The sequence below is a fragment of the Gammaproteobacteria bacterium genome (assembly GCA_041395445.1).
GTDB lineage: Bacteria > Pseudomonadota > Gammaproteobacteria > Xanthomonadales > Marinicellaceae > NORP309.
In genome coordinates, this window is sequence record JAWLAO010000001.1 from 288,357 (window position 1) to 346,027 (window position 57,671).

A 57,671-nucleotide genomic window follows, 5' to 3' on the forward strand; every position below is an offset into this window, starting at 1 on the left:
TGTAATACCTTAACTGATCAATCCCTGTTAATCTTTGCTCAATGACCTGAGTCACAGCATTCTCGACTGTTTCCGCCGAAGCTCCGGGATAGAAGGCACTGATTGCAACTGTCGGAGGTGCAATTTTAGGATATTGCTCTACCGGCAGTGTTCTAATCGCAAGCACACCTGCAAGCATAATGATAATTGCAATCACCCATGCAAAGACCGGGCGCTCAATAAAAAATCTAGCCATGATTTATCCTCCGGTATGAGACGATGACGACTGATTTTGCCAGGGAGATGTTTCAACCGTCGCACCCGGAGCGAGACGTTGGTATCCTTCAATCACAATTTCTTCTCCATCCTGCAGTCCATCAATAACCACCCATTGGTTACCTTCTGCCCGGTTAACAGTCAAAACACGCGGATTGACCTGTTTGTTTTGGTCCACGACCCAAACACTCAAATTGCCGTCAGCGGTTCTAGTTGTTGCCCGTTGCGGCACTAACAGTCCGGATCTTTCACCGAGTAAAATCTCCGCATTGACAAATAAGCCAGGTAAAAGTGTACTGTCATCATTATTCATCAATGCTCTTAAACCGACCGAGCCTGTGCTTTCATTGACATTCACATCTGAAAATTCAAGAACTCCTGATGGTGGCTGATTCCTGTTTAATCCGGTCAGCTCCACTTTTATCTCTGCTCCCGTATTGATTTGTTGCTGAACCCATAATGCCTGTTGACCAGAAACCTGCATATCCACATATATGGGATTCAACTGAGTGATGACAGCCAGAGCTTGTGACTGACTGGCCGTTACCAATGCACCGACAGTCAGATTGGATTTGCCAATTCGACCTGATATTGGTGCATAGACATGGGTATAATCGACATTAATTTGCTCTAAATCAACTGCTGCCTCTGCTACTGAAATAGCCGCTTTTGCCTGATCCAGTTCAGCAATAACATCATCCAGATCCTGTTGACTGACTGCATTTTTGGCAACCAAAGATTTAATTCTGTTGTATCTTGATTTTGTTGCTTTGAAATTTGCTTCCGCGCTCAACAAGTTCGCTTCCGCACTTTTCAGATTGGCAGTATACTGAGCATCATCCAGCTGATACAACTGCTGGCCTTTTTCGACATAGGCACCTTCTTTAAACAAACGCTCCTTAATAATGCCTGTCACCTGAGGCCTGACCTGTGATTGCTTAAAAGCTGAGGTTCTTCCCGGTAAAGTCATGGTAAGCATAATCGGTTCTGTCCTCATGACTGCTGTAGAGACTTTGAGTACCGGTTTCCCGCCTGCATAAGCTTGTTGAGAACCTGCGTCCTGACTGTTGTTTTTATAATAAAAGAAACCAGCAACAGCTATAACCGCAACAACGATGGCAGAAATTGTTTTTTTATTCATAATATTATTTATTTTTGAAAATTGAGTTACTAAATGAAACAAAACTCAATACAGAAGACGGAGTAAATCCCCGCCCGTAAAGTTTTAAGCTTTGCATCGTTATTTTATAAAAACAGATTATACATACACGGATGTATGTTGTCAAGCAAAGATTCATTTGATACAATGCCCGGTATGCGTAAAACCAAAGAACAAGCTCAAAAGACAAAAGAAACCATTCTCATGGCGGCACTGGACTGTTTTTCAAAGAAAGGGTATTTCAATACTTCACTTGATGACATTGCCAGATCAGCGTCAGTCACCCGGGGAGCCGTTTACTGGCATTTTAAAAATAAACCGGAAATATTCGACGCTTTGCATGATTCATTGCATCAGCCTTTTATCCAGATGATTACACAGGATTTGGAAAAATCAGATGACCACCCGCTCAAACAACTGGAGCATCTGGTGATTTTTATGCTGAAAAATTTAGAGTCTAACAAGACCACAAAAAGAACTTTGAGACTATTTTACCAATGTGATTATTCCGGTGATTTATTGCAGTTTAAACAAAAACATCAGGACAAAAAAATAAAAAGCCTAGAGTTGCTATCTTCCTATTTTGAAAGGGCACAAAAAAAAGGGCAACTTACCAAAGAAGCCAACCCTGAAATCCTGACACTCACCTTACATTGCTTTTTACGGGGAATCCTGTATGAATACCTGATAGGTTCTGATTTAATCAGCATGGAAAACCATGCTCACTTGCTGGTCACCCAATTATTTAAAGGCCTTAACACCAGTCAATCCCTGACTAACAAAAAATAAACTGCTTTGTGTTTTGACGGTCAAACCTGATGCATATGTATGTCTCTCTGCGGAAAAGGAATTTTAATTCCTTGCTCTTCAAATATTTGCCATATAGAAAGCAACAATTCACTCCTTACTCTGAAAATTCCTTCGTTGATATCCTTAACCCAAAAAAATAGGATAAAATTTATTGAACTGTCTGCAAATTCAGATACATAACAAACCGGTGGTTTATCCTTGGAGCTGTCTTTATGATTTATCGCCATATCAGTAACCAACTGCAATACTAATTTTAAATCACTTCCATAAGCAACTCCGAACGGAATATCAACTCTTGCAGTATTATTTGACATCGTCCAGTTTGTTACTCTGTTGTTGATAAACTCTTCATTTGGCACAATCATTTCTTTCTGATCCAAGCCCTCAAGGAGAATATGGCGGGGTTTGATTTTTTTAACATAGCCACGAGTTCCGTCATTCAACTCCAGTAAATCTCCTTCTTTGATAGCATCTTCTGAACTTAAAATAATTCCACTAATAAAGTTGGAAGCAATTTTTTGCAAACCAAAACCTAATCCAATACCGATAGTTCCACTAAAAATAGCCAATGCAGTTAAATCAATTCCCAGATTGGAAAGGATAATCAGAAAGGAAACAAAATATAGAGTGATTTGCAGAAACCGGATGATCAATAACCGTGTGGAAGCCCTGAAAGACGATTTCGTATTTAAGTACCTTTCAACAATACCTATAAAAAGACCTACCGCCCAAAAAAGCAAGACTATCATCAATATCGTTTGAACAATTTGTAATAGTGTGAGTTGATAACTACCTATTGTAAAACTTGAATATCCAAGCTCTAATACTTTTTTGACCGAATCCGGTAAAAGATAGCTGGCTATTGTTAAGGCCAGTAATATAGCGAAGCTAAAAATTTGTAGAACGGGCTTTTTTGATTTTTTCATAATATCCAAACCTGATATCTAAACCTAAGAATAATCCACTAATACCATTTTTTGTGCTTGAGCCACATGATAATTGAAACGATGATTGTTATCATCGCTCCTAACAGCACAAAATATCCGTATTTAAACTTTAATTCCGGAATATTTTCAAAGTTCATTCCGTAAATACCAGCAAGAAAACTAAGTGGCACAAAAAGTACCGAAACAATTGTCAGTACCTTCATAATATTGTTCAAACGATGTGACGCGAGTGAAAGATAACCATCAATCAAATCCTTACAATCCTCGTAAAACAACTGACTGAATGATTTGAGCCTTTCCAGAATTTCAATGATGTAGGAAATTTTGTTATGCCAGTGTGAAGTGCTTTCTGCATCATAATATTCCAGCATTTCAGCAAAGGACTCTCGATGATAAGCTGAGTATCTTCTCAACCTTTTTAGGCGCAAACGATATAATGTCAAATCATTTAAAACACTATCATTAGTGTTTTCAGACAAATTATCAGCGACATCGTCCAAATCCGATTCCAGATTGGAAATAATTGGCAAATAACGTTCGAATATTTTTTTATTGACCGACAAAACAATATCAAGTGGCGACTCTGGTGTCTCAGTTCCTTTGTCAATATGCTTGTGAAATCCCTCAATACTCATGGATTGATTGTCATGAGTTGTGATAAGAACCTTGTCATTAAAAAGAAAACGGATACGAATGGTATCAAAATCAATGTCATTACTTTTTGAATCCAACCCCTTCACCTGAAGCAGTGTTTGCCCTTTTTTATGTACATATCTGGATGGAACTCTCTCAGAGGATCTGACCCAGCCAAAAGCGATATCCAGCTTAAGTTTTCTACAAACTTTTACAAAGTCAGAAAGTTCCTCTTCAAAGAAATCAAGCCACAGCCAACTCCCTTCAGGAATGTCCTCATAATGTTTGGGAACATTATTGATTGATAAATAGGCACTCCCGTCAAAATAATACGCTTTCATTGTTTTCCAAAACTCACAATAAATATTGTTGCCCAGTATTGCACATGCTGATTTTAAAAACAAATTTAATATAAGAAACTGTCACCGGATATCCGCCTCAATCACTTCGCCAAAAATTTAATCCCTTCGGTGATTCCTGAAATTGTCAGAGGAAACATTTTGTCATCAAAAATTTGCTTTATCATCTGTGTACTTTGGGTGAATTGCCAGTAGTTTTCCGACACCGGATTGAGCCAGATGGCTTTGTCCCACTTTTCCTTAATTCGTTGCAACCACAATTGACCGGGCTCCTCGTTATTGTGTTCCACACTGCCATTTTCATATATCAGTTCCCACGGTGACATGGCCGCATCACCAACAAAAATTACATGATAATCACTGCCGAAAGTGTGCAGAACGTCTTTGGTATCCACACCCTCATCATAACGACGAGCATTGTCGCGCCACAGAGATTCATATACGCAGTTGTGAAAATAGAAATATTCCAGATGTTTAAACTCGGTTCGAATCGCTGAAAATAATTGCTCACACATTTGCACATAACGATCCATCGAACCGCCGATATCGAAAAATACTAACAATTTCACCGCATTGTGACGCTCTGGAACCATTTTGATATTCAACAATCCGGCATCTCTGGCTGTGCTTTTGATGGTATCATCCAAATCCAGTTCATCCGCCGAACCGGTGCGAGCAAATTTCCGCAGTTTTTTCAAAGCGACTTTGATATTGCGCGTTCCCAACTCACAATTATCATCCAGGTTGCGATATTGCCTTTTCTCCCAGACTTTCACCGCACGATTGTGCTGGCTTTCACCACCAATACGCACGCCTGCCGGGTTATAACCACCATGTCCAAAAGGTGAAGTTCCGCCGGTGCCAATCCATTTATTACCACCGGCATGTTTCTTTTTTTGCTCTTCCAAACGCTTTTTCAGTGTCTCCATGATTTTATCCAAACCACCCAAAGCCTCGATTTTGGCTTTCTCCTCATCACTCAGATGTTTCATAAACTCCTGCTTGAGCCAGTCCTCAGGAATCTTCGAAATATCCAAATCATCCCGGCTTTCCAAGCCCTGATAATACTTCCCAAACGCCCGGTCAAAGCGATCAAAATATTTCTCATCCTTGACCAGACACATCTTCGACAACTGATAAAACTCATCCATACTGCCAAACGCCAGATTGTTCTGCAACGCCTCAATCAACGTCAATAACTCCTGAATACTAACAGGAACTCTGGCTTGTTTGATTTGGTAGAAGAAGTTTATGAGCATTTTTTACAATTAATAATGTGTAATTAGTAATTTGTAATTATATGAACTTAATTTGATTTGCAAAAGGGGCATATAGGTTTTTAGAAATGTTTGGATATATCTATGCTATTGTGTAAGACTCTTACAATCAAAACTAGCTCATTCTCATCTTGATAGAACACTATATGAGAACCAACTTCAACCCTTCTTAAGCCTTTTTTAATGATATCAACTTTACGACCCTGTATATTCTCGTTCACAATCATTGAAATTTTAGAGTAAAGGTCTTTTATATTTTTTTTAGCCTGATTAAGACCTAAATTTAAAATCGTATATTCATAAATTTCACTAATGTCTTTATCCGCTTCTTCCGTGAATTTACAGTTTTCCATCATTCCTTAATTTATCTTCAACAGATTGAATAATTTCATCAAATGATCTCTCACTAACACCACTATCAATTCCTTTCTGAATCGCTTGTTGCAATGCTATCAACTTTTGGTTCTCTGCTTTATCCCTTCGGATTAAATCACGTAAATATTCACTGTCATTACCATAATCACCAAATGATATCCTGGATTTTATCCACTCATTTTGCTTTTCTGTTATAGTTATGCTTTTTTTTATTAAGCTCATTATATGCACCTATGGTAGTATATATTAGTATATATAACCCGTGGTGCATTTAGGCAATTTTAATTTTTAAATTGTTAATATTACGATTTTCGGAGTGGTTGATAAATTGAATTACAGTTAAAGCCGTTAACTTTGAAAGTATTCTGGATTTGAACCCATCAAATGTTTTTGCATAATTTCTGCGAATCATAAATTGGTCGCAAAGCTGAGAAAACAAAGTCTCAATTCGTTTCCTGGTTCTTGAAAGTATCCAATGCATCTTTCTGAAGTTAAACTGATTTTTACGCATAGGAACCTCCAGCCTAATTTCCCTCGTTTCAAATAAATCAAGTTGAATGCTATGACTCAGGTAACCTTTATCACCAATTAAATAACAACTTTTAAGCTGTTCTTTAACATCATTCAGATAATGGATGTCGTGGACATTAGCCGGTGTCAAATCAAAACTTTTGAAAACACCGGCAGAAGAGCATACTGAATGAAGTTTGTATCCATAGAAGCTCATTTTTTGAGATGCACAATACCCATGATTGGGTGATGAGTTCATATCCTCTTTGCAGATTGTTGACCTAGCGGCACGGCTCATTTTGCAGACCTCCAAGGGCATACTGTCGATGACAAAGTGCTTGTCATCGCCAATCATTGCCTCTGCCATTTTCTTCCTAACTTGTTCAATATAAAGGAATAATCCACGCTTTCTTCTGTTATATACGGTTCTTTCAATTTTATCCAGAAGGTACTGAGGCAGTTTGTTAAACAAGTCTCTTTCGGAGTCAATTCCCAGGTATTCTGATGTAATATTGATTGCAATTAACTCAATATCGCTTAGTTTTGGAGTTCTAATTTGATTTAAAAAGTTCTTTTGGGGTTCTACTTGGTGCAATGTATTTAATATTTTGGTATAACTAGATTCTAAGTTACTCATTTTGTAGTGTATTTTGGATGTTGAGAATCCTAAATATACACGGCTTTTGCTAATGAGTAACTTACTTTTTTAGCTTTTTGCTAAATGCACTACGGGTATTTTAAACTCTGAGTACAACTTTCACGTAGACATTGAGAGCGAGCCAAAATAAAAAGAGAGTATCAAAAACACCCTCCTCGTATCTTAACTAAAATAATTATCAAAACATTGCTTCAAAGCCATTTGCAAAAATCACATCATTCACTAAAGGATCAGTCGTGCGATCAAGTTCAACAGATCCAACATCACACAATAATAACCCTCCATTACTACCATCGAGAGGTCTTACGCCTCCTCTTTGATCTTCGCTTCCGCAATTGGCATTAACAAAGTCAACAATCGGACTATCAGGAAGAATCATTAAAGTTGGAGTAAATCCTCCCCAATCAGCCAACGAGCCATTGAGTGGATTATCAATATTTTCCAGATTATCCATTCCAGAAAAACCACAATTTCCATCGGTACTGGCGTTAAAATTACCAATAATATCCACTTCATTGGCAGGTAAAAACTGTAAGTCATTACAATTGCTTGCAATGTTGTTTGCAAACAAACTGTATTTAATTTGCAATTGAACCTCACCAGCATGATCAGGGTCTCTGAAAAAACGCAATCCGCGACCGGGATGATTGGCAATTGTTGATTTATCAATAACTGTTATACCTTGATCCGAATAAATTCCCGAGTATTTGTTTTGAGCAACTGTTGAATTATAGATTAAAGTGGTTGGTTGCGGAGCTGCATTTCCGTTTGGGTTTGCATGAATGGCATACGTTCCGTTTAGCAATGGAGCATTCCCTGAATTTGTAAAAAGCGTTCCATTATGAGCAACGGTTGTGCTTAATAACCACATCACATGGCGATTTAATATGGCATCGCCTCTGGCTGTGAGATTGATTGGAGTATTTTCATCGGTGATTGCGTTATGATGCAAATAGCTGTTTTCTAGCAAAACATCTCCATCATTAAAAACCGCTCCGCCACGATTGGCGAGATTATCAACAAATTTCACATCGTCTGTGATAAAGATTCCATTATCTTCTACTTTAACGGCACCACCTTCAAAAGTGAGTGCGGTGTTGGCAGCACCATTTTTCAATGTTCCATTCTCCAATGTCAGTTTTCCACCATCATGAACATGAAAAATACGGTCTGTACCATTGCCGTTGATTACGAAGCCATCAATTCCATTGATAATGGTAATTTCACCATAAATATCCAAGTCACCACTTGCTGCATTGTCTTCATTCTCACCAAGAACATTGAGAACAAACTCACTTCCTTGAGGAACTAAAATAGTATCAGCTCCCACAGAAGCATTCGCTTCCATGATGGCTGCTCTTAGTGAACAAACATCGCCAACCATGTTGACTCCTGCACAAGTTCCGTTAATTCCTGAATCTGGTGCATCTTCAAATCGGTCAACAACAAAGAAAGCTGAGTGGGATTGTTGGGAAATTAGTAATATAAAGAACCCTAGAATGAGTGTTGTATTAATTTTAATAATCGGCATTTTTTTATCTCCAGTTAGTATTACCTGCAACATTCGATAAAAAATTAGATTTGTTTAAACTTTTTTAAAAATATTAGGAGAAAAGACAAAATGACTCTAATTCTGCAAACCAAGTCACAGAATTTAGAGCCATGCAAATTTAAAAAATAGTGATCAAAAAGGATTTCGAGTTAAACTCTATGTTTTAAGCGGTCATGTAAAACCACTATGGTGTGTCCCCGCACCTCAAGATCACCTTGATCTTCCAGGTCCTTCAAAACACGACCTGCCATTTCACGCGAACATCCGACGATTTTAGCAATCTCCTGACGTGAAATTTTAATTTGGATTCCATCGGGATGAGTCATAGCAGCCGGCTCACCACATAAATCTAATAAAGTTCTGGAAACGCGATTTGTGACATCAAGAAAAGCCAAACGATGTACTTTACGGCTGGTTTGTAATAAACGATGTGTCAATTGAGTGCCGATAAAATAGAGAATTTGAGCAGCATCTCCTTTGAGCTCATTCAGCATTAAATGTCCAAGCCTTTGATAACCGATTTCCGCAAGTTCTGATTTTTCACGGGTTTTAACCATCACTTCACGTTTTTCAGTGCTCATAAACAGGCCCATTTCACCGATAAAATCTCCGGCATTCAAGTAGGCAAGAATTAATTCCTTACCTTCCTCATTTTCATAAGAAATAGTAACTGAACCTGAAACAATGTAATAGAGAGTGTTTGCTAAATCTCCGGGGCGAATAATGGTTGATTTTTTGGGAAATTTTCGACGATGACAATAGTCTAAAAAACGAGTCAATGCTTCCACATCGAGTTTAAAGAAATTGGTGTTATGCACCCTTTCACCGAAATAAAGCTCATCCGAGCCATGACCTTGCTTAAATATGTCTTTTTCCATTCCCATAACAAATCTTGATTACTCGATTAGTAATGATAACTCCTAAATTGAGTAATATCTATAAAATTTGGTTTTCTTTTTTGATTTTAATTTTTACCTTACACTGAGAATGTATATGAATTAAAATACGCTTTTGAGACAATTTTGCTAGTAAAACACGATGTCAATCAACTTATATAATACGAAAACAGGTCAAAAAGAGACATTCACACCTATCAATCCGAACTCTGTCACTATGTATCTTTGTGGCCCGACAGTTTATAATTATGCACATATCGGTAATGCCAGACCGGCTGTTGTTTTTGATGTTTTATACCGGTTGTTGAAATATCATTATCCCAAAGTAACTTACGCCAGAAACATCACTGACATTGATGACAAAATAAACAACTCAGCAAAAGAACTTGGTGTAAATATCAAAAAATACGCTGAGAAGTACGCAAAAATTTATAATGACGACATTTCCAAACTGGGTGTTTTACCTCCGGATATTGAACCTTATGCAACCCAACATATTCCGCAAATCATTGCTATGATTCAGGCCTTGATTGAGAAAGGTCATGCTTATGCCGCTGAAGGACATGTCCTTTTTGCTGTTGAAACCTATGATAAGTACGGTTCTCTATCAAACCGAAATATTGAGGATATGATTGCCGGAGCCAGAGTTGAAGTTGCTCCTTATAAAAAACATCCTGCCGATTTTGTCTTATGGAAACCATCAGATGATGATTTGCCGGGTTGGAACAGTCCTTGGGGAAGAGGTCGTCCGGGTTGGCATATTGAATGTTCAGCCATGTGTAAATCTCATCTTGGTGACGTGATTGATATCCATTGCGGAGGCAGAGATTTGATTTTTCCACACCATGAGAATGAAGTGGCTCAAAGTTGTTGTGCTAATGGCACTGATTCTTTTGCAAATTATTGGCTCCACAACGGCATGATAAACATGGGACAGCAGAAAATGTCCAAGTCTCTTGGAAACATTCTTCTGATTAAAGACGTTGCTGAACAATACAAAGGCGAAGTCATTCGCTGGCTGTTGCTGAGTGCACAATATCGCCAAACCGTTACATGGTCTGAGGAGTCAATTCATAAGTCACAGAAAACCTTAGACCGTATTTATGCCACGTTGCGTGATAATCAATCAGTTTCAGCAAATATTGGTAATGAAAATATTCCTGAGGAAGTTGTAAGTGCTTTGGATGATGATTTAAACACGCCAATGGCATTTGCTGAAATCAATAAAATTGCCAAGTCTTTAGCAAAAGCTGACACTGATTCAGACAAACAAAAATACAAATCACAATTGCTCAGTACCGGCAATCTGCTTGGACTTTTTCAACAAGACCCGGAAGATTGGTTCAAGTCCGAGGATATTGATAGAGATAAAATTGAACAACTCATCAAGGAAAGAGATTTGGCAAGAGCTAATAAGGATTGGTCCAAATCGGATGAAATTCGTGAACAATTAAACGATATGAATATTATTTTGGAAGATTCACCCGAAGGAACACGCTGGAGCGTCAAAAAATGAAGACTCAACAGGAAATAATTGACGATTTTTCAATCTTTGATGATTGGATGGAAAAATATCAGTATATCATCGACTTGGGAAAAGAACTTCCTCCACTTGCAGAAGAAGAAAAGATAGAAACCAATAAATTACAAGGCTGCCAATCACAAGTTTGGGTGGTTTCTGATATCAATGATGGAAAGATTCAGTTCAGAGCCGAAAGTGATGCTGCTATCGTTTCCGGTTTAGTGGCTTTGGTTTTGAGTGTCTATTCCAATCACACACCTGATGAAATTTTAAACCTTAAGCCGGATTTTATTTCTGAGATTGGTTTGGATAAACATTTATCACCAACCCGAAGCAATGGCTTGTCTTCACTATTGAATAGAATTAGAGAAATTGCAGTTTCTCATCAATGAAAGATAAGAGTTACTGAATAGAAATTCTTTTAGAGACCTTTGCTCGATTCTACGGCTTTGTTAAAACTGACTATAAAATAGCAGATTAAGACTTGAATTGCAGTCAATAACTCGTTATTGGCAAAATTTATAACGCAAAGATGCTGTTTTAGAGTCATGTTTTTAATGTCGTACGAATCGAGCTAAGGTCTCTTTTAATCAACTCTGCATAAACTTTGTCGATAATCGGCTGAGTTTTCAACTCAATACAGGTGTTATTTTTAAACCCTTGCGCAACTTCGTCGATTGATTTGTCTGCAACTCGAATTCCGTTCTCATTGACGAATAAAATATTTCCTGAAATTGGGCTAATCCATGAAATTTTGACACGATTTTTATTATTTTTCTCAATGAATTCCAACCAATCGCCTGTTTTTAAAGATTTGGCTTTTAAATAATATGAGTCTGCTGTTGCCTCTTTATTATTTTGAAAATCTTCAACCAAAGCACTATTTTGAATTTGTTGAACGTGTCTGACAATATTAAATGGAACACCTACTTTCTTTTTCTTTGTCAATCCATGAAACGATACAAGTGTATCAAAAAGCTCCTGACCTTTGGACTTCACTTCATTGGGATTGAAAGCAACCAGCATTAAACCCTCACTATATATTTCCACAATTTTTGAGATTTCTTCGGCTGTTCCTGGTTTTTGTGGATTTGATAGATTGAGCAGAAAATCAACAAATTGAACTTTAGACTGAAGCGAATTGCTATCTTCTGAATTGCGCAGCATGTCCAAAGTCAAAACATTATGCCATTGCTCAATGAGCAGATTACGGATGAATTCCGGCATATATCTTCCAATCATTTTTTTATCCAAAATGACAGCTGCTTTTTTCTTAATTCTAAGTATATGTTCTCGACCTTGCTCCTTTTCCTTAACTCGTTTCTGAATGAGTCGATTTTTTTTCATCTGCCTCGTTAGAAAATCCTGATATTCTTCAAATAAGTCGTTGTAAAATTGATCTGAAAATTCATATTGCTGATTGATCTTTTCTTCAAGTTCTTCAAGTTTCTTCACATACTTGAGGATATATTTATCTGTACTACTAAACTCATCAGGAATTCGTGAAAAAGAGTTTAATATTTTCCTGAGTGAGTTGTCAGTGTCTGAGAATACTTGCGAACCGCTACCAACAGCCAGATACACTGATTTCTCTATTGAGCTAAGAATCGGTTTGAGAGATTGAGGTAGTCCTGAGCCTTTTACAATAGACTGAAACAAAAATTCAGTGATTTTTAATCCAGTAAAAACTTTTGGGTGTAATTTCTTATTAATGGTTTCAGAATTTAATTTTTGAGAAATTTTTACAACTGCATTAATAATTTCATTGCTGCTGTAATAGCCTTGCTTCTTCTCATCCGGCAGTTTTGTAAACAAGAGCTCAAAAGATTTCGTGATGATTTCTTGAGTCAAATAATCATTTTCAGACTCTGAGTAATTTTTTAACTTATAAAAGTCCAGTAATCTTTTAAATTTCAAATCATTGATTTCAATTTTTGATGGTGGTTTACTATTTCGGACAATTGATATTTTTGAATTCTGATTGGAATGATCTACCTCAAACTTTCCAACTTTTTCATATAAAGAACCCATTTGTTGCAAAATATTGAGATTAAAAGAATTGTAAATTATTTTTTTCACATTCAGACTGATATCCCAGTCGCTTAGAACTGTAAATAATATACGACTAATAACCAATGGTGACAGTGGCATTTGTTTTAATGTCAGTTTTTCACCATTTGTAAACTGTTCAAACTTATGCAATACCTCATTGATTTCTTTGCGAAAGTTGACTTGACACTTCTCCACCAAATTATCAAGTAAATCTAAACCGTGTTTCTCAGTTTCCTGTTCGGATAAATTTAGTCTTAAAAATTTTATGACTTCGTCGTTCCAACCACTTTCTGTGAAGTTATTAAAAATATGATTTAATTGACTGACGTATCGCTCTTTAAGAAGCAAACTATCTTGAATAAGAATTTTTATCGAGTTGGAATCAATGGAGTGATGATAATCTGAGGAGGCATTTTGCTCGATAACCAACAATGCTCCTTGAAGAGAATTCAATAAACTTTCCAAACCTTTATTAATAAATTCAACTGACACGGCAAACAACTCAGACAACTGTTGCTGACTGATTGCAGAAAGGCTTTTATTGTTAATATTGAACTGCATAGTTTGCGGTTAATGGGTTTGTATTTGTTATTGTTGAACATGATTATAACAAACTGATAATAAATTCATACAATATTTTCAATTTTGATTAACACATCTCCAATACGTTACCAATAGCATATTCTTTTGCAATAAAACTGAAACTATAATTCCTCAAACTTCATAATTTGAGTGAAAACATGAAAACAAAAATACAAAATCTATTTATTGCAATACTACTTTTAATTACAACAACTCTTAGTATTGCGGGAAATAAAGACTGGATTGAAAGATCTAACGAAATAGCCTACAAAATTCTTGAATCCAATGCTCAATTCGCTCCTGAGTTCTCAGGTCAACAAGGTGTGAACGGATATGACGAGGAAATTTTCGATTTAGAGCCAAATTTATATGAAAGGCAGATTAAAAACTCTGAAAAAAATCTGGCTATGATTGAAAAATTGCTTAAAAAAGAAACCGATCCTTTTTTGTTAAGTGATTTAAAAATCATGCAGAAAAATATCCTGGACGAAATTGAATCCAACAAAGTGAACTATGAAAAAGTGATGCCTTATGGAAACATTCCCGGGCTGATTTTTGCCGGCTTCAATGGCTTATTGGATAAACAAGTTCCTTTGGAAAGACAAAAGGCCGCTCTGATTCGGTTAAAAAAATATACCGGTGAAGCCAAAGGATATGTTCCATTTGTTGAAAAAGCAAAAGCTCGTTTGCAAGATAGAATGAACATTAAAGGTTTGATACTTCCTTATAAAGGCGAAGTTCAGCAGGATATCGAAAGAGCACCGGTGATGATTAGCGGTTTAACTGAGTTATTTAAAGGTACTGACTTAAGTGGCTGGGAAAAATCATTAGAACTTCTTCAATCCCAACTAACTGATTACACCAAATGGGTCGAAGAAACCATTCTTCCTAACACCCGTCCCGATGCCAAACTACCCAGAGAACTGTATGAGCTCGGATTAAAAAACTGGGGAGTTGATGATTCACCGGAAGAGCTCATGGTTACCGGTCAAGTTGCATTCATGAATATCCGTAACGAAATGATGGCATTAGCTCCTCTGGTGGCAAAACAAAAAGGTTATGACACAACAGACTATCGTGAAGTGATTAAACTTCTGAAAAAAGAGCAGCTTAACGGCGATGTTCTCATGTTTGAATATCAGGCTGTTATTGCTGAGATAGACGAAATTCTTAAGAAAAACAATCTGATTAGCGTTCCTAATGAACCCGCTCGAGTGAGAATGGCAACTGCTGCTGAAACCGCTCAACAACCGGCTGCTCATCTGGATGTTCCCCGATTGATTGGAAATACCGGAGAATATCCCGAATTTATCGTTCCCATGATTCAACAAAACGAAGATGGAAGCTGGCCACACAGCGATTATGCTTTTTCAGCGATGATGTGGACATTGTCAGCCCACGAAGCACGTCCGGGTCACGAGATGCAATTCACAACGATGCTTCGTGGTGGTGTCTCGACTGCCAGAGCCATGTTTGCGTTTAATTCAGCCAATGTCGAAGGTTGGGCACTATACGCTGAGTCCATCACCAAACCATATATGCCTTTGGATGGACAGTTAATTTCTTTGCAAGCAAGACTATTAAGAGCCGCCAGAATCTGGCTTGATCCAATGCTCAACTTGGGATTAATCACTCCGGATGAAGCAAAAAGAATACTTATGGAAGATGTTGTCGAAGGTGAGTCCAACGCTCAGAACGAAATCGAAAGATACACCTATCGAATCCCCGGTCAAGCAACGGCTTATTATTACGGCTATGAGAAACTGCAAGCATTAAGAGCTAAAACTGAACTAAAACTCAAAGAGAAATTCAAAGACCAAGAATTCCATGACTTCTTATTAGCACAAGGATTATTACCACCGGAAATTCTTGCTCAATCGGTTGAAAAGTATTTTATTGAACCTCAATTGAAGTAAAACCTGTATCGTAGGGTGGGTAAAACTCACCCTACAAATTTTCTACCATGAAGAACATAAAGTTCATGAAGGGAATTTTACTATCTCTAACAAACGTCATGTCATTCAATCACTTCATGGTTATTTTCTTTTTTCTCAATGAAGTTATCGCCTATGTGTATTGACGAGTTTTTCAATAATTTATGAGTTTCTCAAACTTCGACTTCACATATTGATAAAGCTGAATATCTACTTTATTGTTTTCCTCTAAGATTTTCCTGTGTTCCGCTCTCAAATCAGTCAATTGGATTTTTCTTTGCGAACGATTGACAGGTGGTAATTTGTTAAAAATAATTCCACATTGTTTTTCCAAAACATGACAGAACTCTTTGAAATATTCGGTCACTCCGACAAGGGTAAAACAATTATCAACGACTTCTTTTGCCTTAAAATACAAATCGTTGTCGCTGATATTGACTTCTGAATGCAAATATCCGGTAAGGCGTTTAGACTGACCATTATGGATTTCAACGAGGTTGTCTTGTTTTAAAAAACTATCAAAGCTCAAATCTTTAATCTGACCATGCAAAGCATGATAATCACGGGTTGCCAAATAGTTGTAATAGGAAACAATTCGGGAAACCGGTTCACGCAACATGGTTAAATGTACAAATCGAGTTTCGGGAAGTAACTGATAAAGCAAACCGTGAATAGGATGATGACCCATAATCAAGTTTGGATATTTGTTTTTTAAATGTATGACTTGAGGCAAGCGATTTAAGTCAGGAGCATTTACATGCAAAACATCTTTAAGTTCAAAGGGTTGGATGAGATAGTTTTCCAAAGAAGTGCCTGCTGTTTTAGGAACATGCGAAAACACCCAAGGAGTGGTATGAACTGTAATTTGGCTCAGTTCAGCAACATTTTCTTTTAAATATTTCAGATTGATAGCAGTATTTTCGGCATCAGTATTATTTTTCCAATTCTGTGCTTTTCCCAGAATTTGGTTAAATATTTGACTTTGTATCTGCATCAATTCACTCCAACTTTTCTGAACTTAATTAAACAATGGATTCATTTGCATTATAATGCCTTGCCTGAATTATTATAAAGCTGTAATTTTTAATGTCGATATATAATCACAAAACAAATTATCCTCAAGGAACATTGGTGCAATTTCGGATAAGCTCTGAAATCTTAAAAGATAATCCGCTTAAAGATCCTTTTGAAAGAGATGTTTTTGTTTATTTACCAATCGGTTATGACGAAAACAATCTGGAATATCCGGTCATGTATTATCTCGCTGCTTATACCAATAGCGGAAGCGGAGTGATAGGCTGGAAAGCCTTTGGCGAAAATATTACCGAACGATTGGATAGATTAATAGCTGAACAAAAAATAGGGCCGACAATCGTAGTTATTCCAGACTGTTTTACTTGTTTAGGAGGAAATCAGTATATTGATTCGCCGGCTATTGGAAATTACGCATCCTTTATTCATAAAGAGCTCATCCCAGAGATTGAAGGCAAGTTTCGCATTAAAAAAGGTTCTCAACACCGAGCCGTTTTAGGAAAATCGTCTGGTGGATTTGCCGCGATTCGTTTTGCAATGGATTTTCCGGGTTATTGGGGAGCAATTGCTAATCAGTCCGGTGATGCTGGATTTGATTTGCTTTATCAACGAGATTTCCCGACAGTTGCTGATGTATTGAGTAATTATAACTATGATGTGAATCATTTTCTTAAACGATTCTGGAAAGCCAAAAAAATTCATGGCTCAGAGATTTTAACACTCATGATGATTTGTATGGCGGCGACTTATGATTCTCAGGATGGTGATATCGTCATGCCTTTTGAATTTGAAACTTGCGAAACCAAACAAGAAAATTGGCAAAACTGGCTGAGTCATGATCCGGTCAATATGGTTGCAAAAAAAATTGATGCTTTGAAACAACTCAACGGCTTGTTTATGGATTGCGGATTTCGCGACCAGTATATGATTCACTACGGAATGCGAAGATTAAGCCGTGAACTTGAAAAGCATCAAATCGAACATACTTATGAAGAATTCAATGGGACACATTCGAACATAGATTATCGATTGGATGTTTCCCTACCCTATTTGTACGAGAAAATTAAATGAACATTACCGTTAGTCCTGAAGCCCAAAACTTTCTGTCTGATGTGGTCAAAAAACACAATATTGATGATTTGCATTTACAAATCATGGTGAAAAACGCAGGAACTCCAATTGCAGATTGCTTCCTGAATTTTTGCGAGCGTCATGAAGCTCCCAAAGATGCTTATGAGTTCAAACAAACAGATTTTAGCTTGTTTGTCGCCAAACAGGATGAGAAGTTCCTTGCTGACGCCAGTATTGACTATGACCTTACAGACACCGGTGGACAACTCAACATCAAAGCTCCAAAACTGAAAGGCGAAAAACCAAATGATGATTCTCCTCTATTTGAACGCGTGGAATATTTCATCAATGTGGAATTAAATCCGTCTCTGGCAATGCACGGTGGTCATGCCAAACTGAAAGCGATTGAGGATGGTTATGCTTTTATCGAATTTGGCGGTGGCTGCCACGGCTGTGGTATGGCACAACAAACACTTTCGATGGGAATGGAAACCAAATTGCTTAAAGCATTTCCAGAACTAAAAGGTTTAATGGACGGGACGGATCACTCTAATGCGGAGAACCCGTATTATGAGTGAATTCATTAAAGCCCTAACCCTACAGGATTTTGAATCTGAAATTGTTGAGAAGTCAAACTCAGTTCCGGTTTTGGTTGATTTTTGGGCAGACTGGTGCGCTCCTTGCAAACAACTCATGCCTGTATTGCATGGAATCGTGGAATCGCTTAATGGTGCGGTTCATCTGGCAACCGTTGATACCGATAAGGAACAAGAGCTTGCGATCCAATTTGGAATTCGTTCACTTCCAACAGTTATGCTGGTCAAAAACGGTGAGGTTGTTGAGCAGTTTATGGGGGCACAACCCGAATCCGAAATCAGAAAATTGATAGAACCTCATCTTGATTTGAATCAAGTTGCAGATAGTGAGCCTGAGTCAGAAAATCTGCAACAAGCCATGCAATTAGTTGCAATGGGAAACTATGATCAAGCTGTGGAACTATTGCATTTGGATGACTCACTCGATGCCAAGTTATTATTGATTCAAATTTATATGCAACAAAGCAATCTCGAAAAAGCCAAAGCGACTTTTGATAATTTGGATTCCGAGCAAAAAAATGATGAGAAATGCAAAAATATCAAATCGTCTTTCGAATTGCTGGAAATCAGCCAAAAACACCCACAAGAAAATTTACAATCCGCCATTCACAAAACAATTTACCAAGACCCAGAAGATGGCATTCAAGCATTACTCGATTTACTTGCTAATGTCAAAGGCAATGACCAAAATCCAATTAAACAAAGTTTAATTATCGCTTTTAATTTAATTGATGATGCTAAGATTGTCTCCCAATTTAGAAGAAAAATGGCATCCTTGATATTTTAATATTTAGAGTATTTGTATTTAAGCATTATTAATTCATTACTTTTTCAAAATATTAGTGCTTAACCATTCTTCAATTTATTGACTTCTGCCCAAAAGACAATAGAATATCAGGCGTTTTGACACAAAAATGATATAGGAATAAATAATGAAATTAACAAAAGCAATAATATTTTCTTTGGTGTTATTTGTAACAGCTTCATTTGCAAATAGGAGTGAGGAAAATAATTCAGCCGAACCGGTTGCAAATCCAACTGTAAATCCAAGTAGCTACCAATTTCCAACTGGTGGTGGCGTTGGTGTACTTTACAGTAATGGAGAATTAGTGAATAGTTCAGGTACAGGCGTTGGTGGACTTGATGAAAGTGTGTTGCAAAGCGTAACTTTAGGGATGGGTACACTAGGTTTTGGTCATCAAGTATTGAACGGAAACAGAATTGCAGATGACTTTACTGTTCCAGCTGGAGGATGGGATATAACAACAATTACCTTTTATGCATACCAAACAAACGAAACCGCATCGACTATAACTGCAGTTAATCTGCAAATTTGGGATGGTGATCCAAGTAATCCCGGAAGTACTGTCGTATTTGGAGATGATACAACAAACCGGATGATTTCAACTGTTAACTCAAATATTTTGAGGGTTACAGAAACTTCAACTGGAACCACAACAAATAGACAAATTGCAGCTAGCACAGTTGATGTAAATATCTCTTTACCTGCAGGAACCTATTGGTTGGATTGGCAAAGCGATGGTTCCGGAGCGTCAGGACCTTGGGCTCCACCAATTACAATCAATGGTCAATCAACAACTGGGAATGCACTACAGTTTACAGGTTCTTGGACTTCGGTCACTGATCTCTCAACTGGAACTCAGCAAGGTTTTCCTTTTGTGATTAATGGAATTTTACCTCCTCCTCCGGTTATCCCAACAACTAACTGGTTAGGGTTAACTTTGTTACTTATGCTACTGAGCTTTATTTCATACAGAAAATTAGCTAAATAAGTAAACAACTAATTATGATAAAAAATGCCTGAAATTTCAGGCATTTTTTTTTAATAAACTTTGTAAATAAGGTTTATAATTAACCAAATCAGAAATTATTGAAAATCTATGAAAAACTCAATACTATTATTGGCTTTACTTTTTATATCCAGTATTCAAGCACAACAAATAGCAACAAAAAAATTACCGCCTAAGTACACTCAGACGTTATTTCAACATGAAAATATTTTTATCGGTGCACAGCCGGATTATATTGATTTTGCTGACATTAAGGAATTTGGTATCACCAAAGTTATCAATAACAGAACTCTGGGTGAAATGAAAGAATTGAATTTTTACGAAGATTACCTTTTGAAAAAAGCCGGAATTGAATACGTTTTTATTCCAATTGGTGATGAAGGAAATGAATATTCACCTGAAAAACTCAAGGAATTTGCTCAAGCGATTGACTCAGCAGATGGTAAAGTACTGCTGCATTGCCGTTCCGGCCACAGAGCTTCGCAAATGTGGGCAGCGTATTTGGTTCAATACCAAGGAAAAACACCTGATGAAGCACTGGAAATGGTTTCAGATATGGGTTGGTGGCCAATGCCGATGGAAGCTCTGCTAAATAAGAAACTTTCAGTTCAATTTGCTGAGGAAAAATAATAATTCAGGGCTGTCTTGAAAAAGTACAAAGTTTATCCCACATTTTTTGTGGGAGATTTGTATCCAATTGATGCCCCCCATTAAATACATCCAGCCAGTAGGTTTCACCCTCAATCCAACCAGCATTTAAAAATTTTATTCGTTCCTGTTCAATCGTTGGCTTCAGCGGGTCTGATTGTCCTACTGAAACAAATACAGGCAAAACATCACTATTTGCCGGAACATTTGGATCTTCAAAAACAGCATCAGCAAAGGTCCCCGCACTCACGGAATAAGCAGGATATCCTTGGTTGTAGAACAGCATTAAAGTATGCATTAAATGTCCTCCAGATGAAAAACCATGTCCGTAAACTCTTTTTAGTTCAATATTATAATGTGCGAACATATCATCAAGAATATCATATAATAATGCAATATCATTTGGGAAGGTAAAGCCTCCACCAGTCGAACCGGTTCCTGCTTGAGCAACAATTATAAGATGATTTTGATCAGCAAAAGGTTTCCAGAAATCTCTGGTTGCCTGTGCGTTGGTTTGAGCCGTCCCGGCTCCTGCAGCTCCATGCCAGGAGAATAATAAAGGATAGGCTTTATTTGGATTGTAGTCTGGTGGAATGGAAACATAATAGGTTCTGTTCGCACCATGAGAAAAAACGACTCGGGTGAATGCTCCCGGATAACTTCCACCTGAGCCATTACTTGGTTCAGAATCATTCTGAAATCCAGATAAGAAAATAATATCTTCACAATCCATTAGACTAGGAATATCGGGTAAAGCATTACATTGGAAGCAACAGCCTAAAACAATCAAACTTAGTAGTTTTCTTTTATAAAATCTCATAATATCAACAGATATTTGCCACGAGAAAATACAGTTTCTGCCTATTAATCGCTTTTTTCAAGCATACCTGCGGAATTGTTACAATATTTTATTTTTTGACAGTTCTTCATAATACGGCATGCATTCATCGGCAATTTTTTGTTCATCCTGAGTGAGTTTAATTTCTTTTGGTTTGTATTTTGAAAAGCCGGTTGATTGAATGACGCTGTTATACCAATGTTTTGCCCAGACTCCGTCACTGTCGCGATAACCTTTATTCCAACTTAACATTTCACTATTAAAAGGAACGTCCAGTGTTTCACACATAATATTTAACATGTTTTCAGGATTCATCAAAATATCTTTGGAATCAAACACCGGTGGAGTTTCTCCATTTTCTGATTGAATCAGTTTGAATAGTTTTAACAATTGAGGATAACCCAAATCTTCAGGAGTCGCTTTGGGATATTTTTCCAAATAGGAGGATAAAACCTCATCAGGATGTCTCAGCAAGATGGCATTTTTCAGGTGCACAATCCATGACAAATCGGTATCTGTAAGAATATGATGTGCCATGTGTTTTTGGTAAAAAATGCTAATGTCATGCGGAAATTCACAAGTAGTGAGTCTTTTTGTGATTGATTGGTAATCTTTCCCCTGCTCTTCAATAATTTCTTCATACATCGGGTGTTTTTTCCCAGTTTGAAAAAGATAAGGTCCATATAAAGGTTCATCAACAACCACAGTATCAGATCGGTTTTCCCAACTACGCATCATCGCCGTAGAGATATTTCGTGGTCCTGACCACATTGCAATTCGAGTGATTGTCATACCAATCCTCTGTTAATCAATTGCAAATACAATTTCTGTAACCTGGGTATCATCTTTCTTTCAGATGGGTTTCCTATCACTCTGCCATCCACTTCATTCACAGGTGTGAGTCCAGCGAAAGTTCCCGTGACAAAGCATTCATCAGCTCCGTAAACATCAAACAATGAAAAATTCTTTTGGAAAACCGGAATGTCATTTTCCTCACAAAGTTGAATGATTTTAGAGCGTGTGATTCCACCTAAACAATAATCTCCTGTCGAAGTCCAGACTTCACCTTTTGTCACAATAAAAAAATGAGTCGAGTTACAGGTCGAAACAAATCCATGCGGATCGAGCATCAATGCTTCATCATAACCGGCTTTGGTTGCCTGAATACAACCCAAAATGCAGTTGATTTTGCTATGTGAGTTCATCTTCTGATCCTGAACATCCGGATATCCCCGACGTACATGAGTGGTGAATAATCGAATTCCCTTAGCAACTTTCTCCGGATTAGGGATTTTGTATTCGGGAATAATAACAATTGTTGCACCCGGAAAAGTGGCTCTGGGATCTTGATAAGGAGTGGTTTTCACGCCTCTTGTAACCATCAAGCGAATATGAACATGATCATGCATATCATTGGCTTGAATGGTTTGATATACTCTTTCAGACAATTCTTCTTTGCTCAAACCAATATCCATATCCAATGCTTTAGCTCCCTGATACAATCTTTGCAAATGATCATCCAAAAATGCAATAACTCCATTGTGCAATCGCAAACCTTCCCAGACTCCATCTCCCAGAATAAAGCCACTGTCAAAAACTGAAATTTTTGCTTCATTCCGATGAAACAATTCGCCGTTGATATTGATTAAAATATCGAGGTTTCGATCATCTTTAATAAATTCATGTGACCCCATTGAGCTTTCTCGTTGATTTTTAAAATCAACATAATACCATCAATTTAATCTCAAGTTGCAACAATCTTTATCATGCAATTCAATTGGTTCTGAGTTACTTTTCCCGATTGTTTTGACAAACGATTTTTCAGCAAATTGAATCCCCGAAAATTTTTTGATAAATCTTCCGGCTTGAATTTCTCCCTGGGCTTCCAGTCGGGTCAATTCCAATACTGCTTCATACCAGTTGAGTGGCAATTGCTCTTTTTCAAAAACGGCTTTGCATAAAATTCCATAGCGTTTTAATGACATTTTGATTAAAGATTGTTTGTCGGCTGAATCATTATTTTTACAAACAGACCAGCGACCCATCATGTCCAGATAATTGGTGTTTGACTTGTTTTTCTTAATGTATCTGGCGCGTTGTGCCGGCGATAAACTGAATATTCGCAAAGCAGACGCTCCATCACAATAAATTACTCCTAATTTAAGCAAGTGAATCAGCTCTTCTTCCAGTTCCAACAGCATACAAGATAAATTGGATTGAATATCACTCGCATACATGGCTCCTTTTTCTTTAAGAATACTCAGAATTTGAGCTGCCCTGTCAGATATTTGTTCAGGTAAAAGTTCAACAATAGGAAAACATTGTAAATTTTCCCTTTTCAAGAATGTTATTGGTGTGTTTTTCAAACAAGCAACTCCCAAATTGGTTAAGCTGTGATTCGGAACCACTCTTTTCCAGATAAATTGTCCGCTATAACACAAAGAATCCAGCATGTAACACTGATAATCTTTCATACGGGGCTTGATGAGAAACTCTTCCCAAATTCCGGCGGGTGCAGAATAACCCTGCAACAATGTTAAAACATGAATCAAACCGTCCATTCCTGAAAATTGCTTTTCAGCTTTTAAACCATGTTTGATAAAAAGCTGATTTTGATATTGTGCCGGAGAAACCAACTCATGAGAATTGCGTTTTTGATAATGAGTTTGCTTACGAATTTTTGCCAGAATATGGCGTTCGCACCAATGATTTTCGCCAACTTTAAACACTCTGCCATCAATTTCCAACTGGGTTAATGCTTGTTGCAAACTACTGGCAGAAACTTGCAGCAATTGTCTGAGTTTTTCAAAATCAACATACCCAATTGACTCCATTTTCATAAACAACAATTTTGCCAGCTTGGTAATATAATCATCGGAGGGGTTTTTATAAACAGATTCTACAAGTTCCCGGTTTTCTGCACTAAACCAAATTTGAGAATCTTCATGCCTGACAATTTTTCCCTGTTTTTGCAATTCTGGTAAATATTCCACCGCTTCTGCCATTTCATGCTCGTACATGATACCTGAAAAATGAATGGCCTCATGAAGTTCATCCGCATTTCGCATAAAAGGGATGACGGTGCTGTTTACAGACTCAATAATTTTTGGATTGAGTTCCTGACTTGGGAATGATTCGAGAACATCCGATAACTCTTTGGTTTTAATCGCATTGGTGCGTCGTTCTTCTGCCGGAGCATCATCCAGAAACATATAATTCCGAGCATTGATGATTGCCAGAGATGTCGGCGATGGAGTGTTGCTGTCAACAAACGAAACCTCAATTTCTTTATTGCGAATTTTGTTGAGTATTTCAGCTAAACCATCAATATCCATTAAAACACGAATACAATCATGAATGGTTTGTTGCACTAAAGGATGTTGAGGAATTTCACGATCTCCCTGAATATTTTCCAGACAAGCAATTTGATCCGGAAAAAGTTGGGCAATCAAATCCTCAGCCCGGTTTCTTTGTAATTGTGCCGGAACTTTCTTACCGCCATTTCGACGCCGAATTGCCAAAGCTATGGTCGCATTCCAACGCCATAGCGTTTCAAACATCGGTCGATCCAGCAATGCTTGAATCAAAATATTTTCTACTGTTTCCGGATTCAGATAATTGATGATGGTATTCAATTCAAAACTATGACTTTCGCTGAGTGACAAAATCAAAGTGTTTTCATCGGCAGCGGCTTGTAGTTCAAAATTAAACTGACGACAAAACCTCTTGCGTAAAGCCAAACCCCAGGCGCGGTTAATTCTTGAACCAAAAATCGAATGAATCACCAGATGCATGTCATTATTTTCATCAAAAAATCTTTCAACAACAATGTGTTGCTGAGTTGGAACGACGCTCAGGACTTTTTGAGTTTTGGCAAAATAATCTTTTAATTGCGAAGCAGCTAATAATGGAATTTGATACTTTTCAGCAACCTCTTCAGCATTTAGTGAGCTCGCAGAAATTGTTTGTATCACTTCAGAAACGGATTGGCTCAATTCATCGGAACGCCACATTTGCACACCAAACCAAAAAGGAATATTCGGTGGCAGCCCGTGAGCATCTTCGACAAAAACTCTGCCGTTTTCAATTTTAAGAATTCGATAGGAATGATTTCCCAGAATAAAAATATCGCCGGGTAAACTTTCAAATGAAAAATCCTCATTCAAACTGCCAATTTGAATATCTTCCGGTAATAAAATCACATCATAATCAAATTGGTCGGGAATTGTTCCTCCATTCGTGACAGCGGTCAAACGAGCCGATTTCCGAGGTCTTAATTCATCGTTGGTTTTATCGTGAAACAACATTGCCGAATGACGCAGGCGATTGCCTCCATAGCCTTCGGCAAGCATTTGAATCACTTGATTGAAAGTTTCCTCAGATAAATTTTTATAGGTCAGATTATCTGTTAATAAGAAAAATAACTGTTTGCGATTCCATTCTTTCAGCGAAACTTCCGCAACAATCTGCTGAGCTAAAACATCCAATGGTTGTTGCGGAAATAATGTTGTATCGAGAATACTTTTTTGAATGGCGTGTTTGAGTGCAGTTAATTCCACCAAATCATCAATTGTATTGGCAAACAAAAAGCCTTTTGGTGTTTTATCCAAGCTGTGACCGGAACGCCCTACTCTTTGTAAAAACGCCTGAATATTTCCCGGCGAACCAATTTGACAAACACAATCAATATCACCGATATCGATTCCCAACTCCAAAGAAGCGGTCGCAACCAATGCTTTTAGCTGACCTGATTTCAGCATTTGTTCGGCATTTAAGCGATGTTCCTTTGCCAAAGAACCATGATGGGAGGTAATAAATTCTTCACCAATTTTTTCAGCCAGATTTTTAGTCAACCTCTCGCACAAACGTCGGTTATTGACAAAAATCAGAGTGGTTTTATGCTCAGCAATCACCTCACAAAGTCTTTGATAAACCTCTGCCCATTGCTCGTTGGACATAATCGCTGTCAGAGGAGATTGCGGAATTTCTATGGTGATTTCGAGTTGCCGTTTATGCCCCAGATTAACAATTTCAGAGTTTTCACCATGCAAAATAAAGTCTCGCATGGTTTCGATCGGTTTTTGAGTGGCCGAAATAGCAATTCTTTGAGGGCGTTGATAACAAAGAGCTTCCAGCCTTTGCAAAGACAGCACAAGATGAGCCCCACGTTTGGAATTAGCTACCGCGTGAATTTCATCAATAATCACCGTTTTCAGATTTTTCAAAATCTCACGACCACTCTGAGAAGTGAGCAAAACATACAAAGATTCCGGAGTAGTTACCAATATATTCGGCGGTTTTTTACGAATTTTATTTCGTTCTGCCGGAGTTGTATCTCCGGTCCAACTGGCTGCCCTTACATTTTTATCAGGAAATAATTGATTCAAATCAACCAGCGGTTGTTCCAGATTGATTTTGACATCATTGGACAAGGCTTTGAGTGGTGAAACATATAAAATCGTCAATCCATTATCACCTTTGACGAACAATTGATTCAAACCATACAGAAAAGCCGCTAATGTTTTACCGGAACCGGTTGGCGAAGAAATCAGAACATCACGTTGCTTTTCAATTGCCTGCCATGCCTGAATTTGTACATCAGAGGGATGCTTAAACCGACTTTCAAACCAAGATATTAACTGCGGGTGGAATATTTTATTCATCGTAAGTTTTATTGTTAATATTTGCTTTGTAAGTTGTGCTACCTTGAGAATTGACCTTATAATACACGACTTAATTTATAAAACATATATACGAGGGGTATATGAAAGATCAAGATTCAATATTTTTCAAAAACTTTTCCATTTTATTGGGCGCATTAGTTGGTCTCACAATCATTTTGATTGTTGTTGGTTATTTGGTTCATAATAGTTTGTTTGCAGGGAAAGAAACTGTTACTGACCGCAATGCTATCGAACAGGCTTTAGAACCTGTTGCTAAAGTCAATACAGGTGAAGTTGTTGAGGAATTTTCAAATACTGGCGATAACACTGCTGATACACAGACAAATAACAACCAAGCAGAAGCTCAGGTTGCCGGAGCCTTTGATGGTTCATTGGATGGGGCTATGATTTATCAGAATGTTTGTTTTGCATGTCATGCAACCGGTGCTGCAAATGCACCTAAATTGGAAGCTACCGCTTGGACAGACAGAATGGAAAAAGGAGTTGATGGTCTTGTGACAAGTGCAATCAATGGTTTAGGAGCCATGCCACCTAAAGGCGGTCGCCCTGACTTGACTGATGAGCAAATGAAAGCTGTTGTTGAATTTATGGTTAAAGACTTCCAATAACACTTTTAAACTCTAAGTATTAATCAAAAAAGCACATCGTTTGGTGTGCTTTTTTTTATATCTGTTCTTTTCTAAAATCCCTTAAATAAACCTTCATATCATTAAACTACTGTAACTCGCTGTTGAATTCAGATAAAATGTATAAGATTCCAATAAAATATAACTTATGAAAAAATACACATTTCTTATTCTTTTCTTTATCTCATCAATTGTTAATGCCGATTTAATAAGTGCTACTAAAAATTATGAAGAACAAAACTTTAACGAGGCTTTCAATCAATTTATGGTACTTGCCAAACTGGGTAACATCAATGCCCAACATAATATTGCAGTCTTGTATTACAATGGAGAAGGAACTGCAAAGGACTTGGAAAAAGCATATGCATGGTCAGTAATTTCTGACTCAGAGAATGATAATTATCAACAACTAACAAGCACCATTAAATCCAAACTCTCAAAAGAGCAGCTGGAGAGTGCTGAAGTTTATGCTATAGAGTTAGAAGAAGACTACTCCTATGAAAATAGTAAACTTTTACTAGGTCCAAAAACTGATAAAGCTGATAAAGATTCAAATATAAAAACCAAATCTGTTGAAATCGTTAAGACAGCAGCTCCTTATTATCCGAGAAATATGTTGAGTAAAGGAATTCAGGGTTTTGCTGATATTCAATTTTATGTCTATCCCAATGGTAGTATTAAAGATTTTCAGGTTTTAGAAGAGTTTCCTTCAAATAATGAATTTGCGAGAGAAGCTATCAAATCTATACAAAAATATAAATTCAGATTTAATCCTGATAAATCAGGCAATTATCGAACTGAACCCTATTTGGTAACACAACGAATAAATTTTGCAATTTCAGGTCATGAAGAACGATTACATAAATCTCAGAAAGTAGTCATTGATAAAATACTTGAAAATGCTAAGAATGGTGATGTTGGCTCACAGTACTCTTATGCGGTGTTATATGACACATTACTAGAAAGAAAGAGTGAAATAGATGGTGGCCAAATTACCGACTGGTTATTTAATGCGTCTCAAGAGGGAAATATTGATGCTCAATTTCGTTTGGGTAAAAAGATATATTATGGTAAAGATTGTAAAATTGAAAAACAAAAAGGAGTTGACTGGGTTATGAATTCCGCACAAATAGGAAATGTTGATGCACAATACATGGCATATCAAATGCTAAACAATTCCCAGTTGGTAAACCAATCCGGTCAAACAGCCTTTTATTGGCTCGAACAATCTGCCCTGAATGGTCTTCTTGTTGCTCAATTGAAATATTCTGAGGTCATTGCATCCTCTGACAATCCAACAGAAGAACAAATTGATTTAGCAGAAACATTTCTGAATAAGTATAAAGACAAACTATTTAAAACAATTCAGTGGTATCAAGTAAGAGCTTTGTTATATCAAAAACAAAAGAAAGACTCACAGGCGCTATCTTCAATAAAACAAGCAATTTCTAAAGCAAAAAAATTAAAATGGGATGTGTCAGAACTTGAGCAACAAAAAGAGTTGATTATTAAAAACAAAAACTCAGCTTAGTTATTGGAAACTTCGACTTTATCCAACAGAACCCTCAGCTTCCTTGCTATTTCTGTCGGATAAAGTCTCAAGCCTTGATTTATTTATCCATAACAGGCTCAACCGTATAACCTTTTTCTCTCAAAAGGTTGATTACGCCAACATCACCACCTAGATGCCCTGCTCCGAAAGCAAATAGAGTGACTTGTTGTTTGGCAATTTCAGGAATTTTCTCATCTATTGAAGTAATAAGAAACTCAATTATATACAGCTTGGTTGTCTGTATAAGTGTCAATAGTCATTGGTGATGATTGGTTTTATAAGGAATCAATCAAATAAGGTAAAGTTATCAATGGGAATTTAGAATGAATACAAATTTGCCATTTCCAATTTTCTGAAAAAAAGGTACAATCAATCGCAATAAAAAAGATTGGGAATCAAATTCTATGAATAAACGAATAACTTCGGCAATTATTCTTCTATTTTTGCCCTTTTTAGCAAATGCTTCTATTGATGAAACGATTAATAATACTCTAGCGCCTTACCTGAATAAATTTACTCAAATCATATTTGCACAAATCCCTTTGTTTGGAACCACAGTTCCATGGGTTGTGATTTGGCTGGTAATCGCTGCCTCCTTTTTTACCATCTATTTTAAATTTATCAATTTAAGGACTTTTGGTCATGGTTTAGCATTGATGCGTGGTAAATATGATTACTCCAAAGCTCCGGGAGAGGTTACACACTTTCAAGCACTTTCCACCGCTTTATCTGGAACCGTTGGACTTGGCAATATTGCCGGTGTCGCAGCAGCTGTTGGCATTGGAGGAGCAGGTGCCACTTTCTGGATGATTGTTTGCGGTTTTTTAGGGATGTCCTCAAAGTTTGTAGAGTGTACTTTAGGTGTCAAATACCGTGATATCTTGCCAAACGGTCATGTGCACGGTGGTCCTATGCGTTATTTAACCAAGGGTTTTGCAGAAAAGAATATGGCTGGATTTGGAAAGGTTCTAGCGGTGATTTTTGCAATCATGTGTGTCGGAGGCTCTTTTGGCGGCGGTAATATGTTCCAAGTAAATCAAGCATTGGAGCAAGTGGTTGCTGTCACGGGTGGAGAAGGATCATTCTTGTCTGATAATGGTTGGCTCTTTGGTATCGTCGTTGCCATTCTTGTGGGCATTACAATTATTGGCGGAATCAAAAGCATTGGTCGTGTAACTTCCAAGTTGGTTCCATTTATGGGGATTATATATGTAGCTGCAGGATTGGTTGTGATTTTAATGAATATCAATCATGTTCCCGATGCTTTTGGAGCTATCATAGATGGAGCCTTTTCATTTGAGTCTGCATTCGGAGGTTTGATTGGTGTCTTGATTGTAGGATTCCAACGTGCAGCATTTTCCAATGAGGCTGGCATTGGATCTGCTTCGATTGCTCACTCTGCTGTAAAAACTGATTATCCAGTTACGGAAGGACTGGTTGCCTTATATGAACCCTTCATTGATACAGTAATTGTGTGTACGATTACTGCTTTGGTGATAGGAATAGCAGGGTTTATTCCTGATGAACCAACAAAAGGAATGGGAATTGCACTAACTTCTGCAGCGTTTGGTTCTGCTATTTCGTGGTTTCCTTATGTTTTAACTATTGCAGCAGTTCTATTTGCTTTTTCAACCATGCTAGCTTGGTCATATTATGGTTTAAGGGCCTTTAATTTTTTGTTTGGGCACAGCAAAGGGGTTGATATGACATATAATATTTTATTCCTTACATTTATTATTATCGGGTCTTCTATGAGTTTATCTGCTGTTATTGATTTTTCTGACGCAATGATTTTTGCAATGTCAATACCTAATCTCATTGGATTGTATTTTCTTGCTCCTGTAGTTAAAAAGGAATTAAACAAATATATGTCAAAAATCAAGTCCGGGGAAATCAAACCGACTGAATCATAATTCATTAAGAATTTTCGAGGGTGTGAGTAGAAAAAACAGGGGAACAATAATTGTTTCCCTTGTTTTTTGTCTATAAAATTTTCCTTTTACTTTTTATAACAAAAGTATTAATTAATTGACTATTGATGGTTTCAGAGGATAATTCATTTTTTTATCCTATTTATACAATGATCAAACGCTTTCACTTTCCAATAGTTGTCATAGATGAAGATTTTCGCTCGGAAAATGTATCCGGTTCCGGCATTCGTAACTTAGCAGAGGCAATAAGTGCTAACGGTGTTGAGGTTGTCGGTTATACCAGTTATGTTGACTTAACATCATTTGCTCAACAAGCTTCGAGGGCTTCGGGCTTTATCTTGTCAATCGATGACGAGGAAATAACACATGATTCTGAAACTTCAGATAAAGCGATTGATGAAATCAGGCAATTTATCCAGGCTGTCAGACGAAGTAATCCGGATATTCCGATATTTCTCTATGGTGAAACCAAAACATCACAGCACATTCCTAATGATATTTTGCGTGAATTGCACGGCTTTATTCACATGTTTGAAGACACACCGGATTTTGTTGCCAGACATATTATTCGTGAAGCACAAAAATATATCAATTCAGTTGCTCCGCCTTTCTTTAAAGCATTAATGAATTATGCCGCTGATGGCTCGTATTCTTGGCACACTCCCGGACATTCCGGAGGTGTGGCATTCTTAAAAAGCCCGGTCGGACAAATGTTTCACCAGTTCTTTGGTGAAAACATGCTTCGAGCAGACGTATGTAATGCTGTTGAGGAATTAGGACAATTGCTTGATCATAATGGTCCGGTAGCAGCCAGCGAAGAGAATGCTGCGAGAATTTTTAACAGCGATCATTTGTTTTTTGTCACCAATGGAACTTCAACATCGAATAAAATTGTTTGGAATTCCACCGTTGCAACCGGCGATATAGTTGTCGTGGACCGCAATTGCCACAAATCGATTCTTCATGCTATTATCATGACCGGGGCGATACCTGTGTTTTTAATGCCGACCAGAAATCACTATGGCATTATTGGACCTATTCCTAAACATGAATTTTTACAAGAATCCATTGCTGCAAAAATCGCATCTCATCCTTTTGCTCATCGAGCCAAAAGTAAAAAACCAAGGATTCTTTGTATCACACAAAGTACTTATGACGGTGTGATTTACAATGTAGAAGAAATCAAAGATATGTTGGGTGATAGTATTGACTCTTTGCATTTTGATGAGGCATGGCTTCCACACGCAGCTTTTCATAATTTTTACACTAATATGCATGCCATTGGTGGCGATGAACGCCCTCGAGCTGAGAATGCAACTGTTTTTGCCACTCAATCCACACATAAATTATTGGCCGGTCTTTCTCAGGCTTCACAAATTTTGGTTCAGGAATCTCAAAACGCTCAATTCGATATGCATCGTTTTAATGAGTCATTCTTGATGCACACTTCAACCAGTCCACAATATGCCATTATAGCTTCTTGCGATGTTGCTGCGTCAATGATGGAACAACCTGCCGGTTCAGCTTTAGTAGAAGAGTCATTGCATGAAGCATTGAACTTCAGACGTGCGATGCGAAAAGTAGATAACGAATTTGGTGAAGACTGGTGGTTTAAAGTTTGGGGACCGGATCATTTCAGTGATGATGATGTTCCAATTCAGTCCGAATGGATGATTAATCCGAATGAAGAGTGGCATGATTTTGAAATTGAAGAAGCCGAATTCAATATGCTTGATCCAATCAAGGCAACAATTATCACACCGGGCATGAATGTAAAGGGCTCTTTTGATTCTTTCGGTATTCCTGCTACTATTGTTACGAAGTATCTTGTTGAGCATGGGATTGTGGTGGAAAAAACCGGGTTGTATTCCTTTTTCATTATGTTTAATATAGGTATTACTAAAGGTCGCTGGAACTCTCTGGTTACTGAGTTGCAACAATTTAAAGATGACTACGATCAAAATTTACCGATGTGGCGGGTGATGCCTGAATTTGTAGAGAAAAATCCTCGTTATGAGCGCATGGGGTTAAAAGATTTGTGCCAATCTATTCATAATATGTATAAAGATCATCATGTCGCAACAATCACCAACAAGATGTATTTATCAAACATTGAACCCGGAATGCTACCGGCTGAAGCCTGGGATAAAATGGCGCACAATGAAGTGGAAAGAGTTCCGGTCGATGAATTGGCGGGTAGAATTACAGCAATGATGATTACCCCATACCCGCCGGGTATTCCTTTAATGATTCCCGGCGAACGATTCACTCCTGAAGTCATCAAATATTTGGAATATATCAAAGTCTTTAATGATGCTTTCCCTGGTTTTGAATCAGACGTACATGGTTTAATCAGTAAAGTGATAAACGGTGAAAAACAATATTTTATTGACGTAGTCAAAGAATAACTTTTTTTTACAAATAAAAAGGGGTTAAATACATCATTTTTTAGCATACATTTGTTCATGTTGCCAAGTTGTTTGGCCGAATATATTTTCAACACTTTTTGAGGGTGGTTTTATGAGTGTTTTAGGTGGATTCGTCATCATTTACATGGTGATTTCAGTCATTATTGGGTTATTTGCGGCACGCCATGTTAACAATTCGGCTGATTATATTGTTGCCGGTCGCTCATTACCGATTTATGTTACGATTGCAACTGTATTTGCAACTTGGTTTGGCTCAGAAGCCGTATTAGGAATTCCGGCAACTTTTATTGAAGAAGGCATGTCCGGAATTGTTGCTGACCCTTTTGGCGCTAGTTTCTGTCTGGTGTTTGTCGGCTTGTTTTTTGCCGCTCGTCTTTATCGGATGAAGTTGCTGACTATCGGTGACTTTTATCAACAAAGATACAGTCGCCAGGTTGAAGTGATGGTAGCTATCGCTGTTTGTATCAGTTATCTGGGTTGGGTTTCTGCACAGATTGTGGCTCTCGGACTATCCATAAATTTAATCTCTGCTGAGTTCATCTCATTTGAATGGGGCATGGTTATCGGTCTTATAGTGGTGTTGGTTTATACCATTTTTGGTGGTATGTGGTCAGTCGCCATCATGGACTTTATCCAGATGATTACCATTTTGATTGGTATGTTGCTTGTGGGTTGGCTGGTTGCAAACCGCTTGGATGGAGGTGTTATGGAAGTGGTTAATCATGCCAGCAGCCATGGGAAACTGGAATTCTGGCCGGACTGGAATTTGGCGTCAATACTCGCTTTCATTGGTGCATTTGTGACATTGGCATTGGGTTCGATTCCTCAACAAGATGTATTCCAGAGAGTGATGTCAGCGAAAAATGAAAAAGTAGCTGTGCGAGGAACGGTTATTGGAGGTTCGTTTTACTTATTATTCTGCTTTGTCCCGATTTTTATTGTTTACGGTGCGACATTATTAGATCCAGCCTTAGCTTCTGAGCATCTGGCCGAAGGTGGTGATCCTCAAAGAATTCTTCCTGAGTTTATATTAAACGAAGTTCCAATTTGGGTTCAAGTGATGTTCTTTGGTGCTTTATTATCCGCTATTATGTCAACAGCATCCGGAACTCTTCTTGCACCTTCTGCGATATTTGCAAAAAATATACTAAGAAGTTGGTTAAACCTCAATGACCATCAGTTACTCATAACTTTAAGGCTGACTGTTTTAGGATTTGGATTGTTAGTTCTTTGTTATGCATATTTGAGTGCTTCGGTGGGTCTGAGTGTTTTTGAAATGGTAGAGAATGCTTATTTAGTTACTTTGGTCGGAGCATTTGTACCTTTGGTATTTGGAATTTATTGGAAACATGCCAATAATAACGGTGCTCTTTTATCGATTGCTATGGGCGTTATCAGTTGGGGTGCTTTTGAAATTGTACAAATCAAAATGTCGGCTCAAGGTGAGGAGTTGTTGGTTCCTCCTCAATTAACAGGTTTGTTTATGGCAATTATTGGGATGATTGTTGGTAGTAATATTAAACGATTCAAGAATAAGAGCATTGAGATAGAGCAACCGACCCAGTAAGTTTACTATTTTAAATTTTTTGAAATGTTGCAAATCATCAATCTTCGAGTTGAATCACTTAACCCAGTTTTTAGGGTTTTGAGGAATTGCATCTTTGCGAATTTCAAAATAAAGTGCGGGTATTGGCATATCTCCTGAATTTCCTACTGTGGCAATTTGTTGTCTTTCTTCAACCCAATCTCCGGCTTCAACACTAATGGATTGATTGAAACCATAAAGCGACATGTATCCATCCTGGTGGTCAAGAATAACCAACATTCCAAACCCTCGCAACCAATCTGCAAAAGCCACCCTTCCATAAGCGATAGCACTCACCTGATTGCCAAAATCGGATTGGATAACAACTCCGCTCCAGCGAGTATCTTCAGATTTCTGCGAATTAAAAGAACGAATATATTTACCGTCAACTGGTTGTTTCATTTGTCCTCTCAACTGTGCAAATGACTTATTCAGTCCTAAATCCTTGGGTAAATCACTGAGTAATACCTGAATTTCATTCAACAATTGTTGCAAACGCTGTTGGTCTTTATTCAAAGTCTCGCTTTCAGTTTCATGCTTGGCGATTTCCAGTTTCAGATTATTCAAAATTTCCAGTCTCTGTTTTCTCTGTTTAAGTAACTCAGCTTGTTGCTGTTCCAGAATTTCTTTCTTATGATTTTCTTGCTCGAATAGTTTTTCCCTCTCAGACTTCAAAAGTTCCAGGTTTTCAATCTCAACAGCCACTTCACGAATCAAATTGAATAATTTGTTTTGCAAGTATTTAATTCGATGCTTGCTTTGTATATCCGCTTCGTTACCCGGATTTATCAGCAACATTTTCAGAGTTTTATCATGATTGAGATAGATTTGTAATTTCAATAACTCAGTAATTTCATTTTTTTGTCTTTCAATGCTGTGATTGCTGATTTCAATTTTCTCGTTGATTTCTGAAATTTCTTTTATGATTTCCTGTAATTGCAGATTGCTTTCTGTAATTTGATTCGAAACCGAACTAATGACTCTGTCCTGATGTTCCAATTCATCAATTAGTTCTTTTTCTTTACCATAAGCATTATTCAGCTTCTGTTTTAATGTTTTTAGCTTGCTTTGAATGTTTTCAATTCCAACCTGGAGCTCGGCTTCACTTTGCTGAGCATGAAGAGAATATGAACTGATAAATAATATAACGAGAATTGCTTTGAACATTAACTATTGAAGTATAAATATGACTTTATTATAGAGCTTAACGGCAATCTATTATAGAATGCGTGACTTTCTAAAAACAATTAAATGATAGTTGGTACTTGAAAATATTTTTTTCAACCCTATTAACCTGCCTGAAAGTTCGAGGGAATTAAATTTATGTCTCAGTTAGCTGAATTTGTTAGCAATCATTTGTTTTTGTCGCTTGCATTTCTTGCTGTGTTTTTTATTTATCTTTCAATTATTATTGGTGAAAAAACACAAGTATTCAAAAATGTCGATACTAATCAATTCACCCAATTGGTCAATCATCAGAACGCTGTTGTTATCGACACTCGTTCCAAAGAAGATTTTGCCAAGGGACATATTGTCAATGCAATTAATATTCCAACCTCCGAACTCGTCTCAAATGCAAAAAAAGTGGACAGTTTTAAAGGCAAAGCTGTTATCGCTTATTGTGCAAATGGCATTACTTCAAAAGCAGTTTGCAGACATTTGACAAAATCCGGAATTGAACATGTGTTTAATTTGTCCGGTGGAATCAATGGCTGGATTGGTGAGAAGCTACCAATAGTCAGAAATTAATATAAAATTATAAATTTAAAAATTGAATAGGAGTCAATAATGACTGAAGAAAACAAAACAGCAGCACCTCAAGCAGCGAACCCTGAAAATATGCCAACTTTGGTTTTACAAAAAGTTTATACCAAAGATGCTTCATTTGAAGCACCAAATGCTCCGGATGTTTTTAATGAAAAAGGACAACCGGAAATTAAAATGAACTTGAATCAAAAAGTTAAAGAACTGGCTCCCGATGCCTATGAAGTCCTGCTTACAATAACCGTAACTTGTGAAGTAAACGGGAAAAATGCTTACCTTGCTGAAGTTCCACAGGCCGGAATATTCGGACTGAAAAATTTTGACGATAGAGCAAAACACCAAACATTGGGCACATATTGTCCAAACTCTTTATTTCCTTTCGCTCGTCAAGCAGTTACAGAGTTGGTTCTGAATGGCGGATTCCAACCATTGTTATTGCAACCTGTGAATTTTGATCAATTGTATTTCCAACAAATGCAACAAGCGCAGGCACAGGCACAAGCTCAATCAGAAGCAGATAATTCTACAAAACAGTAATTTATGAAATTTGCTGTAATTGGTGCCGGTTCCTGGGGAACTGCTTTGGCAATTCAACTTGCCAGAAATGGTACTACTTACCTTTGGGGAAGAAAACCCCAACATATAGATGAAATGCAAAAGTCCCGGAAGAATCAGAAATACCTTCCGGGAATTGTTTTCCCTGATAATCTTATCCCTGAAAAAGATTTAGAAAAAGCCATCTCATCATCTGATGCGGTTCTAGTCGTATCACCATCTCATGCTTTTGCCGAGATTCTTGAAAAAATAACTCCTTATTTGCAAGAGCGTCCATTAGCATGGGCAGCTAAAGGGTTTGAACCGGGTTCCGGACGTTTTCTTCATCAGGTTGCAGAAGATATCATTGGCAAAGATCATCCGATGGCATTAGTTACCGGACCATCGTTTGCTAAAGATGTTGCCGAGGGGAAACCGACATTAGTTACAGTTGCCAGTAATAGTGATAAATTCGCGCGTGATGTGGCTTATGCTCTGTATAACTCCCAATTCCGAGTTTATATCTCGCACGATATGATCGGTGCCGAGTTAGGTGGTGCGGTAAAAAATGTTCTTGCATTGGCGACAGGTATTTGTGACGGTATGCAGCTTGGGGATAATACGCGGGCAGCTATCCTTACACGAGGAATGGCTGAAATGATGCGTTTAGGACAAGCGATGAATTGCAAACCCGAAACTCTTATGGGTTTATCCGGATTGGGCGATTTGGTTTTGACTTGTACCGGTGATTTATCTCGAAACCGCCGAATGGGACTCGCTTTAGGGCGAGGACAAAGCATTGAAGAAGCTAAAGCGGAAATTGGTCAAGTTGTTGAAGGTATAAATACAGCCGATGAAGTGGTGCGTTTAGCAAAAAAATATAATGTTGATATGCCAATTTCAGAACATGTTTGGAAAGTCGTAAATGGTTTGATGACCCCCGCTGATGCAGTGAAAGAACTCATGTCCAGAGAAGTAAGGCAAGAATTTGAGTAAGCAATTACAAATCAAAATCTATAAAGACCCAATAGAGCACATTGTTGTCTTCCTGAATGATTGGGAAACTTTTGGCAATAGCAACAAAATCAACGAACTGCACTATCGTTTAACAAGTCTTGATGGGAAAGAATCTGAGCTATACATCAAAAATGACATCCTTATCATTCAAGGTGAAATACCCAGTAAAAGTCTCATGATTATAGACAAACTGGCAAAATCATGCGAGTCCGATAAAATCATTGAAGGTGAGTTTGTGGGGAAAGGTTCAACACCTCCTGATTTCGAAAAAATGTTTTCCCAGCAAGGTTTTAATGCTGAGATGCCATTTGCAGTAAGGCAATTTGGTAAAATCACCACTCTTTCCAAAGGTAAGATGATTGTTTTACTGATTCTGGCATTACCCATAATGTTGATCATGTTACCAATAGCAATTATTTACATGATTATAAAAATCATCATGTTAAAGTTAAATTTTAAATAATTTGCTATAATCTATAACCAAAATTTTGCTTGTTACCAATATTATCGTTGAGATTAAAACCATGTCTGTCACTTTTAAATTTGTTTTTTTACTTTTTGTTTCATTATTGATTACCCAGTATTCTTTTGCTGATAACACTATTTATCTGACACGTCATGCTGAAAAAGCGTCCACCGGAAAAGATCCTGAACTGGATGCCATCGGACAATTTCGGGCAAAAAACATTGCAGCTATGCTTTCATCTGTCGGAATTACACATATATTTTCAACCGATTACAATCGTACTAAACAAACAGCAACACCATTGGCAAAATACCTGAACCTTGAAATTCAAATTTATAATCCTGCTGATTTAAATGATTTTGCAGAAAAACTGAAGAAAATTGATGGTGCTATCTTAGTTGTCGGGCATAGTAATACAACCCCTCAATTGACTACGTTATTAAGTGGTAAAGAAATAATGCCAATGCAGGAAAAAGACTATGATACGCTTTATCAAGTGATTTCCACAGGTGAAGAAAAAACTGTCAATCATCTGCGTACCATTCCATCCTATATTTTGTCACCGACTGTTGAAATAAAAATCAAAGCTAATGAAAATCAATAAAATTTTAATTGCCAATCGTGGTGAAATTGCTTGTAGAATCATTCAAACCTGCCAAAAACTAGGGATTGAAACTGTCGCGATTTATGCAAATATAGAACGGAATTCCAGACATATCCAATTAGCGAATGAAGCCTTTTGCATTCATTCAGAAACACCAACATCTGCTTATTTGGATATTCAATCAATCATTGAAATTGCGAAGAAATCAAAAGTCGATGCTATTCATCCGGGATATGGATTTTTATCGGAACGAGCCGAGTTTGCACAAGCCATTGAAGAAGCGGGACTTATTTTCATCGGTGCTCCCATTGAAGCATTGAAATTAATGGGCTCAAAAGCGGCTGCAAAAGCCTCAATGCTGGCAGCCGGTGTTCCATGCGTTCCAGGTTATCATGGTGATAATCAGGATGTTGACTTTTTACAAACAGAAGCCAATAAAATTGGTTATCCGTTACTCATTAAAGCCAGTGCAGGCGGTGGTGGCAAAGGCATGAAAATCGTCACTAAAGCTGATGATTTTATGGATGCGTTAAACTCAGCAAAAAGAGAAGCTCTGAAAAGTTTTGGTAATGACCATGTGATTTTAGAAAGATTCATCACCAAACCTAAACACATAGAAGTTCAGGTTTTTGCAGATAGCCATGATAGTGTCGTGCATTTGTTTGAACGTGATTGCTCAACCCAAAGACGCTACCAAAAAATTATCGAAGAAGCCCCTGCAACCTGTATTTCGGACTCAACCAAAGAATCTATGTATCAAGCGGCTATATCTGCTGCCAAAGCAGTTAATTACCGTGGAGCCGGAACGATTGAGTTTATCGTTGAAGATGATGAGTTTTTCTTTATGGAAATGAACACTCGATTACAGGTTGAACACCGTGTCACGGAAATGATAACGAATACAGATTTAGTTGAATGGCAAATCAAAGTCGCAGAAGGTGATGAGTTACCACTGAAACAAAGTCAGATTCAATGCAACGGTCATGCGATTCAGGTTCGGATTTATGCAGAAGACAGTTTCAATGACTTTCTGCCCTCAACAGGACTGCTCGAACAAGTTCAATTTCCGCAACAGGATAACATTATTATCGATACGGGAATTCAAAAAAGTGATTCCATCAGCATCCACTTTGATCCTATGATTGCGAAGATTGTTTGCTGGCAGGAAACTCGCGAGAAATGTGTTGAGAAAACATTACAAAGTATGGATGATACTTTTATCTCAGGTGTCAAAACCAATTTGCCCTTTTTGTCCGAAATCATGTCTCTGGATGTTTTTTCAGATAACCAAATTTATACCAACTCTTTGGATAATGGCACTATTTCGGTTGCGATTCCGAAAATCGACAATCAGGTCATATCTACCTTAGCCCATAAGCTCTATTTTCAGGAGACAAACTCAATTTGGCAACAAACCAACCACTGGAGCAACTCAGGAGATTATTTTAATCATTTCAAATGGTTATATCATGGAGAAGATATCGTTATAAACGCTAAATTTCATGATGATTCGGTTATTCTTGATGATGGCTCACAGGAACAAATTCTTGAAAACACCAAACTGTATAAATCTGATAAACAAATATTACTGACTCATAATCATCATCGTTATATTTTTGACATCATCAATCACGAAGCCGATAGCTATATTCATAGCGATAATAATATCGTTTCGCCAATGCCCGGCAAAATCCTGCAAATTAAGGTGAATGAAGCAGATAAAGTGACAAAAGACCAAACCCTGATTATTATGGAAGCAATGAAAATGGAACTAACACTAAAAGCCAACTCTGAAGGTACAGTGAAAAAAACTTTAGTCAAAGAAAATGATATTATCCCAGCAGGAACAGTGTTAATAGAACTGGTTTAAATATTAACAGACTGTAAACAATTCTGTGTATCTGCGCTCATAAATAATCACCTAAGCGATTTTCAAATTCTATCACAAAACGATTCAAAGCAGGCTTCCAGTTGCGAATGGGCATAGTCCATTTGCGGGAGGCCTCTTTTACAGCCAAAAATATCGCCTTTTTGGCAGAATCGTCAGTAGGGAATATCTTACGCTTTTTAATCACCTTTCTGATAACACTATTGAGTGATTCTATCGCATTTGTGGTGTAAATGACTTTTCTAATATCTTCAGGGTAGTCAAAAAAGGTGTTGAGATTGTTCCAGTTTGCTCTCCATGATTTGCCAATCTGTGGATATTTACCGTCCCAACTGGAACAGAATTTATCCAATGCAAGCAAAGCTTCATCTTCTGTGATGGATTTATAAATGCTCTTCAAATCAGCTGTAACTGCCTTGTAATCCTTGTATGGAACATACTTGATGGAGTTGCGCACCATGTGCACGATACACAGCTGGATTTGTGTATCAGGATAAACAGTCTCAATGGCTTCGGGGAAACCTTTTAATCCATCAACACAAGCAATGAGAATATCTTTAACGCCTCTGTTTTGCAATTCTGTGAGGACTCCCAGCCAGAATTTGGCACCTTCAGTTTCAGCAAGCCACATGCCTAAAAGCTCCTTATGACCTTCCATATTAACGCCCAAAGCAAGATAAACGGACTTGTTGATTACTTTTCGATCTTGTCGAACCTTAACCACCAGACAATCCAGATAAACAATGGGATAAACAGCATCCAATGGGCGGGACTGCCATTCGGTGACTCTGTCGATGACTGCATTGGTGACCTTTGAAATCAGGCCGGCTGATATGTCAGCACTGTATAGTTCCTGGAACATATCAACGATTTCACGGGTACTCATGCCTTTGGCATAAAGGCTCAGAATCTTGTCATCCATGGCTGTGAACCGGGTTTGGTTCTTCTTGATGAGTTCCGGTTCAAACTCCCCATCACGGTCACGAGGGGTGTCCAGAATAAATGCTCCGGTATCGGTTCTCACTGTTTTGGAAGTGTATCCATTGCGGGCATTTCCGGAAATCCGTGAACCCCCTTTATCGTAACCAAGATGGTCATCCAATTCAGCATTGAGGGCTGCTTCAACAGTTATTTTGCTCAGGATTTGGCTGAATTCAGCCAAATCCTTTTGAGTTTTGATACCTTTGGCAAGTTCTTTGCCTAAGGCTTCAAGTTCTTTTCTATTTTTCATAATGTACCTACTTTAACAAATTTCAATTAAAGCAGATACACAGATTTATTTACAGTGCCAATATTAATGACCTTGAATATAATGAAGCCACAACTTTGACTTCATTGATTGAAAAATAATTTGTATAAAACAGAAACGATTGAACCAATCAAAAATTGGTGGGCTCGGGCAGGATCGAACTGCCGACCCCCACGATGTCAACGTGGTGCTCTCCCCCTGAGCTACGAGCCCTCCGATTCAATTAACAATTAGCAATGAATAGTTTGTAATTATCAATAGAAGTTTGAATAAAAAACCTCGAAACCATTGATGATTTCGAGGTTGCGTATATTAGCTTTTAGGCTTTTTTATTGCAAGTTATTTGTTGTATTTAAGAGTTTTGTTCTTCTTGTGTCTAACGACTTTTAATTTGATTTTTTCCTGATCTTCAGTCTTGATAAGATATTTGACTACATCTTTGGGTGAACTCACGTCGTTATCGTCAACTGATTTAATCACATCACCATCTTTCAAACCAAATACATTGCTTTCATCAACATGAAGGACTAAAACACCTCCATTAGTATCGAAGTATTCACTTAAATCATCACTCATTGAGCTCATTTCATGATGTTTTCCAAGTAATTTGGAGGTGCTATGTCCATCAGAAACGAAAAAACTTATTTTTGAACTATCAAATTCTTTAGGGAAAACAATATTAATATCTTCATCATTAAAACTAAAATCAGAGTTTTCGTCACCGAACACCATTACCTTAATATCTTTATTAAACTTGTTTAATACATTATCTGAATCAGAGTCATCATACTCCTCTAGCCATTCATAGAATTCACTAGATGGTTTTCTCATCATGCCAAAAATATCGTTCTTCTTAGCTTCAACATCGAAACTTAAAGCTTTACCATCACGTTCAACTAATACTCTTACCATTTCTCCTTCTTTATAGCCACCAATCTTCTTTAAATTGTCTTGAAAATTTTCTCCATCAATTGATAAGTCTAGATTGCCAATTTTTTTAATTAAATCTCCTTTCTTAAGTCCGGATTTTTTTGCATCACTACCATCAAGCATATAACCAACATGGAGGCCATCATCTTGTTTCATCGTCACAAATCCTAAATTAATTCCGTTATGCTCAATCTCATGTTTCCCTGAAAAAACTTTAACATGCTTCCCATCATCAAATTTTTCAATCCATTTAAAGTGCTCGTCTTTGTCTTTCAACATATCGTGAATCACGATTTTGTGTTCCAGTTTTTTGGCTTCAACTTCGAATTTCATTTTTTTACCGTCGCGTAAAAGTTCGACTTTGACCTTTTCGCCTTCTTCATATTTTGGAGCTTCTTTTTTAGATTTGTCTCCTTTTTGGCTTGTCATGTCTTGTCCGGCAATTTTCGTTACAATATCACCTTCTTTAATGCCCGCAGCTTCTGCTCCGCTTTTTTCGATAATTTTGGTCACATGCCAGCCATCATCCTGAACATCAACATAAAAACCAAGCATTGGTTTATCATTGCCAACAACCATTTTGTCCATAGCAATTTTAATTTCCTTGTCGCCATGCTCCCCTTTCTTAATAAACACTTTGTGCATATCATCATCGGCATTCCACTCAAAAACTTCTGCATCATCACCATCTAGTTGTTTTTTAATGATTTGGATGTGCTTTTCAATCTCTTTGTGTTCACCATCTGAGTCAATCACAATAACTTTATGAGATTTACCATCTTTTCCACCTTGGCCTGAGCGTAGATGTAAGTCTGAACCTAATTGATGAATATCAGAGCTCAGGTGTAACATTTTCAGTTCACCATTGTCTTCCATTTGTTTGATTTCTTCAGGTGTCAGTTCTTTGCCGTTAACGACCACTTTTTTTACGATTTTATCACCATCTTGCTGGATTGTGACTTCGACTTCTTTCTCCTCATGCACTAATTTTTCATTGCCTGCGGAGACATTAAGTGCCATTGCCATCGTTGCTACTAATACTTTTAATTTCATAATCTTACCTCTTGGTTATATGATATATGGTTTAACTTTTTGAAAATCCTCTTTGTTGTTGATTTTGCGTTGCAGCAAAACCAAATCCCCCAATAAATCCAGCTTGGCTGCCAACAGCTGGGATTTACGATTCTTGTCTTGAGTTTGCTGAATGTCATTATCCAGCTTCGCCAAATAGCTTTCGATATTGACAATTCTCTCGGTGATTTCTGAACCCGGTGGCGAATAAACCGGTGTTTCAGCAATCAATAATTGTTCCAGTTGCATGGTCCGTTTGACCAGTTCCTGTATCAGCAAGTCTTTTTCATCCAACGTATTTCTCTGCCAGAAAAATGCCAAACTTATAACGGCTACTGCCGCAATTGATAGAAATGTGACAAAACGATGTTTTTTAACAATTTTATTCTGTTTAAGCTGAGTTTGAATGTCCGCAAAAATATCTTTCGGCATTTCAATTTGCGGCATTTGTTTTAACTGCTGTGATAATTCGTTCATGACATTATTGGACTGCTTCATAGCCACCACCATTTTGAGTTAAATACATTTGAGCCAATTGTTTGGCTCTTGATAAATTGGTTTTAGAAAAACTGATACTTTTTCCAAATAAATCAGCAATTTCCTGATGATTCAAACCTTCAACTTCATACAACCATAAAACGCTGCGTGGAATTGTTGGAATTTTATTCAACGCAAATTCCAGACTAGACATGGTCTCATGAGTGTCCCGATGAATCTGTTTCTCTTTAAAATCAACATTTGTGATTAAGTGAGAGTTCTTTTTAATAAATGATAAAGTGGTGTTGATGCAAATTTTACGAATCCAGAACCCTAAGGATTCAACCGACTGACTTTGGTTGATTCGGGTAAAAACTTTAACAAAAACGTCTTGTGAAACATCCAAAGCATCATGGCGGTTTTGCACCATGCGATATATCAGGTTATAAACCGGTGATGCAAATAATTCATAAATCTTTTTTTGAGCGTTGCTGTTTTTCTTGCACGCTGATTTATAGGTTATTTCATCAATTGTTTGGTTAAAAACACTCACTATTTACATTTATTTTTTGTATTTGCTAACATTAAGACTCTACACAACCCAAAAGGTCACAAAATAGATAAAAATTTTCCGATAAAATATTTTCTTCTGCTCATTATACTGATTATTGCTAGTGGTTACGGGCTTCTTTGGTTTTATCATAATGTGATACCTGACCCGTTGCCAAATAAAGAATTTTATTTGTTAATATTAATTTATTCGCTCATTTATTTAGTAATTTCAATAGCTTATAAGAATATTAGTTTTAGTGAACGCCATAGAGTCATTGGGATTCAATCCACTAAAATCAAATATTTCATCATTGCGATATTATCTGCTTTAATAATTTGGGGTTCAGCTTTATTGATGCAGAAATTTTTACTCAATATAAATGTTATTGAAGAAGCTCGAGATTGGTATTTAATTAATCAAAACCATTTACCGGCAACCTTTGTGACAACTGTTGTATTCGCTCCGATTGTTGAAGAAATGTTGTTTCGTGGAATATTTTTACAGACCATGAGAAGATATTTATCACCTTTTTTGAGCATATTTATTGTTTCGTTGATATTTTCAGTCGTGCATTTCTCATTAAGTAATGCGATTCCGTTGTTTGTGGCTTCAGTAGTTTATTGCATCATTACAATAAAATCTCAAAGCATTATTCCATCGATTATTGCCCATATCTTCAATAATTTTCTGACTTTTGCGTATTTTTTAAGACTCGTTTAAGTTACAATTAAGAATAATTCTCAATAGTGATACCAATAATGAAGAAAACAATTTTGTTGCTTACTTTTGTAATTTCAAGCTTCTCCTTTGCCGATGAAACCAACCCAACTCAAGAAGAATATGCTCAAGCATTGCTAAGTGCAGTTGGAGATCGTGGACCAAGACTCAACCAAATGATTCGTGCATTTGCTTCCTATTGTGGAACACCCGAACATTTTGGTTCAGGCATGGGTGGAAACTGTGATGATATTTATTATCAAGCCTTACAAGGAAACACTGCCGTTATTCTCAAGGTTTTAAAAGTTTTGCGACCCAGAGAAATTGTTCAATCAACCAGAAAGTCAACCGAAGTCATGGCTTCTCAACAAGCCAATATTTCTGCCAGAATGGCACATATTCGCTCCGGTGGTAATAACTTAACAAAAACAAACCAGCAAAATAATTCAAGCACCGGCATATTATCGTACAACTCTGATGGTTCCGGCGGAGGTGATTTTGTCTCACCTTGGGGATTTTTTGTCAACGGCAAATTCTCAAGCGGTGATTACAATTATGTTGATACCCCAGATGAAGGGTTTGATTTTGATACCGATGGTTTAACGATGGGAATTGATTACAGATTGAATGATAAATCAGCTCTTGGGCTGGCAGTTGGTTATGCTAAGTTCGAATCCTCCACTTTTGAGGACAGCACAGTTAAAACCAAAGCGGTGACTTTTTCAGCTTATGGAACATTTAACATCACCGATAATTTCTATGCAGATGTGAAGGCCAGTTACAGCGAACCTGAAATCAATCAAGACAGGGTTTTAAATTTCATCGTTGGACCGAACCAAAATGTCGCCGTTGCCCAAGGTGAGACTCAAAGTTATCAGCATTCTGTGGTTGTGAGTTCAGGCTATCAATTTAACAGTAAAAACGGTTGGCAAATCACTCCAAGTTTATCCTTTGAGTACTCCCAATCAAGCATGAATGAATTTGTTGAAAACGGTGCTTCAGTCTGGAATGTCGCCTACAGTGAACAAACCTATAGAACCCTGAGATCTGTTGCCAGTTTGCAAGTTAATAAAGCATTGAGTTTATCACGAGGCGTATTGATTCCATCATTTGGTGTGAGTTTTATTCATGAGAACCAAAACAATGACAACAACATGTACATGCGTGTTGATGGCATGCCGATTGATGAGTTTTTTGAAACTGACATGAATTTTGTGGATAGCGATTACAACTTGGCGAATATAGCTCTGACATTTGTTGGTTCTCAAAACAAGCAAGCCTTTATTCAATATTCAAAAGTTTTCAACTGGAATGAAATTGATCAATATAACATCAATTTAGGTGCAAGGTTTGAGTTTTAGAAATTATTGAAAAAATGCAGTTGCTGACCATTGGTTGACAACTGCATTATTACCTTTTCTCAACATTAAGGCGTGTCTTTGATAAAGATTACTTTCCATTGTAACCATAATTTGAGCATCAAACCATTCGGTTTTAGTATCTACTAATTGTTGAATATCAGTTTGCCCCAGATTGTAAAAGCGAATGATGGGATCACTAAAAAAAACGCCGGTATCACGATAAGATGCACCACCCTCTTTATAAAGCAATAACGCGTCTCTTTGTGAAATTTGATCATCCAAAGATTTAAGCAATACCGCAGGAACGGTATTCACATTGAGCTTTGTTGGAGAATTTGATAACAATGGCAAAACGGTCACAAATTGTTTCAAACGCTGATAAATTTCTTCATTGATACCTTCAATCAGTCTCAATTCACTAATATGTTGAAAGTGTTGCCCGGCAGTTCTGTATGGTGGGTTTTGTGATAAATAGGAAACATCTTCGGCTCCCATTTGCATAGGAACTTGGTTTTCATCCATCCAGTCGATGATTTTATCGGCTATTCCCACATCCATTTGTAAATTCACCAACAATCTCCTGAAATATTTCACACTTGGAGGATGAAAATTACCGCTGAAATATAAATTATTCAGATTGAACTTACTGTTCATATCGTACATTTGTCCCGAAAGCACCGCATCCTCAAGCTGTATCCCACTGATCGGTTGATTCCAAACATCTCCACTGCTATCGAAATCAGGATTATCTTCATAATCCTTGCGTAAAATATCTTTTGCCCACAACGCCATTCCACGAGCATAATGATATGATTGATAGGAAGCACGATTGTTCGATTGTCTGGCGATATCCAGAGAGTTCCGAAACCATATTTCTGTTGCCAATAACGTCGCAATGGTAATTACCAACAAAGTGATAAACAATGCCACGCCTTTTTGCTTGTTCTTGGACTTCAATCTCATCATGGATTTAATCCAAACATAAAATTAAAACTGCTATCATTTTCGAGTTCTAAATGAATTTGAACACTTTTTAGTGGTAATTCTGAGTTGTTTATTGGCCATTTTGAAGAAGTGATTCCGACACTATTTTGATAATTGATACTAAACTCTCTGACATTTTCCATTAAAGCATGTTGCTGCCATTGGTTGGACGAAGCGGCATCCAGCATATTTCTGCTGGAACGATAAAGCGTTCCGTCACGCAAAAACCATTGAACTCTTTGTAATTGCGAGCGTTTTTGAGCAAACGGATTGCTGTTGCCATTTCGTGAAAACACAACTGAAGAATAAGTACCAATAATTGAAGGTATTTGTTGTCCAAACTCATCTTTAACTTTTCGATTTATCAACGAATGAAAGTCCTTGTTCAAAAGCTGTGAAACCATCACTTCTTTTCTGATATCTTTGGCGACACTATCCGTATGAGACTTGGTTTCAATCAAACCATTGAGACCGGTGTAAGATATGGCTGAAATAATCACCATCAAACTGACAGCAATCAGCACTTCGAGCAAAGTCATACCCGATTGCTGGCGTTTCATCAGTACCATTTGAAACCCGTTAATTGAGCGTGAGAGTATTTGAAATCCGCTTCTTTACTGACTTTCACATCCATTCTAAGAATATGCTCGTTGTTGGTTGGTTCGATATGAATTTGCCAATTCCATTCCCTATTGCCGCTCACTTGACGACCATCATAAGTCCCACTGGCAACATTATTTTCGAGATAATATTGCTCCAACACATTATTCGCAACTAAAACTGCATGATTGCGTTCGCGAATTTCTAAAAGGGTTTCAGCACGATTGGAATTAACTGTCACAATTGCGGATAACGAAATCGTCAATATCGCCAAACTGACAATCACTTCCATCAAGGTAAAGCCCGATTGCCGTTTACGATTCATCAATCCAGCCACCCTGCATTTGCCATAATCCATCCGATTTGACTTGATAACCGTGCAATTCTGTTGCATCGGTAATTTTGGCAACAAATTCACTCAACTGACCATTGGCATCACATAACAATTGCGGAAATTCAGAAAAATCCTCATCCAATACCAGGTTCTGTCCGTCAATTTCCAGGTTCAGTAAAAATCCCTGATTAAAAAGATGCGGAAAAAGGTATTCGGTCTCAACATCCAGCCATTGTTGCTGGTAAAAGCGGGAAAAAGTGTATCCATAAAGACTGAACTTAACTCCGTATGGAATATTTTGCAAAACCGCCTGATCACAAGCATACTCAATCGAAGATTGCAGAATCTGACCTTGTTGCTGTAAATTCCGTTCAACCGAACCAGAATTCGTCATTTGCACACCCAACACCGTTAAAATTGAAATAATGACCACCACAATCAATATTTCAATCAAAGTGAAACCGTGACTGCGTTTCATGGCATTAATAAATTTTACCAGTTACCAACATCCTGATTTTCGCCTTCGCCACCGGGCTGACCATCCGCTCCGAAAGAGTAAATATCAACTTCACCGTGATTGCCCGGATTGAGATATTGGTAATCGTTTCCCCAAGGGTCTTGAACCAGTTTTTCAACATAACCACCCGGCTTCCAGTTTTTTGCTTCCGGTTGTCCGCCCGGTCTGGAAACCAACGCCTGCAAACCTTGCGATGTCGATGGATAATTAAAATTGTCCAGTTTATACATACTCAGAGCTTTTTTCAGATTGGAAATATCCGATTGAGCTCTGGCAACACGGGCTTTGCCCGGCTGATCCAAAAACTGCGGAACAACCGCAATCGCCAAAATACTGAGAATAACGACCACAATTAAAATTTCAATCAAGGTAAAGCCATGTTGTCTTTGCTGTATCATTACAAATAATCAGAGTTAAAAGAGAGATTATAACCCAAACCGCTAAAAAAGCGATTTGCCTTGAGAATTATTTCGGGAGTGGGCTTAATATTAAAGTATACCGAGAGTATTTTTTTAAGGAACACAGAGAGCACAAAGAAGCACATAGTGATGCAAAGTTAAAAAAATCTATCATCCTAAACACCTCTACTGTCATCCTGATAAAGCTAAAATAATACCCCGTCATTCCGTACAAGCGAAGCGCGATACGGAATCTCATTGGGAACTATGATTCTAATTTTCATGTTATTAAACCATGAAGGACATGAAGTTCATAAAGGTTTATTAAGAAATTAATGGTGATTGGCTTCCTGATTTACTTTGAGTCTTATAATCCTTTTTTCTTCATTTCAGCTTTCAATCCCACTAATTTCAAATTTGCATACTTTATTATGAAAAAATTAATAAGACCAGGTGCAATCAAGGCTATTGATAGTGAAATAATCCAACTTTGAAAATAAAAAAATAAATATACACTCAGATAAGCAAAAAAACTGAACATTAGACCAATAAATCCTTTTTGTAATGAGGTTAAAGTAAATTGTGCTCGACAACAATAACACCTCATTCTACTATCAAAACTTAGTAAGTGTACTACCAAACAAGATTTACTACATTCCTGACATTTTCTTTTCATAATTGATTAAAACTTCTTTAGCACCTATTGTATAATAGTTTCCAACATTGTGCTAACGTCATTGATTAAATTCTATTTAGTTAAAAAAATCAGAAAAAGCCTAAAAGTTACTCAAAATAAAAAACTTTTGATTCAACCTCTGCGTAACTCTGCGCTTCTTTGCGGTCTCTGTGTTCCTTAAGATTTAATCAAAGTATCATTTTTGTTCTATCAAGTTCTGTATGAAAACATTTCTCTGCATTTTTCCCGAAAATTCAAATTACTCATGAGGTTTCAGGTTAAAATCACATTTTTATAATTTTTTTAATTCTGTGCTACCAAAAAAAGTAAAAATTGTCGAGGTTTCGCCACGAGATGGTTTGCAAAACGAGAAGCAAGTCATTGAGCTGTCAACTAAACTGGAGTTGATACAGCGATTGCAGGATAGTGGTTTGAAAAACATTGAAATCACCGGATTTGTCAGCCCTAAGTGGGTTCCACAGCTTGCTGATTCGAGTGAACTTTGTGAGAAATTACAAAGAGTTAACGGCATCAATTATTCTGCTTTAACACCCAATCTGAAAGGCATGGAAAAAGCAGTTGCTTCCAATCTCAAAGAAGTTGCTGTCTTCACTGCAGCTTCGGAAAGTTTCACTAAAAAAAATATCAATTGCAGTATTGAAGAGTCTTTACAACGATTTGTTCCGGTAATTGAGTTGGCTAAACAACATGATATTAAAGTTCGAGGATATGTTTCTTGCGTTCTCGGTTGTCCTTATGAAGGTGAAATTTCTGTGGATAAAGTTGCTGAAGTGACGGAAAAATTATTTCAACTCGGTTGTTATGAGGTTTCACTCGGTGATACCATCGGCACAGGAACTCCAAGAAAAGCTCAGGAAATGTTTAAATCCTGCCAGAAAATCGCTGACACACAAAATCTGGCTTTGCATTTTCACAACACTTATGGACAGGCATTAGCGAATATCTATGCGTGTATGGAACTAGGCGCAGAAATCATCGACTCTCAGTTGCCGGTTTGGGCGGTTGTCCTTATGCCAAGGGAGCCAGTGGCAATGTCGCCACCGAAGATGTGGTCTATATGCTTAATGGTATCGATATAGAGTGTGGAATCAATCTTGAAAAACTGATTGAAACCGGCAACTGGATTAGCGAAAAACTCAATCGGCTGAATAATTCTCAGGTTGGTAAAGCACTTAGCAACTCACAATGATTCAAATCAAACGACGGGAAATTCCTGAAACAAACAATTTGGAGGGTTTAGGTTTATCAAAACTTATCCAAAAATTGTATCTTTCCAGAGGAATAACTAAACCATCACAAATTAATTATAAACTGCAAAATTTACTGCATTCTTCAAAGCTATCCAACATCAAAATAGCGGCTCAAATCGTTGTTAGCTGCATGAAAAATAATGAAAAAATCGTCGTTGTTGGCGATTTTGATGCCGATGGAGCGACGGCAACGGCATTCTCCATCCGTGCTATTAAGGCTTTTGGCTATGACAATATTGATTATTTGGTTCCCAATCGCTTTGATTTTGGTTATGGCTTGAGCTCTCAGCTAATTCCGATTTTACAGGATATGCAAGCGGATTTAATCATTACCGTTGATAACGGTATCAGTTCAATCAGCGGAACGGCAAAAGCCAAAGAAGCTGGTATGAAAGTAATCATCACCGATCACCATTTGCCGGCCGAAGAGCTTCCCGATGCCAATGCGATTGTTAATCCAAACTTACATGGTGATGAGTTTCCCAGCAAAAGTTTGGCCGGTGTCGGAGTGGTTTTTTACTTGCTGGCTGAAATTCGCAAACAGTTAACAGGGTGTGGATGGTTTGACAGTAAAAATATTCAACCGCCGAATTTAGCCCAATGGTTGGATATTGTTGCTTTGGGAACAGTTGCCGATATGGTTGGGCTGGATGAAAACAACCGAATTTTGGTCAACGATGGTTTAAAAAGAATTCAAGCCGGTCAAACCATTGCCGGAATTCATGCTTTGTTGAAAATTGCCGGTCGAGATTATTCAAAAACCAATACCGACACTTTTGGCTTTGTACTGGCACCACGATTGAATGCTGCCGGACGTTTGGAAGACATGAGTGTCGGCATTGAATTATTACTGACCGATGATGCAACAAAAGCTCGTAATCTGGCTCAAGAACTGGATTCCATCAATCAGCAAAGAAAAGAAATTCAGTCCGAAATGCAGGAAGTCGCCAATAGTGTCATCAAAGAGTTAAAAAATATTAAAAAACTGCCGAATGGAATTTGCCTTTTTCATAAACATTGGCATCAAGGTGTTGTTGGATTATTGGCTTCCAAAGTCAAAGATAAAACCAATCGCCCGGTGGTGGCTTTTGCTCCTGAAAGCGATGAATCGCCAATTCTCAAAGGCTCGGCACGGAGTATTGAGGGGTTTCATATCCGTGATGCCTTTGTTGAAATTGAATCTCATTATCCCGATTTGATGATTAAATTCGGAGGTCATGCAATGGCAGCCGGATTGTCAATTCATCAGGAAAATTACAAACAATTTCGTGAGATTTTTAATCAAATCGTCGATAACAAACTCACAGAAGAACAAAGAATGCATGTGATTGAAACCGATGGAGAAATTGACAGCATCGACTTATGTTTGGCTGTTGCTGAAGAATTGCAGCAACACGGACCTTGGGGTCAAAACTTCCCTGCTCCATTATTTGATGGCTGGTTTAATATCATCGAAAAGAAAGAAGTCGGTAGTGGTCACTGTAAAATGACCTTGCAAACCTCTGATTTATCTAAAAAAATCGAAGCCATCGCTTTTGGATTGCATCCTGATAAGTTCAATCCGATTGGACAGCGAAATCATCTCACTTATAAGTTGGACATCAACGAATTTGCAGGCAGAAGAAACCTGCAATTAATCATTCAGAATATTGTTAACTAATTCTCTAATTTCTTTGAATTCAGTTGTTTTGAATATTCAGAAATGATGATAGCAATGAAATAAATATAAATCGGCAATATCTGTAATATCACACGATTAGAGCTGGTAAAATCATTGGCAAATACGCTTGCTTGAGTCATATAAAACAAAACAAAAAGAAATATTGTCGAAAATACCAATAACAGTCCCGGAAGTGCCAATAGTTTTCTGTCTTTGATTTTACCCGAAAAAATTACAACTATCAGAAGAAGATACCACAAAAAATACCAGTTATTGCTCACAAAAAATGTCTCCAACCAGGCATCTGTTGTATTGACAAACTGCAACTGAAACTCACCAATCCACGGTACAGCAATTACTTCAGGAGTTATTTTTAATCCACCAATGCTGATTCCTCCGAACAAATACCAGATTGCAATCACACAGGCTAATATGAAATAGGCCCTGCGTTGACTGAATTTTGATAAACAAGATAAACCAACAGACAAAATGATTATACTCACCCAAACCCATGCTTCCAGTTTAAACATCAACATAGAAACCAAAGATAATGTGCTTAGAATTAAAAATCTTTTCTGACGAGTTATAAAATATTGTTGGATATTTACAAAACTAATAAATAAATAAGCAGCCATCCAAATATCAGCATAACCTGCAAGAATAATGTGATTATTCACAAATGGCAATGAAACCAATACAAAGACGACTCCAAATGCCAAATAAGATGATTGAGTAATCAACTTAACATTTCCATAAATCAATAATATAAATGATATAAACATTGCAGGATAAATCGCATTTAGTCGTGTTTCATTCCAATCAAAAATACCGCTGTTAAAAACATAAAGCAAAGATAAACCATCCGGATAATGATGAATTGGACTGGTTAATGCTCCTTTCGCCGAAAACCACTCAACTCTACCAACTAAACTCTCATTAATTCCATAAAAATACCAAATCTTCGCTTTCGCAACCCAACCATACCACGCATCCCAAGCGAATAATGGTAAAGATTGGTTTTGTGTTTCAATGAAAACTAAATGAATAAAAACAAACACTGCCAAAATCACAAGTATTTTAGAAAAATGTGGTTTCAGACTGAGACGCTCTCTAACTCCATTAATAATAATTCGTTTATAAACAAAAACATAATAACCAATAGTAACAGTTGAAAAAGCAAAACACAGATAGAAAAGAAAGTAATTGTTTATATCCAAACCAAGCCACTGAAAGAGGTTGTATATAACCATTATTTTAAAAACACCAATAAAAAAGCTTTCTCCAAGAATTTTTTGCCAGTTTGATGCTTTAAAAAATTGAGCCATCCAAGGCAAGCCCATACCTGTAAACACTAATAATAAAATCAAAGTATTTATCATTTAACAACTTCCATTAATGAAAAATATGAGCTCTTACCCACCTCATTTACTTTAAAACTCCTGTTATAGACACTCAGTTTTCCGCCCATTGTCTTGAATGAACTGTATTGAGGATAAATGACCAAAAAGTAATCACCTGCTTTTACACTCTCGAACGACTCCTCATCACTTAGTCCAAGATAATTAGCATTGACAGGAATCAAGTGATAAATCAATCGAAATAATTCATACCTATTATCATTCAAGATATAAACCTTTTTTTCTCGAACAAATTCCATATTCGCTTCGTCTTTATAACCTAATAAGATTTGCACCTGTGTAGCAATTGTTTTTAAATCCTGATCCGGCAACTTTTGATTAATTTCAGAGGCATAGGTTTGACTTAACCAAAGCGAGTTTTTAAATGACTTCAATAAAAAAACCAAGTCTATAACAAGCCATGACAATATCATTGAAAATAGTAGAACCCTAGTTTGAGTCTTCAATAAAACAAGTGTTAAAGCATAGATAATTGTGAAAATAACTATAAATATTAAAGGCTTACTATAAAACTGCAATTCATCCTTGGTCGCAACATGATTAATAGAACCCTGAGTTGGAGGATCAAACTGTACCCAATAATCAAATAAAGCCAAATAATCACTTACGAAACTTGTTTTTCTTAAAAGCAGTGATTGAATAAAAATTTCATTCTCAGAACTTTCCTTAATGCCTAAGTCAGCGTATGGATGGATTCTTAACCCTATTTGCTCAATTAGACCCTGCCAATTTGGGTTTCTTGAAATTAAATTGAGTTTACTGTTGTTTTCCGGTTGAATGAGTGGCATTTGGAACACTGATGGATTGCCTTGAATTTTCCAAACCAATTCCACTTGAAAATTATTCGTCAAATTTCTAATGTCAACTTCGAGTGCAGGAAAATTCTCAGCTTTAAAAGGAACAGTTGGGAAAAACAAATCAACCTCCCCATACTCCGAGAATCTAAACTCATTGATAGCGCTCTGAGCTCTTGCTCCATTAGCGACATAAACCTTATCATTCATCAACTCAATCTGGGCTTGAGATGGATTATCTGGGTTTTGCAAAAAAAAATAAGAAACAATAGAATACAGGCAAACGAATAAAACGATTGCTAGAAACAATGATTTTATGAAACTGTTTTTAATCACAAACATGAAAGAAAAGAATTGTTGCCTATCTTATAATAAGTGCCTTACCTGCAGTATTATTTCTTTATCAAATGTTAAAAATTGTGATGTATTTAATAAACTTATGAAATAAATGTAATGTTTATTTGTATATAATAAACAATTGAATACAATGATAATTAGACATATTAGCAGATTTACAAATAGGTATCAGTTCTGTTAATTCAGGAACGACAAAAATTTATGGGGAAAATGCTTTTTCAAAATTTGTTCAATTGTAGATATCTCGATAATAGTCGAGGAAAAAATATATGCAATTAGAAACTAATGACAGGGATATTGTAAAAATTCCATCTCTGGGACATATCATTTTTGGCTCAGATGGAAATAGTGATGTCAATATTATTAGAGCGGATAACTTAAAAGCAAAATTTTGTTCGATAGTCAATGATAAGTCTGTCTGTGTTTTGGAGGTTTTCAATTCTGCCAATGTTTTTGTCAATCAAAGAAAAATCCAAGAAATGGCAATTTTACACCCCGGCGATTCTATTGATATTGAAAAAAACATTTTTAAATTAGTTGATGAAAATAGGCTACCAAAAGCCTGTCTGCACCCATTAAGCAATAGTCAAAATTCAAATACCTCACCGATACTAACCTCTGTTTCAGGCTTAAGAAGCTACAATAATAATGATTACGGACAAATTAAAATTGTCGGAACAAAAAACAGTTACACTCACAAACCTAGC

53 protein-coding genes, 1 tRNA gene and 1 pseudogene (2 of these 55 cut by a window edge) are annotated in these 57,671 nt (G+C 37.2%); 25 read left to right on the top strand and 30 right to left on the bottom strand.

Features of this window, described 5'->3' with window-relative positions; genetic code table 11:
• Together R3F25_01300 and R3F25_01305 are read right to left on the bottom strand one after the other, a co-directional pair.
• Window positions 1–235, bottom strand: the start of a protein-coding gene (locus R3F25_01300) for an efflux RND transporter permease subunit (GenBank protein MEZ5495462.1). The gene continues 2,870 nt to the left of window position 1, outside the view; only the first 235 of its 3,105 coding nucleotides appear in the window; its start codon is at window positions 233–235; its stop codon lies beyond the left edge, outside the window.
• 3 nt (window positions 236–238) lie between these two features.
• The gene (locus R3F25_01305; GenBank protein MEZ5495463.1) at window positions 239–1,396 is read right to left on the bottom strand and encodes an efflux RND transporter periplasmic adaptor subunit; all 1,158 of its coding nucleotides are present in this window, start codon (window positions 1,394–1,396) and stop codon (window positions 239–241) included.
• 135 nt (window positions 1,397–1,531) lie between these two features.
• Between R3F25_01305 and R3F25_01310 the strand changes: the two genes are divergently transcribed.
• Window positions 1,532–2,203, top strand: coding sequence for a TetR family transcriptional regulator (locus R3F25_01310; protein ID MEZ5495464.1), 672 nt, complete (start codon window positions 1,532–1,534; stop codon window positions 2,201–2,203).
• A 20-nt stretch (window positions 2,204–2,223) separates the two neighbouring features.
• Here the strand turns inward: R3F25_01310 and R3F25_01315 are convergent, their stop codons facing one another.
• The 8 genes from R3F25_01315 to crp all read right to left on the bottom strand — a co-directional run bounded on the left by R3F25_01315 (window position 2,224) and on the right by crp (window position 9,413).
• Window positions 2,224–3,150, bottom strand: coding sequence for a mechanosensitive ion channel (locus R3F25_01315; protein MEZ5495465.1), 927 nt, complete (start codon window positions 3,148–3,150; stop codon window positions 2,224–2,226).
• Between the two features lie 38 nt (window positions 3,151–3,188).
• On the bottom strand, window positions 3,189–4,145 hold the full coding sequence (locus R3F25_01320) for a CorA family divalent cation transporter (GenBank protein ID MEZ5495466.1): 957 nt from the start codon (window positions 4,143–4,145) through the stop codon (window positions 3,189–3,191).
• A gap of 101 nt (window positions 4,146–4,246) precedes the next feature.
• On the bottom strand, window positions 4,247–5,422 hold the full coding sequence (locus R3F25_01325) for a VWA domain-containing protein (protein MEZ5495467.1): 1,176 nt from the start codon (window positions 5,420–5,422) through the stop codon (window positions 4,247–4,249).
• Between the two features lie 80 nt (window positions 5,423–5,502).
• Complete coding sequence (locus R3F25_01330; GenBank protein ID MEZ5495468.1) at window positions 5,503–5,796, bottom strand: type II toxin-antitoxin system RelE/ParE family toxin; 294 nt, start codon at window positions 5,794–5,796, stop codon at window positions 5,503–5,505.
• The gene (locus R3F25_01335; GenBank protein MEZ5495469.1) at window positions 5,780–6,037 is read right to left on the bottom strand and encodes a type II toxin-antitoxin system ParD family antitoxin; all 258 of its coding nucleotides are present in this window, start codon (window positions 6,035–6,037) and stop codon (window positions 5,780–5,782) included. The genes R3F25_01330 and R3F25_01335 overlap by 17 nt, the downstream gene beginning before the upstream one ends.
• Before the next feature lie 49 nt (window positions 6,038–6,086).
• A complete protein-coding gene (locus tag R3F25_01340) occupies window positions 6,087–6,962 on the bottom strand; it encodes an IS982 family transposase (protein ID MEZ5495470.1) in 876 nt (291 codons plus the stop codon).
• 199 nt (window positions 6,963–7,161) lie between these two features.
• A complete protein-coding gene (locus R3F25_01345; GenBank protein MEZ5495471.1) occupies window positions 7,162–8,514 on the bottom strand; it encodes a choice-of-anchor Q domain-containing protein in 1,353 nt (450 codons plus the stop codon).
• A 170-nt stretch (window positions 8,515–8,684) separates the two neighbouring features.
• A complete protein-coding gene (gene crp / locus R3F25_01350; GenBank protein ID MEZ5495472.1) occupies window positions 8,685–9,413 on the bottom strand; it encodes a cAMP-activated global transcriptional regulator CRP in 729 nt (242 codons plus the stop codon).
• A 160-nt stretch (window positions 9,414–9,573) separates the two neighbouring features.
• Between crp and cysS the strand changes: the two genes are divergently transcribed.
• Both cysS and R3F25_01360 read left to right on the top strand, forming a co-directional pair.
• Entirely contained in the window at window positions 9,574–10,947 is a 1,374-nt protein-coding gene (cysS, locus tag R3F25_01355; GenBank protein ID MEZ5495473.1) for a cysteine--tRNA ligase, read from the top strand.
• Window positions 10,944–11,345 (top strand): SufE family protein, encoded by a 402-nt coding sequence (locus R3F25_01360; protein MEZ5495474.1) that lies wholly within the window; start codon window positions 10,944–10,946, stop codon window positions 11,343–11,345. The genes cysS and R3F25_01360 overlap by 4 nt, the downstream gene beginning before the upstream one ends.
• A 154-nt stretch (window positions 11,346–11,499) precedes the next feature.
• Here the strand turns inward: R3F25_01360 and R3F25_01365 are convergent, their stop codons facing one another.
• Complete coding sequence (locus R3F25_01365; GenBank protein MEZ5495475.1) at window positions 11,500–13,566, bottom strand: DUF1631 family protein; 2,067 nt, start codon at window positions 13,564–13,566, stop codon at window positions 11,500–11,502.
• Between the two features lie 179 nt (window positions 13,567–13,745).
• Between R3F25_01365 and R3F25_01370 the strand changes: the two genes are divergently transcribed.
• Entirely contained in the window at window positions 13,746–15,503 is a 1,758-nt protein-coding gene (locus R3F25_01370; GenBank protein MEZ5495476.1) for a DUF885 domain-containing protein, read from the top strand.
• 172 nt (window positions 15,504–15,675) lie between these two features.
• On the opposite strand, the gene R3F25_01375 is transcribed toward R3F25_01370, so the two are convergent.
• A complete protein-coding gene (locus tag R3F25_01375) occupies window positions 15,676–16,515 on the bottom strand; it encodes a sulfotransferase family 2 domain-containing protein (GenBank protein ID MEZ5495477.1) in 840 nt (279 codons plus the stop codon).
• A gap of 92 nt (window positions 16,516–16,607) precedes the next feature.
• Between R3F25_01375 and R3F25_01380 the strand changes: the two genes are divergently transcribed.
• The 5 genes from R3F25_01380 to R3F25_01400 all read left to right on the top strand — a co-directional run bounded on the left by R3F25_01380 (window position 16,608) and on the right by R3F25_01400 (window position 20,661).
• Window positions 16,608–17,624, top strand: a complete 1,017-nt coding sequence (locus R3F25_01380; protein ID MEZ5495478.1) for an alpha/beta hydrolase-fold protein — start codon at window positions 16,608–16,610, stop codon at window positions 17,622–17,624.
• Window positions 17,621–18,202 (top strand): NifU family protein, encoded by a 582-nt coding sequence (locus R3F25_01385; GenBank protein ID MEZ5495479.1) that lies wholly within the window; start codon window positions 17,621–17,623, stop codon window positions 18,200–18,202. The genes R3F25_01380 and R3F25_01385 overlap by 4 nt, the downstream gene beginning before the upstream one ends.
• Window positions 18,195–19,007 (top strand): thioredoxin, encoded by an 813-nt coding sequence (gene trxA, locus R3F25_01390; GenBank protein MEZ5495480.1) that lies wholly within the window; start codon window positions 18,195–18,197, stop codon window positions 19,005–19,007. Before R3F25_01385 ends, trxA begins: the two co-directional genes overlap by 8 nt.
• A gap of 145 nt (window positions 19,008–19,152) precedes the next feature.
• Complete coding sequence (locus R3F25_01395; GenBank protein MEZ5495481.1) at window positions 19,153–20,013, top strand: hypothetical protein; 861 nt, start codon at window positions 19,153–19,155, stop codon at window positions 20,011–20,013.
• Between the two features lie 108 nt (window positions 20,014–20,121).
• Complete coding sequence (locus R3F25_01400; GenBank protein ID MEZ5495482.1) at window positions 20,122–20,661, top strand: sulfur transferase domain-containing protein; 540 nt, start codon at window positions 20,122–20,124, stop codon at window positions 20,659–20,661.
• Window positions 20,662–20,665: 4 nt separating this feature from the next.
• On the opposite strand, the gene R3F25_01405 is transcribed toward R3F25_01400, so the two are convergent.
• The 4 genes from R3F25_01405 to R3F25_01420 all read right to left on the bottom strand — a co-directional run bounded on the left by R3F25_01405 (window position 20,666) and on the right by R3F25_01420 (window position 27,180).
• Window positions 20,666–21,499: a hypothetical protein gene (locus R3F25_01405; GenBank protein ID MEZ5495483.1), complete on the bottom strand. Its 834-nt coding sequence runs from the start codon at window positions 21,497–21,499 to the stop codon at window positions 20,666–20,668.
• A gap of 78 nt (window positions 21,500–21,577) precedes the next feature.
• Window positions 21,578–22,309 carry an HAD family hydrolase gene (locus R3F25_01410; protein MEZ5495484.1) on the bottom strand — a complete coding sequence of 244 codons (732 nt, stop codon included), beginning with the start codon at window positions 22,307–22,309 and terminating at the stop codon, window positions 21,578–21,580.
• Window positions 22,306–23,211 carry an aminotransferase class IV gene (locus R3F25_01415; protein ID MEZ5495485.1) on the bottom strand — a complete coding sequence of 302 codons (906 nt, stop codon included), beginning with the start codon at window positions 23,209–23,211 and terminating at the stop codon, window positions 22,306–22,308. The genes R3F25_01410 and R3F25_01415 overlap by 4 nt, the downstream gene beginning before the upstream one ends.
• A gap of 39 nt (window positions 23,212–23,250) precedes the next feature.
• Window positions 23,251–27,180, bottom strand: coding sequence for a DEAD/DEAH box helicase (locus tag R3F25_01420; GenBank protein ID MEZ5495486.1), 3,930 nt, complete (start codon window positions 27,178–27,180; stop codon window positions 23,251–23,253).
• 101 nt (window positions 27,181–27,281) lie between these two features.
• Between R3F25_01420 and R3F25_01425 the strand changes: the two genes are divergently transcribed.
• Window positions 27,282–27,809: a c-type cytochrome gene (locus R3F25_01425; GenBank protein ID MEZ5495487.1), complete on the top strand. Its 528-nt coding sequence runs from the start codon at window positions 27,282–27,284 to the stop codon at window positions 27,807–27,809.
• Between the two features lie 166 nt (window positions 27,810–27,975).
• Window positions 27,976–29,358, top strand: a complete 1,383-nt coding sequence (locus R3F25_01430) for a TonB family protein (GenBank protein ID MEZ5495488.1) — start codon at window positions 27,976–27,978, stop codon at window positions 29,356–29,358.
• A gap of 79 nt (window positions 29,359–29,437) precedes the next feature.
• Here R3F25_01430 and R3F25_01435 read toward each other — a convergent pair whose 3' ends face one another.
• Window positions 29,438–29,632 carry a TraB/GumN family protein gene (locus R3F25_01435; GenBank protein ID MEZ5495489.1) on the bottom strand — a complete coding sequence of 65 codons (195 nt, stop codon included), beginning with the start codon at window positions 29,630–29,632 and terminating at the stop codon, window positions 29,438–29,440.
• Window positions 29,633–29,783: 151 nt separating this feature from the next.
• Between R3F25_01435 and R3F25_01440 the strand changes: the two genes are divergently transcribed.
• The 3 genes from R3F25_01440 (at window position 29,784) to R3F25_01450 (ending at window position 35,306) form a co-directional block, all read left to right on the top strand.
• The gene (locus tag R3F25_01440; protein ID MEZ5495490.1) at window positions 29,784–31,292 is read left to right on the top strand and encodes an alanine/glycine:cation symporter family protein; all 1,509 of its coding nucleotides are present in this window, start codon (window positions 29,784–29,786) and stop codon (window positions 31,290–31,292) included.
• A 167-nt stretch (window positions 31,293–31,459) separates the two neighbouring features.
• The gene (locus R3F25_01445; protein ID MEZ5495491.1) at window positions 31,460–33,718 is read left to right on the top strand and encodes an arginine/lysine/ornithine decarboxylase; all 2,259 of its coding nucleotides are present in this window, start codon (window positions 31,460–31,462) and stop codon (window positions 33,716–33,718) included.
• Between the two features lie 112 nt (window positions 33,719–33,830).
• Complete coding sequence (locus tag R3F25_01450; GenBank protein MEZ5495492.1) at window positions 33,831–35,306, top strand: sodium:solute symporter family protein; 1,476 nt, start codon at window positions 33,831–33,833, stop codon at window positions 35,304–35,306.
• Window positions 35,307–35,360: 54 nt separating this feature from the next.
• On the opposite strand, the gene R3F25_01455 is transcribed toward R3F25_01450, so the two are convergent.
• Window positions 35,361–36,491, bottom strand: a complete 1,131-nt coding sequence (locus R3F25_01455; protein MEZ5495493.1) for a peptidoglycan DD-metalloendopeptidase family protein — start codon at window positions 36,489–36,491, stop codon at window positions 35,361–35,363.
• A gap of 156 nt (window positions 36,492–36,647) precedes the next feature.
• On the opposite strand from R3F25_01455, the gene R3F25_01460 reads away from it, so the two are divergent.
• From R3F25_01460 to R3F25_01485, 6 genes are all read left to right on the top strand, one after another.
• Window positions 36,648–37,073: a rhodanese-like domain-containing protein gene (locus R3F25_01460; GenBank protein MEZ5495494.1), complete on the top strand. Its 426-nt coding sequence runs from the start codon at window positions 36,648–36,650 to the stop codon at window positions 37,071–37,073.
• A 39-nt stretch (window positions 37,074–37,112) separates the two neighbouring features.
• Window positions 37,113–37,625 carry a protein-export chaperone SecB gene (gene secB, locus R3F25_01465; GenBank protein MEZ5495495.1) on the top strand — a complete coding sequence of 171 codons (513 nt, stop codon included), beginning with the start codon at window positions 37,113–37,115 and terminating at the stop codon, window positions 37,623–37,625.
• 3 nt (window positions 37,626–37,628) lie between these two features.
• The gene (locus R3F25_01470; GenBank protein MEZ5495496.1) at window positions 37,629–38,618 is read left to right on the top strand and encodes an NAD(P)H-dependent glycerol-3-phosphate dehydrogenase; all 990 of its coding nucleotides are present in this window, start codon (window positions 37,629–37,631) and stop codon (window positions 38,616–38,618) included.
• The gene (locus R3F25_01475) at window positions 38,611–39,102 is read left to right on the top strand and encodes a hypothetical protein (GenBank protein ID MEZ5495497.1); all 492 of its coding nucleotides are present in this window, start codon (window positions 38,611–38,613) and stop codon (window positions 39,100–39,102) included. The genes R3F25_01470 and R3F25_01475 overlap by 8 nt, the downstream gene beginning before the upstream one ends.
• A 61-nt stretch (window positions 39,103–39,163) precedes the next feature.
• Entirely contained in the window at window positions 39,164–39,709 is a 546-nt protein-coding gene (locus R3F25_01480) for a phosphoglycerate mutase family protein (GenBank protein ID MEZ5495498.1), read from the top strand.
• Window positions 39,696–41,579 (top strand): biotin carboxylase N-terminal domain-containing protein, encoded by a 1,884-nt coding sequence (locus R3F25_01485; protein ID MEZ5495499.1) that lies wholly within the window; start codon window positions 39,696–39,698, stop codon window positions 41,577–41,579. Before R3F25_01480 ends, R3F25_01485 begins: the two co-directional genes overlap by 14 nt.
• A 37-nt stretch (window positions 41,580–41,616) precedes the next feature.
• On the opposite strand, the gene R3F25_01490 is transcribed toward R3F25_01485, so the two are convergent.
• The 5 genes from R3F25_01490 to R3F25_01510 form a co-directional block, all read right to left on the bottom strand.
• On the bottom strand, window positions 41,617–42,828 hold the full coding sequence (locus R3F25_01490) for an IS256 family transposase (protein MEZ5495500.1): 1,212 nt from the start codon (window positions 42,826–42,828) through the stop codon (window positions 41,617–41,619).
• A 156-nt stretch (window positions 42,829–42,984) separates the two neighbouring features.
• Window positions 42,985–43,059, bottom strand: a tRNA-Val gene (locus tag R3F25_01495).
• Window positions 43,060–43,185: 126 nt separating this feature from the next.
• Window positions 43,186–44,829 (bottom strand): PDZ domain-containing protein, encoded by a 1,644-nt coding sequence (locus tag R3F25_01500; GenBank protein ID MEZ5495501.1) that lies wholly within the window; start codon window positions 44,827–44,829, stop codon window positions 43,186–43,188.
• Between the two features lie 15 nt (window positions 44,830–44,844).
• Window positions 44,845–45,345: a hypothetical protein gene (locus R3F25_01505; GenBank protein ID MEZ5495502.1), complete on the bottom strand. Its 501-nt coding sequence runs from the start codon at window positions 45,343–45,345 to the stop codon at window positions 44,845–44,847.
• Window positions 45,329–45,877 carry an RNA polymerase sigma factor gene (locus R3F25_01510; protein MEZ5495503.1) on the bottom strand — a complete coding sequence of 183 codons (549 nt, stop codon included), beginning with the start codon at window positions 45,875–45,877 and terminating at the stop codon, window positions 45,329–45,331. The genes R3F25_01505 and R3F25_01510 overlap by 17 nt, the downstream gene beginning before the upstream one ends.
• A gap of 354 nt (window positions 45,878–46,231) precedes the next feature.
• Here R3F25_01510 and R3F25_01515 point away from each other — a divergent pair, with 354 nt between their 5' ends.
• Window positions 46,232–46,597: a CPBP family intramembrane glutamic endopeptidase gene (locus tag R3F25_01515; protein ID MEZ5495504.1), complete on the top strand. Its 366-nt coding sequence runs from the start codon at window positions 46,232–46,234 to the stop codon at window positions 46,595–46,597.
• A gap of 38 nt (window positions 46,598–46,635) precedes the next feature.
• Window positions 46,636–47,955 carry an autotransporter outer membrane beta-barrel domain-containing protein gene (locus R3F25_01520; GenBank protein ID MEZ5495505.1) on the top strand — a complete coding sequence of 440 codons (1,320 nt, stop codon included), beginning with the start codon at window positions 46,636–46,638 and terminating at the stop codon, window positions 47,953–47,955.
• A 3-nt stretch (window positions 47,956–47,958) separates the two neighbouring features.
• On the opposite strand, the gene gspK is transcribed toward R3F25_01520, so the two are convergent.
• Genes gspK through gspG form a run of 5 tightly spaced genes read right to left on the bottom strand, consistent with a single transcriptional unit; the run spans window position 47,959 to window position 50,788 of the window.
• Complete coding sequence (gspK, locus tag R3F25_01525) at window positions 47,959–48,921, bottom strand: type II secretion system minor pseudopilin GspK (protein MEZ5495506.1); 963 nt, start codon at window positions 48,919–48,921, stop codon at window positions 47,959–47,961.
• Entirely contained in the window at window positions 48,918–49,508 is a 591-nt protein-coding gene (gene gspJ / locus R3F25_01530; GenBank protein MEZ5495507.1) for a type II secretion system minor pseudopilin GspJ, read from the bottom strand. The genes gspK and gspJ overlap by 4 nt, the downstream gene beginning before the upstream one ends.
• On the bottom strand, window positions 49,499–49,864 hold the full coding sequence (gene gspI, locus R3F25_01535; GenBank protein MEZ5495508.1) for a type II secretion system minor pseudopilin GspI: 366 nt from the start codon (window positions 49,862–49,864) through the stop codon (window positions 49,499–49,501). The genes gspJ and gspI overlap by 10 nt, the downstream gene beginning before the upstream one ends.
• Window positions 49,854–50,351, bottom strand: coding sequence for a prepilin-type N-terminal cleavage/methylation domain-containing protein (locus R3F25_01540; GenBank protein ID MEZ5495509.1), 498 nt, complete (start codon window positions 50,349–50,351; stop codon window positions 49,854–49,856). The genes gspI and R3F25_01540 overlap by 11 nt, the downstream gene beginning before the upstream one ends.
• A gap of 14 nt (window positions 50,352–50,365) precedes the next feature.
• A complete protein-coding gene (gspG, locus tag R3F25_01545) occupies window positions 50,366–50,788 on the bottom strand; it encodes a type II secretion system major pseudopilin GspG (protein ID MEZ5495510.1) in 423 nt (140 codons plus the stop codon).
• A 987-nt stretch (window positions 50,789–51,775) separates the two neighbouring features.
• On the opposite strand from gspG, the pseudogene R3F25_01550 reads away from it, so the two are divergent.
• Together R3F25_01550 and recJ are read left to right on the top strand one after the other, a co-directional pair.
• Window positions 51,776–52,674, top strand: a pseudogene (locus R3F25_01550) (hydroxymethylglutaryl-CoA lyase).
• Window positions 52,671–54,395, top strand: coding sequence for a single-stranded-DNA-specific exonuclease RecJ (gene recJ / locus R3F25_01555; protein MEZ5495511.1), 1,725 nt, complete (start codon window positions 52,671–52,673; stop codon window positions 54,393–54,395). Before R3F25_01550 ends, recJ begins: the two are co-directional and overlap by 4 nt.
• On the opposite strand, the gene R3F25_01560 is transcribed toward recJ, so the two are convergent.
• Together R3F25_01560 and R3F25_01565 are read right to left on the bottom strand one after the other, a co-directional pair.
• The gene (locus R3F25_01560; GenBank protein ID MEZ5495512.1) at window positions 54,392–55,774 is read right to left on the bottom strand and encodes a hypothetical protein; all 1,383 of its coding nucleotides are present in this window, start codon (window positions 55,772–55,774) and stop codon (window positions 54,392–54,394) included. The two genes, recJ and R3F25_01560, sit on opposite strands and share 4 nt — an antisense overlap.
• Window positions 55,771–56,817: a hypothetical protein gene (locus tag R3F25_01565; protein ID MEZ5495513.1), complete on the bottom strand. Its 1,047-nt coding sequence runs from the start codon at window positions 56,815–56,817 to the stop codon at window positions 55,771–55,773. The genes R3F25_01560 and R3F25_01565 overlap by 4 nt, the downstream gene beginning before the upstream one ends.
• A gap of 416 nt (window positions 56,818–57,233) precedes the next feature.
• Here R3F25_01565 and R3F25_01570 point away from each other — a divergent pair, with 416 nt between their 5' ends.
• Window positions 57,234–57,671, top strand: partial view of an FHA domain-containing protein gene (locus R3F25_01570; protein MEZ5495514.1) — the 5' portion only. 363 nt of this gene lie beyond the right edge of the window; the window shows 438 of its 801 coding nt (coding positions 1–438); it begins with the start codon at window positions 57,234–57,236; the stop codon falls past the right edge of the window.

Excerpts from the sequence above, each read along its gene's own strand:
- R3F25_01305 (MEZ5495463.1), bottom strand. The coding sequence starts at position 1,396 with ATGAATAAAAAAACAATTTCTGCCATCGTTGTTGCGGTTATAGCTGTT.
- R3F25_01310 (MEZ5495464.1), top strand. The coding sequence starts at position 1,532 with ATGTTGTCAAGCAAAGATTCATTTGATACAATGCCCGGTATGCGTAAA.
- R3F25_01315 (MEZ5495465.1), bottom strand. The coding sequence starts at position 3,150 with ATGAAAAAATCAAAAAAGCCCGTTCTACAAATTTTTAGCTTCGCTATA.
- R3F25_01320 (MEZ5495466.1), bottom strand. The coding sequence starts at position 4,145 with ATGAAAGCGTATTATTTTGACGGGAGTGCCTATTTATCAATCAATAAT.
- R3F25_01325 (MEZ5495467.1), bottom strand. The coding sequence starts at position 5,422 with ATGCTCATAAACTTCTTCTACCAAATCAAACAAGCCAGAGTTCCTGTT.
- R3F25_01330 (MEZ5495468.1), bottom strand. The coding sequence starts at position 5,796 with ATGATGGAAAACTGTAAATTCACGGAAGAAGCGGATAAAGACATTAGT.
- R3F25_01335 (MEZ5495469.1), bottom strand. The coding sequence starts at position 6,037 with ATGAGCTTAATAAAAAAAAGCATAACTATAACAGAAAAGCAAAATGAG.
- R3F25_01340 (MEZ5495470.1), bottom strand. The coding sequence starts at position 6,962 with ATGAGTAACTTAGAATCTAGTTATACCAAAATATTAAATACATTGCAC.
- R3F25_01345 (MEZ5495471.1), bottom strand. The coding sequence starts at position 8,514 with ATGCCGATTATTAAAATTAATACAACACTCATTCTAGGGTTCTTTATA.
- crp (MEZ5495472.1), bottom strand. The coding sequence starts at position 9,413 with ATGGAAAAAGACATATTTAAGCAAGGTCATGGCTCGGATGAGCTTTAT.
- cysS (MEZ5495473.1), top strand. The coding sequence starts at position 9,574 with ATGTCAATCAACTTATATAATACGAAAACAGGTCAAAAAGAGACATTC.
- R3F25_01360 (MEZ5495474.1), top strand. The coding sequence starts at position 10,944 with ATGAAGACTCAACAGGAAATAATTGACGATTTTTCAATCTTTGATGAT.
- R3F25_01365 (MEZ5495475.1), bottom strand. The coding sequence starts at position 13,566 with ATGCAGTTCAATATTAACAATAAAAGCCTTTCTGCAATCAGTCAGCAA.
- R3F25_01370 (MEZ5495476.1), top strand. The coding sequence starts at position 13,746 with ATGAAAACAAAAATACAAAATCTATTTATTGCAATACTACTTTTAATT.
- R3F25_01375 (MEZ5495477.1), bottom strand. The coding sequence starts at position 16,515 with ATGCAGATACAAAGTCAAATATTTAACCAAATTCTGGGAAAAGCACAG.
- R3F25_01380 (MEZ5495478.1), top strand. The coding sequence starts at position 16,608 with ATGTCGATATATAATCACAAAACAAATTATCCTCAAGGAACATTGGTG.
- R3F25_01385 (MEZ5495479.1), top strand. The coding sequence starts at position 17,621 with ATGAACATTACCGTTAGTCCTGAAGCCCAAAACTTTCTGTCTGATGTG.
- trxA (MEZ5495480.1), top strand. The coding sequence starts at position 18,195 with ATGAGTGAATTCATTAAAGCCCTAACCCTACAGGATTTTGAATCTGAA.
- R3F25_01395 (MEZ5495481.1), top strand. The coding sequence starts at position 19,153 with ATGAAATTAACAAAAGCAATAATATTTTCTTTGGTGTTATTTGTAACA.
- R3F25_01400 (MEZ5495482.1), top strand. The coding sequence starts at position 20,122 with ATGAAAAACTCAATACTATTATTGGCTTTACTTTTTATATCCAGTATT.
- R3F25_01405 (MEZ5495483.1), bottom strand. The coding sequence starts at position 21,499 with ATGAGATTTTATAAAAGAAAACTACTAAGTTTGATTGTTTTAGGCTGT.
- R3F25_01410 (MEZ5495484.1), bottom strand. The coding sequence starts at position 22,309 with ATGACAATCACTCGAATTGCAATGTGGTCAGGACCACGAAATATCTCT.
- R3F25_01415 (MEZ5495485.1), bottom strand. The coding sequence starts at position 23,211 with ATGGGGTCACATGAATTTATTAAAGATGATCGAAACCTCGATATTTTA.
- R3F25_01420 (MEZ5495486.1), bottom strand. The coding sequence starts at position 27,180 with ATGAATAAAATATTCCACCCGCAGTTAATATCTTGGTTTGAAAGTCGG.
- R3F25_01425 (MEZ5495487.1), top strand. The coding sequence starts at position 27,282 with ATGAAAGATCAAGATTCAATATTTTTCAAAAACTTTTCCATTTTATTG.
- R3F25_01430 (MEZ5495488.1), top strand. The coding sequence starts at position 27,976 with ATGAAAAAATACACATTTCTTATTCTTTTCTTTATCTCATCAATTGTT.
- R3F25_01440 (MEZ5495490.1), top strand. The coding sequence starts at position 29,784 with ATGAATAAACGAATAACTTCGGCAATTATTCTTCTATTTTTGCCCTTT.
- R3F25_01445 (MEZ5495491.1), top strand. The coding sequence starts at position 31,460 with ATGATCAAACGCTTTCACTTTCCAATAGTTGTCATAGATGAAGATTTT.
- R3F25_01450 (MEZ5495492.1), top strand. The coding sequence starts at position 33,831 with ATGAGTGTTTTAGGTGGATTCGTCATCATTTACATGGTGATTTCAGTC.
- R3F25_01455 (MEZ5495493.1), bottom strand. The coding sequence starts at position 36,491 with ATGTTCAAAGCAATTCTCGTTATATTATTTATCAGTTCATATTCTCTT.
- R3F25_01460 (MEZ5495494.1), top strand. The coding sequence starts at position 36,648 with ATGTCTCAGTTAGCTGAATTTGTTAGCAATCATTTGTTTTTGTCGCTT.
- secB (MEZ5495495.1), top strand. The coding sequence starts at position 37,113 with ATGACTGAAGAAAACAAAACAGCAGCACCTCAAGCAGCGAACCCTGAA.
- R3F25_01470 (MEZ5495496.1), top strand. The coding sequence starts at position 37,629 with ATGAAATTTGCTGTAATTGGTGCCGGTTCCTGGGGAACTGCTTTGGCA.
- R3F25_01480 (MEZ5495498.1), top strand. The coding sequence starts at position 39,164 with ATGTCTGTCACTTTTAAATTTGTTTTTTTACTTTTTGTTTCATTATTG.
- R3F25_01485 (MEZ5495499.1), top strand. The coding sequence starts at position 39,696 with ATGAAAATCAATAAAATTTTAATTGCCAATCGTGGTGAAATTGCTTGT.
- R3F25_01490 (MEZ5495500.1), bottom strand. The coding sequence starts at position 42,828 with ATGAAAAATAGAAAAGAACTTGAAGCCTTAGGCAAAGAACTTGCCAAA.
- R3F25_01500 (MEZ5495501.1), bottom strand. The coding sequence starts at position 44,829 with ATGAAATTAAAAGTATTAGTAGCAACGATGGCAATGGCACTTAATGTC.
- R3F25_01505 (MEZ5495502.1), bottom strand. The coding sequence starts at position 45,345 with ATGAAGCAGTCCAATAATGTCATGAACGAATTATCACAGCAGTTAAAA.
- R3F25_01515 (MEZ5495504.1), top strand. The coding sequence starts at position 46,232 with ATGCAGAAATTTTTACTCAATATAAATGTTATTGAAGAAGCTCGAGAT.
- R3F25_01520 (MEZ5495505.1), top strand. The coding sequence starts at position 46,636 with ATGAAGAAAACAATTTTGTTGCTTACTTTTGTAATTTCAAGCTTCTCC.
- gspK (MEZ5495506.1), bottom strand. The coding sequence starts at position 48,921 with ATGATGAGATTGAAGTCCAAGAACAAGCAAAAAGGCGTGGCATTGTTT.
- gspJ (MEZ5495507.1), bottom strand. The coding sequence starts at position 49,508 with ATGGTACTGATGAAACGCCAGCAATCGGGTATGACTTTGCTCGAAGTG.
- gspI (MEZ5495508.1), bottom strand. The coding sequence starts at position 49,864 with ATGAATCGTAAACGGCAATCGGGCTTTACCTTGATGGAAGTGATTGTC.
- R3F25_01540 (MEZ5495509.1), bottom strand. The coding sequence starts at position 50,351 with ATGAAACGCAGTCACGGTTTCACTTTGATTGAAATATTGATTGTGGTG.
- gspG (MEZ5495510.1), bottom strand. The coding sequence starts at position 50,788 with ATGATACAGCAAAGACAACATGGCTTTACCTTGATTGAAATTTTAATT.
- recJ (MEZ5495511.1), top strand. The coding sequence starts at position 52,671 with ATGATTCAAATCAAACGACGGGAAATTCCTGAAACAAACAATTTGGAG.
- R3F25_01560 (MEZ5495512.1), bottom strand. The coding sequence starts at position 55,774 with ATGATAAATACTTTGATTTTATTATTAGTGTTTACAGGTATGGGCTTG.
- R3F25_01565 (MEZ5495513.1), bottom strand. The coding sequence starts at position 56,817 with ATGAATGATAAGGTTTATGTCGCTAATGGAGCAAGAGCTCAGAGCGCT.